At 72.6% G+C, this 47667-nt stretch carries 38 protein-coding genes (1 of these 38 cut by a window edge); 18 read left to right on the forward strand and 20 right to left on the reverse strand.

Translation table 11 applies throughout. The annotated features are described in order from the left end of the window. The 6 genes from V4F39_RS04415 to V4F39_RS04440 all read right to left on the reverse strand — a co-directional run. Nucleotides 1-492, reverse strand: partial view of a TonB-dependent receptor gene (locus V4F39_RS04415; protein WP_332288093.1) — the 5' portion only. It extends 1602 nt beyond the left edge of the window; 492 of the gene's 2094 nt are visible here — the first part of the coding sequence; the start codon lies at nt 490-492; the stop codon falls past the left edge of the window. A 1-nt stretch (nt 493) separates the two neighbouring features. Beyond that, the gene (locus V4F39_RS04420; RefSeq protein ID WP_332288094.1) at nt 494-2587 is read right to left on the reverse strand and encodes a hypothetical protein; all 2094 of its coding nucleotides are present in this window, start codon (nt 2585-2587) and stop codon (nt 494-496) included. 39 nt (nt 2588-2626) lie between these two features. Then, nucleotides 2627-3997 carry an MATE family efflux transporter gene (locus V4F39_RS04425; RefSeq protein WP_332288095.1) on the reverse strand — a complete coding sequence of 457 codons (1371 nt, stop codon included), beginning with the start codon at nt 3995-3997 and terminating at the stop codon, nt 2627-2629. 84 nt (nt 3998-4081) lie between these two features. After that, the gene (locus V4F39_RS04430) at nt 4082-4900 is read right to left on the reverse strand and encodes an FxDxF family PEP-CTERM protein (protein ID WP_332288096.1); all 819 of its coding nucleotides are present in this window, start codon (nt 4898-4900) and stop codon (nt 4082-4084) included. A 15-nt stretch (nt 4901-4915) separates the two neighbouring features. After that, on the reverse strand, nt 4916-5629 hold the full coding sequence (locus tag V4F39_RS04435) for a PEP-CTERM sorting domain-containing protein (RefSeq protein ID WP_332288097.1): 714 nt from the start codon (nt 5627-5629) through the stop codon (nt 4916-4918). Nucleotides 5630-5818: 189 nt separating this feature from the next. After that, a complete protein-coding gene (locus tag V4F39_RS04440) occupies nt 5819-6499 on the reverse strand; it encodes a PEP-CTERM sorting domain-containing protein (RefSeq protein ID WP_332288098.1) in 681 nt (226 codons plus the stop codon). A gap of 263 nt (nt 6500-6762) precedes the next feature. Here V4F39_RS04440 and V4F39_RS04445 point away from each other — a divergent pair, with 263 nt between their 5' ends. Next, the gene (locus V4F39_RS04445) at nt 6763-7368 is read left to right on the forward strand and encodes a DUF3501 family protein (protein ID WP_332288099.1); all 606 of its coding nucleotides are present in this window, start codon (nt 6763-6765) and stop codon (nt 7366-7368) included. 9 nt (nt 7369-7377) lie between these two features. Here V4F39_RS04445 and V4F39_RS04450 read toward each other — a convergent pair whose 3' ends face one another. The 4 genes from V4F39_RS04450 to V4F39_RS04465 form a co-directional block, all read right to left on the reverse strand. After that, complete coding sequence (locus V4F39_RS04450; protein WP_332288100.1) at nt 7378-7758, reverse strand: response regulator; 381 nt, start codon at nt 7756-7758, stop codon at nt 7378-7380. Nucleotides 7759-7765: 7 nt separating this feature from the next. Further along, the gene (locus V4F39_RS04455; protein WP_332288101.1) at nt 7766-10603 is read right to left on the reverse strand and encodes a response regulator; all 2838 of its coding nucleotides are present in this window, start codon (nt 10601-10603) and stop codon (nt 7766-7768) included. 79 nt (nt 10604-10682) lie between these two features. Continuing rightward, nucleotides 10683-11321: a response regulator transcription factor gene (locus tag V4F39_RS04460; protein WP_332288102.1), complete on the reverse strand. Its 639-nt coding sequence runs from the start codon at nt 11319-11321 to the stop codon at nt 10683-10685. Nucleotides 11322-11487: 166 nt separating this feature from the next. Next, a complete protein-coding gene (locus V4F39_RS04465) occupies nt 11488-12735 on the reverse strand; it encodes a methyltransferase (protein ID WP_332288103.1) in 1248 nt (415 codons plus the stop codon). A gap of 137 nt (nt 12736-12872) precedes the next feature. On the opposite strand from V4F39_RS04465, the gene V4F39_RS04470 reads away from it, so the two are divergent. The 4 genes from V4F39_RS04470 (at nt 12873) to V4F39_RS04485 (ending at nt 16898) form a co-directional block, all read left to right on the forward strand. After that, complete coding sequence (locus tag V4F39_RS04470) at nt 12873-14015, forward strand: mechanosensitive ion channel family protein (protein ID WP_332288104.1); 1143 nt, start codon at nt 12873-12875, stop codon at nt 14013-14015. A gap of 56 nt (nt 14016-14071) precedes the next feature. Continuing rightward, nucleotides 14072-14458, forward strand: a complete 387-nt coding sequence (locus V4F39_RS04475; protein ID WP_332288105.1) for a DUF2231 domain-containing protein — start codon at nt 14072-14074, stop codon at nt 14456-14458. 71 nt (nt 14459-14529) lie between these two features. After that, a complete protein-coding gene (locus tag V4F39_RS04480) occupies nt 14530-15780 on the forward strand; it encodes a PQQ-dependent sugar dehydrogenase (RefSeq protein ID WP_332288106.1) in 1251 nt (416 codons plus the stop codon). 161 nt (nt 15781-15941) lie between these two features. Then, nucleotides 15942-16898, forward strand: a complete 957-nt coding sequence (locus V4F39_RS04485; RefSeq protein ID WP_332288107.1) for an aldolase/citrate lyase family protein — start codon at nt 15942-15944, stop codon at nt 16896-16898. 95 nt (nt 16899-16993) lie between these two features. Here the strand turns inward: V4F39_RS04485 and V4F39_RS04490 are convergent, their stop codons facing one another. From V4F39_RS04490 to V4F39_RS04515, 6 genes are all read right to left on the reverse strand, one after another. Further along, nucleotides 16994-17362 (reverse strand): DUF1428 domain-containing protein, encoded by a 369-nt coding sequence (locus tag V4F39_RS04490; RefSeq protein ID WP_332288108.1) that lies wholly within the window; start codon nt 17360-17362, stop codon nt 16994-16996. A gap of 196 nt (nt 17363-17558) precedes the next feature. Beyond that, nucleotides 17559-18401, reverse strand: coding sequence for a response regulator (locus tag V4F39_RS04495; protein ID WP_332288109.1), 843 nt, complete (start codon nt 18399-18401; stop codon nt 17559-17561). A 143-nt stretch (nt 18402-18544) separates the two neighbouring features. Continuing rightward, nucleotides 18545-21304: a hypothetical protein gene (locus V4F39_RS04500; RefSeq protein ID WP_332288110.1), complete on the reverse strand. Its 2760-nt coding sequence runs from the start codon at nt 21302-21304 to the stop codon at nt 18545-18547. Beyond that, nucleotides 21304-26346: an SdrD B-like domain-containing protein gene (locus V4F39_RS04505; protein WP_332288111.1), complete on the reverse strand. Its 5043-nt coding sequence runs from the start codon at nt 26344-26346 to the stop codon at nt 21304-21306. Before V4F39_RS04505 ends, V4F39_RS04500 begins: the two co-directional genes overlap by 1 nt. Before the next feature lie 65 nt (nt 26347-26411). Continuing rightward, complete coding sequence (locus V4F39_RS04510) at nt 26412-29039, reverse strand: hypothetical protein (RefSeq protein ID WP_332288112.1); 2628 nt, start codon at nt 29037-29039, stop codon at nt 26412-26414. Between the two features lie 11 nt (nt 29040-29050). Beyond that, nucleotides 29051-29569: a hypothetical protein gene (locus tag V4F39_RS04515; protein ID WP_332288113.1), complete on the reverse strand. Its 519-nt coding sequence runs from the start codon at nt 29567-29569 to the stop codon at nt 29051-29053. A 177-nt stretch (nt 29570-29746) separates the two neighbouring features. On the opposite strand from V4F39_RS04515, the gene V4F39_RS04520 reads away from it, so the two are divergent. From V4F39_RS04520 to V4F39_RS04535, 4 genes are all read left to right on the forward strand, one after another. Continuing rightward, the gene (locus V4F39_RS04520) at nt 29747-30697 is read left to right on the forward strand and encodes a LysR family transcriptional regulator (RefSeq protein ID WP_332288114.1); all 951 of its coding nucleotides are present in this window, start codon (nt 29747-29749) and stop codon (nt 30695-30697) included. A gap of 76 nt (nt 30698-30773) precedes the next feature. Beyond that, entirely contained in the window at nt 30774-31745 is a 972-nt protein-coding gene (locus tag V4F39_RS04525; protein ID WP_332288115.1) for a Bug family tripartite tricarboxylate transporter substrate binding protein, read from the forward strand. A gap of 38 nt (nt 31746-31783) precedes the next feature. Beyond that, entirely contained in the window at nt 31784-33022 is a 1239-nt protein-coding gene (locus V4F39_RS04530) for a CaiB/BaiF CoA transferase family protein (RefSeq protein ID WP_332288116.1), read from the forward strand. After that, nucleotides 33019-33819: an enoyl-CoA hydratase/isomerase family protein gene (locus V4F39_RS04535; protein WP_332288117.1), complete on the forward strand. Its 801-nt coding sequence runs from the start codon at nt 33019-33021 to the stop codon at nt 33817-33819. Before V4F39_RS04530 ends, V4F39_RS04535 begins: the two co-directional genes overlap by 4 nt. A 24-nt stretch (nt 33820-33843) precedes the next feature. On the opposite strand, the gene infA is transcribed toward V4F39_RS04535, so the two are convergent. Further along, nucleotides 33844-34068, reverse strand: a complete 225-nt coding sequence (gene infA / locus V4F39_RS04540; RefSeq protein ID WP_332288118.1) for a translation initiation factor IF-1 — start codon at nt 34066-34068, stop codon at nt 33844-33846. Between the two features lie 163 nt (nt 34069-34231). On the opposite strand from infA, the gene V4F39_RS04545 reads away from it, so the two are divergent. Further along, nucleotides 34232-36985, forward strand: a complete 2754-nt coding sequence (locus tag V4F39_RS04545) for an ATP-binding protein (protein ID WP_332288119.1) — start codon at nt 34232-34234, stop codon at nt 36983-36985. On the opposite strand, the gene V4F39_RS04550 is transcribed toward V4F39_RS04545, so the two are convergent. Beyond that, a complete protein-coding gene (locus V4F39_RS04550; protein ID WP_332288120.1) occupies nt 36982-37512 on the reverse strand; it encodes a hypothetical protein in 531 nt (176 codons plus the stop codon). The two genes, V4F39_RS04545 and V4F39_RS04550, sit on opposite strands and share 4 nt — an antisense overlap. Before the next feature lie 260 nt (nt 37513-37772). Here V4F39_RS04550 and V4F39_RS04555 point away from each other — a divergent pair, with 260 nt between their 5' ends. From V4F39_RS04555 to V4F39_RS04580, 6 genes are read left to right on the forward strand one after another with little or no spacing between them, the layout of a single operon-like run. Further along, nucleotides 37773-38633, forward strand: a complete 861-nt coding sequence (locus V4F39_RS04555; protein WP_332288121.1) for an STAS domain-containing protein — start codon at nt 37773-37775, stop codon at nt 38631-38633. Continuing rightward, on the forward strand, nt 38630-39010 hold the full coding sequence (locus V4F39_RS04560) for an STAS domain-containing protein (RefSeq protein WP_332288122.1): 381 nt from the start codon (nt 38630-38632) through the stop codon (nt 39008-39010). The genes V4F39_RS04555 and V4F39_RS04560 overlap by 4 nt, the downstream gene beginning before the upstream one ends. 7 nt (nt 39011-39017) lie before the next feature. After that, nucleotides 39018-39398 carry an anti-sigma regulatory factor gene (locus V4F39_RS04565; protein WP_378235154.1) on the forward strand — a complete coding sequence of 127 codons (381 nt, stop codon included), beginning with the start codon at nt 39018-39020 and terminating at the stop codon, nt 39396-39398. A 2-nt stretch (nt 39399-39400) separates the two neighbouring features. Then, nucleotides 39401-40408 (forward strand): ATP-binding SpoIIE family protein phosphatase, encoded by a 1008-nt coding sequence (locus V4F39_RS04570; RefSeq protein WP_332288124.1) that lies wholly within the window; start codon nt 39401-39403, stop codon nt 40406-40408. Next, nucleotides 40401-41270 carry a sensor histidine kinase gene (locus tag V4F39_RS04575; protein WP_332288125.1) on the forward strand — a complete coding sequence of 290 codons (870 nt, stop codon included), beginning with the start codon at nt 40401-40403 and terminating at the stop codon, nt 41268-41270. Before V4F39_RS04570 ends, V4F39_RS04575 begins: the two co-directional genes overlap by 8 nt. Further along, nucleotides 41263-43260: a response regulator gene (locus V4F39_RS04580; RefSeq protein WP_332288126.1), complete on the forward strand. Its 1998-nt coding sequence runs from the start codon at nt 41263-41265 to the stop codon at nt 43258-43260. The genes V4F39_RS04575 and V4F39_RS04580 overlap by 8 nt, the downstream gene beginning before the upstream one ends. A gap of 12 nt (nt 43261-43272) precedes the next feature. On the opposite strand, the gene V4F39_RS04585 is transcribed toward V4F39_RS04580, so the two are convergent. After that, a complete protein-coding gene (locus V4F39_RS04585) occupies nt 43273-45324 on the reverse strand; it encodes a PQQ-dependent sugar dehydrogenase (RefSeq protein ID WP_332288127.1) in 2052 nt (683 codons plus the stop codon). A gap of 295 nt (nt 45325-45619) precedes the next feature. Between V4F39_RS04585 and V4F39_RS04590 the strand changes: the two genes are divergently transcribed. Further along, complete coding sequence (locus V4F39_RS04590) at nt 45620-46450, forward strand: alpha/beta fold hydrolase (RefSeq protein ID WP_332288128.1); 831 nt, start codon at nt 45620-45622, stop codon at nt 46448-46450. A 31-nt stretch (nt 46451-46481) separates the two neighbouring features. Then, nucleotides 46482-47186, forward strand: a complete 705-nt coding sequence (locus V4F39_RS04595; RefSeq protein ID WP_332288129.1) for an SDR family oxidoreductase — start codon at nt 46482-46484, stop codon at nt 47184-47186. A gap of 5 nt (nt 47187-47191) precedes the next feature. On the opposite strand, the gene V4F39_RS04600 is transcribed toward V4F39_RS04595, so the two are convergent. Continuing rightward, the coding region (locus V4F39_RS04600; RefSeq protein ID WP_332288130.1) for a cell wall hydrolase at nt 47192-47667 on the reverse strand (476 nt) is incomplete at its 5' end.

Genomic DNA, 47667 nt, shown 5'->3' on the forward strand with positions numbered 1-47667 from the left:
GGACTGCGGGCCGCGGGCCACCTCGATCTGCTCAACGTCCCAGGTGCCCCGCTGGCCCCGGCGCACGCCTTCGAAGGACTGCGCCGCGCCGTCGATGACCAGGGTCGTCAGCGGGCGCATGTTGCCGCCCGGATCGCCCAGCCCCTCCGAGTTGATGCCGCGGATCGATATGCCGTTGTTGCCGTTGTTCGACGGCGCCACGTAGATGTTGCCCTGCAGCTTGAGCGCATCGCGCAGGTCGCGCAGGTTCAGGTCCTCGAGCTGCTGCCCGCTGACGACGCCGGTGCTGGTGTAGGTGTCCTGGCTGGTGCGGCGCACCTTCTGGCCGGTGATGACGATGGTCGACGGGCTGTCCGCGGCGGGGGCGGAGGCCGATGCGGCGGGCGCGGCCTGCGCCCATGCCGCCGGTGCGAAGCCGAGGCAGGCGCAGGCGGCGGCCAGCGCCGTGAGCGGGTGGCGTCGCCGCCGGGAGGTTCTGGAAGCTGCGGTCATGTCACTGTCCGAAGGTCACGCTGCCGGTGAAGTCCCAGCCTGCTGCGGCCGATCCGACCGCCGCGCCCAGCCCCGCCTTCAGCGTGAAGCGGCCGTTGTCGATCACGAAGGTGCCGGGGAACACCATGGGACCGAACGGCGTGCTCGCCCATCCCAGGCTGACCGGAACGGACAGGGCGATCGCCGTGACCCGCCCGTCCTGCAGCGTGACCGTGCCGCTGGTGCTGCCCCACGTCGTCGTGTAGGCGGTGCCCAGCACGCTCGATTCCTTGGCCGCGAACGCCGCCACGTCGCCGCTGATCGAGCGGATCGGCGCGCTGAAGGCGCCGGTGCCGGTGTAGCCGGTCAGGTCGTAGCGCACCGTGCCGAAGCCGGCCCAGGCGCCCTTGAAGGGAAAGGCCGTGACGGGGGTGCCGCGCTGCGCCTGGCCGCCGGCCTGCGTGCAATAGCCCGGTTCCGGCTGAATGCAGAAGAAGCCGTCGTAGGCCGGCGACTCGGTGCGTGCGCGGCCGATCTCGGCATAGGCGTTGGACGAATAGTCGTACCACCGGCCGCCGTTGTCCGCCTGCAGGTTCAGCACCAGCGTCTGCTCGCCTTGCGGCGGCTGCGTGCAGGTCGCGTCGCTGGCCGCACCCCAGCGGCCGTTGCTGCAGCTGAAGCGCGCCGCGCCCACCGTCGGCAAGCTGCCATCCGACAGGCTGGCGGCGGCGCCCGAGGCCGTGCTCGCGACCGCGGCACTGCACGTGTTGGCGCCCACCGTCCAGCTGAGCGACTGGGCAGGGCAGTCGGCCGGCACGTTGCACGAGGCCTCCGCGGGCGCGCTCCAGCTGCCGTTGCTGCAGGTGTAGCGGGCCGAGCCGGTGGTGGGGTCGGTGCCGTCCACGGCCGTCGCGCTGCCGCCCGAGGCCGTGGCGGCCACCGAGGCGCTGCAGACGTTGCCGTTGACGGTCCAGCTCATCGATTGGGGGGTGCAGGCGGCGTCGCCGCCGCAGCCCGGGCCCACGCAGGCGTCGGGCCGGCTGCAGGACACGGCGCCCGGCGCGCTCCACTGCCCGTTCGTGCAGCTGTAGGTCGCGCTGCCGGTGAGCGGCGTGGTCGTGTCATCCGCGACGACGCTGCCGCCGGACGGCGTCTGCGGCAACGGCGCACTGCAGGCGGCGTCGTTCACGCTCCAGCTGGCCGTCTGCGCCGCGCAGGGGCTGGGCGGCGGATCGCAGCTGGCCGCGGCAGGCGCGCTCCACTGGCCGTTGGTGCAGGTGAAGGCCGCCGTGCCGGTGTTGGGCGACAGCGTGTTGATCAGCGTCAGCACCTCGCCCGAGGCCGCGGCGCCCGCCTCGGCGCTGCAGGCGTGGCTGTCGCGCGACCAGGCCAGCGAGGCCGGCGCGCAGGCGCGCTCGGTCACCAGCGGCGCCCAGGGCGCCTGCGTCGCGGCGGCCGACACCAGCAGCGCGAGGTCGCTGCCGATGGCGGCGAGCTGGGTGTTCAAGTCGTCGATCAGCAGGTCGTTGCCCTTGCCGACCTCGAAGGCGCCGCCCAGCAGGTCGCCCTGGGGCCGCGCAAGGCCCAGCGCGGCGAACTGATCGGCCACGTAGGCCGAGGCGGCGGCCACGGCGGCGGCGGCCGGCCCCGCGCTGCCCGCGCCGAAGGCCTGGAACGCGGCGGCCGGCGAGCCGCCGAGCGCTCGGGCCAGCACCAGCTCGCTCAGCGTGGTGGCGTGCGCGACGCCGGCCGCCGCGGCGTAGCCGTGCAGGCGCCGGGTGTTGTCCGGCGCATTCCCGTCGTTCGAGCCGACCTTGCCACCGCTCACCTCGACCATGCAGGGCGCCACGGCACCCTGCAGCCGCACCCGGAAGGCACCGTCGCTGCCCGTCTTGACCCCCGCCTGCGGCGTGCCCGAGACGCAGCGCACCGCGACGTCGCCACCGACGATCGCCTTGCCGACGGCGGCGACGCCGCTGACATTCAGCACCTCGACGCTGCTGCTGCCGCCTCCGCCGCCGCAAGCCGCCAGGGCCAGGGCGAGCACCGCCGGCACGAGCCGGCCGAAGGTCAGGGAGCGGGCCGCGGCACCGCGGCGGCTGGGGAATCGGTTCATCAGGTCAGTCATCCATGCAGAGGGGGCCGGTGTCCGTCTTCACGACACGGCGGCCACGGGGACGGGCGGGGCAGCCGCGAGCGCCGGGCCGGCGGCGCGCTGCCAGCGCCAGGCCATGTACGCGGTCTTGAACAGCTCTTCGACGATGAAGGCGTACCACAGGCCCGGCACGCCCATGGCGAACTCCACGCACAGCAGCCACGCCAGCGGCGCGGCCAGGCCCCACATCACGAACTGGCTGAACACCACCGGCGCCAGCACGTCGCCGGTGACCCGCAGCGAATGGAACAGCACGGTGTTCAGGCCGGTGAGCGGCTGGATGAAGATGGTCAGCAGCAGCAGGGCGCGCACTTCGCGGTGCACCTCGGGATCGCTGCTGAACAGGCTGGCCAGGGGCTGCGCCGCGGCCCACATGGCCAGCGCCAGCACGGTGGCCAGCAGGGCCGAGGCCGCCCCCGAGCGCCAGGCGCGGCGCCGCAGGTGCGCCACGCGGCCGGCGCCCGCCTCGTAGCCCACCAGCACCTCGTTGGCCTGGCTGATCGCCATCACGACGACCGCGAGGAACGCGGTCAGCGCCAGCGTGTAGAAGCGGCCGACCACGGCGGTGACGCCCAGGCCCGCGATGAAGCTCACCAGCAGCAGCTGGTAGAAGCCGTAGGAGACGTTGTCGAGCACGCTGGGCGACGCGAGCGCGGCCATGCGCCGCACGCGGCGCGCCCCCGAGGCGGCAGCCTGCCGCAGCAGCGGCACCGACAGCCCGAGCATCCTGGCCAACACGACGCCGAGCACGAGGGCCGACGCCACCCGCACCGCGAGGGTCGCCAGCGCGGAGCCGGCGACGCCCAGCGCCGGAACGGGCCCGAAGCCCAGCACCAGCACGGCGTTTAGCACGGCATAGGACGGGAACGCGACCAGCCCCAGCAGCAGGATGGTGCGCATCAGCGCGAAGCCGCGCAGGCAGGCCATGCCGGCCATGAGGAAGGCGTTGAAGGGCATCGCCCAGGCGATCACCGTCACGTAGCGCGTGGCATCGGCCTGCAGCGCGGCCGGCGTGCCGAGCGCATCGACCAGCGCGGGCGCGCACAGCCACAGCAGCAGGCCCAGCGCCAGGCCGAGCACCGTGTTGGCGGCCAGCGCGGCCAGCGCCGTCTCGCGCGCCTCCTGCCGGTCGCCGCGGCCCAGCGCATGCGTCACGAGCACCACCGCGCCCACGCCGAGCAGCAGCGAGAAGTCGTAGACCACCGCCAGGATCTGGTTGGCGATGCTGACGGCGGCCGCGGCGTCCTTGGCATACCGGCCGATGACGATCGCATCCAGCAGCGCCGTCACGAGCCCGAGCGCCGAGTTGAGGAGCATCGGAATGCTCAGGCGCAGCAGGCTCTTGTCGGAGGAATCCGTCGGGTGCGTCATGAAGGACCGCAAAGCGCAACCGCCGCTGCGCTGGGCGCTGCGGCGGCCGCGGGAAGGGGGCACGGGCCCGGCCCGTGCCCGGCGTCAGTGCGACGACCGCCGGCGCGCGACGAAGCCCACCAGCAGCAGCCCGCCCAGCATCAGGGCATAGGTCTCGGGCTCGGGCACGGCCGACACGGCGGCGATGGTGCCGGCGCGGTTGAACACGAGGTGCGTGCCGTTCAGGGTGCCGAAGAGCGGCGTGACGTTGGACTGCGTCACGTCGACGTCGAAGGCGTAGCTGTCGCCGCTGATCGACAGCGTGCCGTCGTAGGTGCTGTCCCAGGTGGCGGCCGGGTTGCCGAGCCAGCTCACCGACACCGACACGTCGGCGTCGAGGTCCACGCCGACCAGCACGCCGTTGTTGAACGTGAGCCCGCCGCCCGTCAGGTTCGACGCGGTGATCGTGTAGCTCCACGCGAAGTTGTTGCCGACGTTGTAGGCCGACGTGAACGGCGACAGGCCGGCGCCGTCGACGGCCACCGACAGCGCACCGACCCCGATGGTCTCGGTGCCGACGCCGGTGAGCACGGTCTCGTCGTAGCTGATCGAGCCGACGCTGAAGGTCGAGAAGCCGGCCTGCGTGATGGCCTTGTTCTGCACGTTGAAGCCGAGGGCTTCCTCGGCGTAGACGGAATCGGCCGACAGCGGCAGCGCGACGATCGAAGTCCACAGGCCGTCGGCGCGCTGGTAGTACGCAAACGGCGACTGCGAGGCGGGATCCGGCGCCGAAGCCCAGTTCTTGACGTTGGACATCGACAGGTAGCCGGTGCCGTCGTTGCCCGCCAGGTCGAACGAAGCGGCCTGCGCGCCGGTGGCGGCGAAGGCCGCGGCGGCGGCCAGGGCGAAGAAGCCTTGTTTCATGATCATGTCCTCCGGTCAGCCGCGGGCGTTGCGGCGGCGTGCCATGAAGCCGATACCCAGCAGGCCGGCGGCCATCAGCGCGTACGTCGAGGGCTCGGGCACCGGAGCGAGGTTGGCGACGTTGCCGGTCACGTCCCACTGGTAGCGGAAGGTGCCGAAGGGCGATGCCACGGTGTCGTCGACCGCCAGCGAGAAGGCGCCGTCGGTGATCGAGAACGTGCCGTCGTAGGCGGCGGGGCCGGCGAAGGTGCCGTAGGTGAAGGTGATGCCCGAGGTCAGCGAGATGCCGCTGACCTGGCCGTTGACGAGGGAGACGGTGCCGCTGACGTTGCTCAGCGTCGTGGTGTAGCCGTTGCCCGACAGCACCGCGTTGTCGTAGGCGATGAAGTTGTCGACATCGAGGGTGAGGCCGGTGATCGCGCCGGTGGTCTCGTTGTACGTGAGGGTGCCGATGTTGTTGAAGACGTTGCCCTCGAACACCACGGCGCCGGAGCCGACCTTGGCGCCCGAGCCGACCAGGTAGAAGCCGTCGGCCATCCGGCCGTAGTCGTCGCTGTTCTCGTTGGTGATGACGCCCCACTGCGCACCGAGCTCGGCATAGACGCCCGAGTAGTGCTCGTACCAGCGGCTGCCGTCCGCTGCATTCAGCGTCAGGTCGAAGGTGGCAGCCTGCACGGGCTGGAGCGCCATGGCGCCGAAGGCCAGGGCGGCGACGGTCAAGACACGCATTGGGTTCCTCCTGAGATTGATAGTGAGAACTATACGCATTTGCGTTGGCAACGACAATACTTCACGCCGAGACAGGCAAGCTGATGGCACAACGCCCCTCCTTCGGAACCAGCGGGAACAGCCCGGCGGGAGGAGCGCCGGGCTGTTCGATCAGGACACGCGGCGGCACTCGGCCGCCGCGCACCGCCCTCAGGCGGCGCTGCCGCTGCGGCGGCGGCGAGCCACCAGGCCCACGGCGGCCAGACCGGCGGCCAGCATCGCGTAGGTGCTGGGTTCCGGCACCGGCGAGGACATGACCACCGCGGCGGTGCCACGGGTGCTCTGCGACCAGACGCTGCCATCGGCCAGCGCGACGTTCGGGCCCACGGAGCCGACGTTCACCGAGATCGAGCTGATCTTGACCGGGAAGGAGCCCAGGGTGCGGTCGTTGAAGGACGCCAGCGCGGGGCTGTCGATGCCCACGGCGCTCCAGTTGAAGTTGGTGACCTTGCCGTCGACCAGGGTCAGCGAACCGGTGGTGCCCAGTTGCGAGTTGTCGGGCGTGAACGTGCCGGTGCTGCGGTCACGCGTGCCTTCGATGCCGGTCAGCAGGCCGCTCACCAGGCTCAGCTTCAGCGGGCTGTTCGATGCCGCGATGTTGATGGTGTGGGTGCCGGTCAGGTAGTTCTCGTAGTTGTCGAGGATGACGGTGCCGTAGAAATCGTCGAAGTCGGCGCTTTCGTACCAGATGTCGTACAGATCGGCGTACGCATCGGGGATGCTGATGCTGTTGACGGCGCCGGAGAAATTGAACACCAGCGACGACGCGTTGGCGGCCATGCTGAGGGCACCGATGGCTGCCGCCAGGGCGAGCTTCTTGAACTTGGTCACTTGCACAACTCCTGATGAGATGAGTTCTGAGGGGAAAGGAAACGGATCGAATCAAGCGCCGTGGCTGACCATGCTGGCTAAGGCGGTTCTGGTAACGCGAACGGTTTGTGTAATACGAACGATTCGCACTACCTTCACATTCTTGAAGATTGGTTTCCATGTGTCAACTGTCACGATCTCCCTTGGAACCGGGAGGTGCATGGGGCTCGCGCCGGTGCAAATATTGAATGCGATGCGTTCGCATTTGATGCTAGGCTCGCAGGATGACGACGGCCGCCCGGAGATCCCCGCTTCCGCTCGCCGAGCTGTTGGCCCAGGACGGCACCGATCCCCGGACGCGCTACCGCCTCAAGCAGCGCCTGAGCACCTACACCCGGGCGCGGACGGTGGCGCTCGGCCCCTTCCTGCGCGTGGTGTTCGAGGACGACTGGACACGCCGCCTGCAGGCCGCGCGTGGCCGGTGGAGCCGCTCCAGCGCCGGCGACCCGCCCGCCTGGGCGATGCCCGCCGCGCCCGCCGGGCACGCACCCTGGCAGGCGACGATGCAGATCGCCCTGGAGACGCCGCTGCTGCGTGCGCAGTGGCTGGCGACGCTGATCGAAGCGGCGCACCACCTGTGCCTGGAGATCGCCCGCGGCACCCGGGTGCCGGCGAGCGTCCTGGCGCCCTGCCTGTTGAACGAGGCCGGCCTCGCCGCGCAGCAGCCGCTGCGTTTCGACATGCCGCACCACGGCCTGGCAGCGCTGCGTGCCGGCAAGGAGCCCTCGCTCGCCCTGGCCTGTACGCACACGCGCTATTCATGGCGGCGGGTCATCCCCGCGCCGACCATCGCCCTGCTGCTGGGCAGCGCCGGCAGCCCGGCGTCCTGAGGCGGCGCCCTACCGGGGCGGCGGGTCCTCGCCCAGCATCTCGGCCACCTTGTCCAGCAGCGCGCGGTAGTCGTAGGGCTTGGTGATGTAGGCGTCGCAGCCGGCGGCCAGGATGCGTTCCTCGTCGCCCGACATCGCCAGCCCTGTCAGCGCGAGCACCTTCATGTGGGCCGTCAGCGGATCCTGCCGCAGCGCACGCGTGGCAGCCAGGCCATCCATGCCCGGCATCTGGATGTCCATCAGCACCAGGTCGGGCTGCTCGGTGCGGGCCAGGGCCAGGCCCACGAGGGCGTCGATCGCCGTGCTGACACGGTGGGCCGCATGCTCCAGCACCACGCGCGCGAGCTGCAGGTTGTGCTGGTTGTCTTCGATGACCAGGATCTTTGCCATGCTGACCTCATGATGTGTGCGCCGCGCCCGCCGGCGGTTCGAGGCGGCGCCTGTGAAGTGCCCGCCGCACCTCGGCCACCAACTGGTTCGGCTGGAAATCCGCCTTCTCGAGGATGGTTTGCACCCGTCCCCGCAGCATCTCCCTGTCCTGCTCGGTCACGAGCTTGGCCGTCAGCACGAGGATCGCGATGCTGGCCGTTTCAGGCCGGCGCGCCAGGACTTCCAGCACGTCGAAGCCCGACATCCGCGGCATCATCAGGTCGAGCACGATCAGGTCGGGCCGCTGGGAGCGCACGATGCTGAGCGCCTCCTCGCCGCTGAAGGCACACAGCGGCGCGAACCCGGCGGCCTCCAGGTGCGTGCACACCATCGTGACGGCGCGCGGATCGTCGTCGACGACCAGCACCCTGCCCGGCTCGCCGTCCGGCGACAGGCCCATCGAGGCCAGCGCGGCCAGCAGGTCGTCGCGGTCGACCGGTTTCATCAGCACCTGCGAGGCCCCGAGTGCGAAGCCGCGGTGGGGCTCGTCGGTGATCGACACGATGACCACCGGGATGCGCTGCGTCGCCGCCACTTCCTTCAACCTCGCCAGCATGTCCCAGCCGTGCATGCCCGGCAGGATCACGTCGAGCACGATGGCGTGCGGGCGCCACTGCAGTGCCGCGGCCAGGCCCTGCTCCGCATCGGGCACCACGCTGATCTTGTAGCCGTGGCTCTCGAGCTGCACCCGCACCAGCTGCGCGGCGGTGGCGTCGTCCTCGATCACGAGGATGCGCGTCTGCCCGGCGGCGTCCTCGCCCTCCTCGCCCTCCTCGCCGCCCGCCCCACGGGGCGGCGGCAGCGTCGCCAACCGCACGGCGCCCTCGCCCGGCTCGCGCCACGGCAGCCACACGGTGAATACCGATCCTTCGCCCTCACGGCTGTAGAACTCCAGCCCGCCGCCGTGCAGCTCCACCATGCGCTGCGTCGTCGTCAGCCCCAGGCCCGTGCCTTCGTAACGCTTGGACAGCGACGAGTCGATCTGCTTGAAGGGCTGGAACAGCTCGCGCAGCGCCGCGGGGGCGATGCCGATGCCGGTGTCGGCCACGCGGATCTCCAGGTAGTGCGCCACCTCGGCGCAGGCCGGGGGGAAAAGGCGGCTGTGCTCCGAAGGGCCGCGCTGCAGCACCGATTCCTTGGCCACGCGGGCCATCGACAAGGTGACGTGCCCGCCTTCGGGCGTGAACTTGACAGCGTTGGACAGCAGGTTGAACAGGACCTGCAGGGTCCGACGGCTGTCGACCAGCAGGCGGCCGAGGTCGGGCGCGACCTCCTCGTGCAGCGTGATGCGGCGCGCCGCGGCACGCTCGCGCACCACCGCCAGGCCGCTGCCCGCCAGCACCGACGGGCTCTCGGCGCCGAGCGACAGCGTCATCTGGCCCGCCTCGATCTTCGAGAGGTCGAGAATGTCGTTGATCAAAGCGAGCAGGTGGCGCCCGCTCTGGTAGATGTCGTTGACATACTCAACCTGTTGCGGCGCCATCGTGCCGACGAGCCCGTCGCGCAGGATCTCGGAGAAGCCGATCACCGCGTTCAGCGGCGTGCGCAGCTCGTGCGACATGCTGGCGACGAACTCGCTCTTCAGGCGGTTGGCGTGCTCCAGCTGCTCGTTCTTGCGCTGGATGTCCTCGCCGCGGTCGCGCAGCTCGCGCGCCAGCAGGTTCAGCCCGTCGAGCTGCGCGAGGTTGTGCAGCGCCACGCCGAGCTGCGCGGCCAGCCGCTCGACGAACTGCTGGTCGCGCTCGGGCAGCCGGCGCGCCGCGCCGAGCACCAGCACGCCGAAGCGGCGGCCCTGGTGCGAGACGGGCACCATCAGCAACGCCGCCGGCTTCAGGGTGGCCAGCCCGGTCTCGATGCGCAGGCCTTCGCCTTCGTCGAAGGTCTCCAGGTACACCCGCTCCCCCTGCAGCGCCACGCGCCCGATGGTGCCGTCGTGCACGTCGAGCAGCGGCTTGGTGTCGGCGGGCACGCCCCGCGCGGCCAGCAGGCGCAGCGAGCCCCATTCCTCCAGCCCGTAGAAGGCCGAGATGGGAAACAGCCCGCCGTCGTCGGCCAGCAGCGCGAGCGTGCCCTCCAGCACCGCGCCGCGGTCGGGCTTGGCGTTGAACAGGGTCAGCGCCCGCGCGTGCATGGCGTTCAGCTCGCGTTCCCGCGAGGCCTCGGCCTCGGCACGTGCACGTGCCAGCAGGTCCGAGCGCACGCGCCAGAACATCAGCCCCAGCAGCAGGACCAGCGCCGCCCCGAAGACGAAGAACCGCGTCTTCGCGGTGTTCGCCTGCTCCGCCGCCAGCGCCTCGCGCGCCTCCAGCCGGCGCCGGATGTCCGTGTTCATCTCCGACAGCAGCTGCCGGATGCGCCCGAGCAGCCGCTGCGATGCGGCCAGGCGGCTCTCCAGCGACACCGGCTGGCCTGCGGCGAACAGCGCCTGCACCTCGCGGTAGGCCTGCTGGCGGTCCTCCAGCGCCGCGCGCAATGCGCTCACGCGCTGCGCCTGCCCCGGAATGCCGGCCGTGCCGCGCTCCAGTTCGTCGAGCTGCGACGAGAGGTGGAGGATGGCCGCATCCCGCTCTTCGAGGTACACCGGCCGCTGCAGGTTGATGAACGCCCGCTGCGCCGCCTCGGCCCGGTTGAAGCTCGATTCGGCCGCGGTCAACGTCAGCAGCAGCGTGCGGGTCTCCCGCACGAACGCCGCGGCCTCCTGGCTCTGGCCCGCCGCGATCCACGTCAGCACGCCCAGCGCAAGCGCCGCGGCAATCGCCAGCGTGAAGCCTGCATAGACGGCTTTCTGGAAGGAGGGTGCCCGCATGCTCGCTGTGTCCAATGTCCGACGACGGCCCGTCAATGCCCGGGGAATGGCAAATCACTTGCCTGCACCGGCTCGTGGCTCATTCCGGCTCGGTCAGGCCCTGCTGCACGCAATACTTGGTCAGCTCGATGTTGTTGCGCCATCCGGTCTTGGCAAAGATGCGCATGCGGTAGTTGCCGACCGTCTTCACCGACAGGTGCATGGCCTGGGCGATGTACGCCGGCCGATGCCCCGCCGCGATCAGCTGCATCACGCGGTATTCCTGCGGCGTCAGCGCTTCATGCGGCAGCGCGCCGACCGACTTGCCTTCGAGCATCGACAGCAGGCGGTCGGCCAGGTCCGGCGGCACGTAGCGGCCTTTGTCGAGCACGCGCCCGATCGCAGCCACCAGCTCCTCGCCGGTCTTGTCCTTGCTGACGTACCCGGCCGCGCCCATCTGCAGCAGCCGCTGCGCGTAGCTCGGGTCCTTGTTCAGGCTGATCATCAGGATGGGCACGTCGCCGGCCACGCGGCGCATGCGCGCCAGGCCTTCCGTGCCTTGTGCATCGGGCAGGGCCACGTCGAGCAACACGATCTCCGGGCGATGGTTCGCGAGCACGCGAAGCGCCTCGTCGAGCGTGGCGGCTTCGGAGACCGCCGCCTCGGGCCACTCGACTTCGACCAGCCGCCGCAGACCCATCCGCACAATCGGATGATCGTCGACGACCAGGGCCTTCAAGGGGACTCCCCTTCCGCGGCGCGAGGGCATGCGCCCACCCGGGTTTCCACTGCCGATGCTTCCATTTGTGACCGACTTTAGGAGATGGCAGGCGTGCCTCCCGCGGCTGGTGAATAGTGGCCTTCGGTGATTGCCCCTATCGCCATGCGTGCTGACGCTGCCCCGGTCAGGCAGAAGCCCGCCGCAGGTAAACGTAGACGCCGTCGATGACGCCCGCCTGCTCCCTGCGGATGGGGCGCTGTCGCAGCGCGAGGACCTCCAGGCCGTGGGCGGCGGCCAGCCGTCTCACGTAGGCCTGCGAATGGGCATACCGCAGGCTGGGCAGCAGCCGGAAGCCCTCCTCGCCCGCGTCCGCGGCCTCCACCGAAAAGCAGAACACCCCGCCGGCGTGGAGCACACGGCGCACGCCGGCGAACACCGGGTCGAGATCCCCGACGTAGATGAACACATCGGCCGCGACGACGAGGTCGAAGCGTTCGCTCGTGCTGCCCAGATGCTCGACCAGGTCGGCCTCGGCGAGCGCATCGTAGAGCTGCAGCGACCGTGCCTTCTCCAGCATGCGCGGCGACAGGTCGACCCCCACGAGGCGGGACGTGCCGGCGCGCAGCAACGGGCCGCACAGCCCCGTGCCGCAACCGAGGTCCAGCGTGGCACGGCGGGGCACGGGTGCGATGACGGCCAGGGGCTCGGTCAGCTCGACATGCGCGGCATAGCCCAGCTGCCCCAGCAGGTGGCCCTCGAAGTCGTCCGCGTAGTCGTCGAACAGGGCCCGGACGTACTGGCGAGGCGGCGCGGCGGGCCCTCCGGTGCCGGCGGTGGCCGCCAGGTAGAAACGATCGAGCGGGTCGTCGCCGCCATGGCGCAAGGCGGCGCGGAACGCTTCGGCGGCCTCCTGCGGGCGGCGCAGTTCGCGCAGCACCGTGCCGTAGGCGCTCCAGTCGGCCGCCGACTCGGGCTGCAGCTGCAGCAGCACACGGTAGGCGTCCGCGGCGTCCGCCAGCCGCCCGCCCGAGCCGGCCTGCCCGGCCAGCGCGACGGTGGTCTGTGCATGGCGGCGGCGGCCCTCCACGTGGCGGGGATCGATCGCCACCAGCCGCTCGAAGGCGGCCAGCGCCGCCGGCAGGCGGCCGAGGCGGCCGAGCGCGGTGCCGCGGTGGAAAAGCGCGTCCACGTCGTCCGGGGCCTGCAGCAGCACCGCGTCGGCATCGGCCAGCGCCTCGTCGGGGCGGCCGAGGAGCAGCAGCACCGCCGCCCGGTTCACGAGCACCGACGGCCTGCCGGGCACAAGCTCGAGCGCGTTGCAGAAGTGCTGCTCGGCCTCCGGCAGGCGCTGCGCCTTCAAGGCATCGAGTCCGGCGAAGAAGTCCTGCTTCGCGCGTTCGAAGGGCTCGTTCTGCGGATCCATCACCGACATGGCAGACCTTGTGACCGGCTTCAAAAATTCGAGTGTCCCATGCCACCCTCCGGGCCTGCCCCGCCTGCGGCCGGGCGCGCCCATTGCCAAGCCCGCGGACCGCCGATGTGGCAACCACCCCGGGAGTTCCTCGTCCGATGATCGACGCATTGCATATCGACTGGCTCGACACCACCACCGTCGCCGGCATCTCCGCCGCCAACCTGCTCTGGGCGCTGCTGGTGGCCTGCCTCTCGTACCTGGCCCTCAGCACGGCGCTGCGGCTCGCCATCCAGCGCGCCGGCCGGCTGGTCGGCCGGACGGCCACCCGCGTGGACGACTTCATCGTCGAGGTCCTCGCCAGCACGCACCGCGGCCTGATCTTCCTGATGTCGATGCTGATCGGCGTCGGCTTCCTGGACCTGCCCGGGCGCTGGCAGGGCCGCGTCGACCACCTGTGGTTCCTCGTGCTGGCGCTGCAGATCGGCCTGTGGGCCCACCGTGCCGTGCGCATCGGGCTGCTGCGCTACCAGGAGCGGCACGCCGCCGATGCGGCCACCCGCGTCGGCGCGGCGGGAACGCTGCTGGCCTGGGGGCTCAGCACGCTGGTGTGGGCCGTGGTGCTGCTGGCGGTGCTCTCCAACGTCGGGGTCAACATCACCGCGTTCGTCGCAAGCCTGGGCGTCGGGGGGATCGCGGTGGCGCTCGCGGTGCAGAACATCCTCGGCGACCTCTTCGCGTCGGTCGCCATCGCGGTGGACAAGCCCTTCGAGGTGGGCGACTTCATCGTCATCGGCTCGGTCGCCGGCACGGTCGAGCAGATCGGGCTGAAGACGACGCGCATCCGCAGCCTGGGCGGCGAGCAGATCGTGATGTCGAACACCGAGCTGCTGAAGCAGACCATCAACAACTACAAGCGGCTGCTGCAGCGGCGGATCGTCTTCACCTTCGGCGTCATGCACGACACGCCGGCGGACAAGGTGGAAGCCCTCGCGGGCACCGTGCGGCGCGTCATCGAGGCCAGCGAGCGGGTGCGCTTCGACCGCGCCCACTTCAAGGGCTTCGGCGAGGGCTCGCTCGACTTCGAGGCCGTGTACATCGTGCTGGACCCGAGCTTCAACATCTACATGGACGAGCAGCAGCGCATCAACCTGGCCCTGCTGCGCGAGTTCGAGGCGGCCGGCGTCGTGTTCGCGCGGCCGACGAGCACGGTGACCGTCCGTTCCGAACCGCGGTCGGCACCGGACGGCACTGCCGCGCCGGCCCCGTTCGGCCGCCCCTCGGACGCGGCGCCCGCATGACCGCGCCGCACCCCGGCCACCGCGCGGGCAGGCATCCCGTTTGCCGTGGCCACGGCATGCATGCCGTACTCGCCTTCTCCTCGCTGCCGCTGTTCCTGGGCGCCGTGCTCAGCGACTGGGCCTATGCCGCCACCGACCAGGTGCAATGGACCAACTTCGCCTCGTGGCTGATCGCCGGCGGCCTCGCCCTCGCGGGCGTGGCGCTGGCCTGGGCCGCGTTGGCCCTGCTGCCGGCCAGGCCGGCGCGTGACCGGCAAGCCTTGCCGTACCTGGGGCTGCTGGCGGCGAGCTTCGTGCTCGGGTTCATCAACGCATTGGTGCACGCCCGCGACGCCTGGGCCGCGATGCCGGCCGGGCTGGTGCTCTCGGTCGTCGTGCTGCTGCTGGCCGCGGTGGCCAGCGTCCTGGGCCTGGCCGCCGCGCGGCGGAGGGCCGTGGCATGAGCGGCGCTGCATCCACCCGGTGGCGGGCCGAGCGCCGCGCAGCACTTGCAGCCCTTGCCGCAAGCGCCCTCATGGCCGCCTGCGGCAACGAGCCCGCCGGCACCCCCCAGTACGGCGAGAACCCGGCGCTGCCGAAGCCGCAGCGAGGCCTGCTGCCCGACATGAAGATCGCCGATCCGGCGCCCTGGGGCGAGCGCAAGCCCACGGTGCCGGAGGGCTTCACCGTCACCGCCATCGCCACCGGCCTGCAGATTCCACGGCAGATGCTGGTGCTGCCCAACGGCGATCTCCTGGTCGCGGAGGGCAAGGGCGGCGGTGCGCCGGTGCTCACGCCGAAGGACTACATCGCAGGATTCATCAAGGCCCGGGGCACCACCGACGTCGAAGGCGGCGACCGCCTCACGCTGCTGCGCGACGCCGACGGCGACGGCACCTACGAGGGGCGATGGGTCTACGCCGAGAAGCTCAACGCGCCGTACGGGCTGGCGCTCATCGGCAACCGGCTCTTCGTCGCCAACCAGGACGCGCTCGTTCGCTTCGACTACCAGCCCGGCCAGACCCGCGCATCGGCGCCCCCCGTGACCGTGACGCCGCTGCCCGCCGCCATCAACCACCACTGGACCAAGTCGCTCGCGGCGAGCGCGGACGGGCGCTTTCTCTACGTCGGCATCGGCTCGAACAGCAACATCGGCGAGCGCGGCATGGAAGTCGAGGAGCACCGCGCGCTGGTGTGGCAGATCGATGCGCAGACCGGCGCGTCGCGACCGTATGCCACCGGGCTGCGCAATCCCACGGCGCTGGCCATCGAGCCCCGCCAGGGCCAGCTCTGGACCGTGGTGAACGAGCGCGACGAACTCGGCGAGGACCTGGTGCCCGACTACCTGACGTCGGTGCGAGAGGGCGCCTTCTATGGTTGGCCTTACGCCTACTGGGGCCCGAACGCCGACCCGCGGGTGCGGCCGCCGAAGCCCGAGAAGGTCCAGGCCACGGTGCGGCCGGACTACGCGCTGCCGTCGCATTCCGCCCCGCTGGGCGTGGCGTTCTCGAACGCGCAGGTCGGCGACACCCGCTTCGCCGAAGGCGCCTTCGTCGGCATGCACGGCAGCTGGAACCGCCGCGCCCCGGTGGGCTACAAGGTGGTCTTCGTGCCGTTCCGCAACGGCCGCCCGAGCGGCACCGCCGTCGACTTCGCCACCGGCTTCCAGGCCGACGGCAAGACGATGGGACGGCCGGTGGGGGTCGCGGTGTCGCCGCGCGGCGAGGTGTTCGTCGCCGACGACCTCTCGAACACCCTGTGGCGGGTGGCGCCGCAGCGCCGCTGACTGCGGGCTGTACCCCGCATTCCTGCCAGCTCCTCGAACGCACGGCGGCGCGCGGCCGCTGTTGGTCCCGATTGACGGATCGCGGCGGCGTGCCAGACTCCGCCGCGCCGGGTATCGCCTGCGTTTTCTGGGAATGAACCCGGACTAACCGAGGAGACACGATGAAGACCCAACAGCTCGCAATCGGGATGATTGCCGGGGCGCTGACCCTGCTTGCCGGTTCCCTGGCACAGGCTGGCGACCGGGACCGGGACGACGACGACAGGCACCGCGGCGGACCGAAGATCGACCCCAAGTCCTGGGTGTACGGCCCCAGGTTCGACGACACCACGGGTGGCGTCATCTGGAACCCCGTGAAACAGAAGCTGCTCAACGGCGAGCGCTTCGTCGGCCGCACCGTGCAGGGCACGTACCCCGCCACCTCCGACACCACCTACTGCAATGCAGCATCGAACCCGCTGCCGTCGCCGACGTCGGACATGGTCCTGCCCGACTTCACCTGGACCGAGATGCAGCACTCCGGCCTGACCTGGGGCGACGCCTGGCGCATGTGGGCCTACGGCTCGTCCGCGGACTGCCCGCTCAGGAAAGCGATCCCCGGCGTGCGCGTCGCCTACACCAACGAGCACGAGATCCAGCACGCCCTCGACGGCGGCGCGATGGTGCTGGTGGTGCCGACGGTGGACACCGAGGAGGAGGCGCGGGAGGTCGTCCAGTGGGCCTACTTCCCGCCCTTCGGCCGGCGCAGCGCGGGTGGCAGCCAGACCGGCGCGGTGCTCGGGCCCTGGCTCGCGGCCAAGGGGCTGACCAACGCCCAGTACCGGCAAACGTTCAACAACAACCTCGTGCTCATCGTGATGATCGAGACCATCGAGGGCGTCAAGAACGCGGCCAAGATCGCCCGCGTCCCGGGCGTGCACGGCGTGTTCGCCGCGTCGGGCGACCTGGGCAACTTCTCGGGCTGGGCGCAGGGCGACGCCCAGTACGAGCGGCTGATCACCGCGGTGAGCGACGCGACCCTCAAGGCGGGGAAGAAGCTGTGCGGCCCCTACGCCTGGCGGCTGAACCCCGACGCCAACGGCGTGCCGCGCCCGAACTTCAGCTGCTTCCAGAACTGACGGCACCGGGCTGACCGGCCCCGCGCCGGTCGACGGACGCTGCGCCGGCCACGGCGGGCGCAGCGTCAAGGGCACCGGCCCCGCCGCCCCGCCGCTCAAGCCTTCACTTCGACCACCGGTTCGAAGCCGCCGAAGATCATGCGTTTGCCGTCGAAGGGCATGGGCGGGTTGCCGGGCGCGGAGGGGTCCATGCGCGGGTCCTCCATCATCTTCTTCATCCCGGCGTCGCGCGTGGCCTTGTCCGGCCATTCGATCCACGAGAAGGCCACCGTCTCCTCGGCCGTGGCCTGGACGGCGCGGCGGAAGTCGGTGACCTTGCCGTCGGGGACGTCGTCGCCCCAGCCCTCGATCACGCGGATCGCGCCCAGCTCGATGAAGATCGGGTCGAGCTGGCGGGCATGCTCGATGAACTTCTGCTTGTTGGCGGTGGGGACCGCGATCACGAAACCATCGATGTAGGACATGTCTTCACTCCTGTGGGTTGACGGTCGGCGCGCCCGATGGCGCCCCGTATCCCATCGACGAACGACGGGACGCCAGATCGACACGGTCTGCCCGAAGAAGGCAGACGCCTGCCGCTCGGGCCCCCTCAGCGTAGGTCCCTGGGGCCCGCAGGTCACTCTGGAGCAACCCCAGCACGGCCTTCCGCCGACGCCCCGCTCAGCCGCTGCCGGGCACGCCCGAGCGCCCGCCCTGCCCCGCATCCCGCAACAGCACGTCGCGCCACTGCGCCGCCAGCCGCACGAGCCGCTGCTGCAGGCCGGCGATGGCCGGCCCCGCGGCGCCCGGGGCATCGTCGAGCCAGGTCTCGCAGGCACCCGCCTGCGCCTGCAGGTCGATCGCCCCCAGCGCGGCGCAGGCGCCGGCCAGCCCGTGCACCTCGGCACGCAGCCGGGCCAGCACGTCCGCCGGCACCCCCGTGGCAGACCGGGTGCCAGCCGACCAGGCGGCGAAAGACGGCAGACCCGCCGCGTACATGCGCGCGAACTGCAGCAGGGCGTCGAGGTAGGTCGCGCGGTCGCCGCCGAAGCTGCGCAGCCCGCGCGGCGCCAGCACACCGTCGAGGTCCGGCATCGGCGCGCCGGCCGCGGGCGGCGCAGGCCGCTGCGCCGCCCCGCCGCCCTGCACGAGCCGCAGCATGGTCTCGAGCAGCACGCCGCGGTCGACCGGCTTCTCCAGGTAGGCATCCATGCCGGCGTCGAGGCAGGCGGCGCTCTGGTCACCGAAGGTCGTGGCCGTCATCGCGACGATGGTCACGCGCGAGGCGGCGCCGGGCAGCGCGCGGATGGCGCGTGTGGCCGCCAGGCCGTCCATCTCGGGCAGCTGCATGTCCATCAGCACCAGGTCGTAGCGCTGCGCGCGCACCATCGCGACGGCCTGGGCGCCGGTGGCGGCCAGGTCGGCTTGCGCGCCGGTCGCGGCCAGCAGGTGCAGCGCCAGCCGCTGGTTGACCGGATGGTCCTCGACCAGCAGCACCCGCCGGCCGTGCATCGGGCCGGTCATGCGCAGGCGCCCGTGCCCGCGGCGGGCGTCCGGGTGAAGGCGGGGTGGGACATGGGCGCTGGGTGGGGGCCGGGATCGCGCCATCGTACGGTGCGCGGCCGACATCCGCGCCGGCAGCCGGCCGATCGGGTCCGGTGCCGGCCTCATTGCAGCTGCACCACCATGCGCACCCAGCCCGCGCCGCCGGGCGCCAGCGGTCCGGTGAAGCGCCATTCGACGGGGCCGGCCGCGCCGGCGGCGGGCTGGGCCGCCACGCTGCAGGCCGGCCCGCCCGGCGGGGGCGTGCCGCAGTCCGCGCTGACGAAGACCGTGTAGGCCGGCGTCCGGTCATGGATGCGCAGGGCCGTCAGCGCCGCGCTGCCCTGGTTGCTGTAGGCGATGGTGTAGACCAGCGCGTCGCCCTGCACCGCCGTCGCCTTGTCGACCTGCTTGGCCAGGCGCAGGCCGGCATCGCTGTCGTCGCCCACCACGGTCACGTCGGTGCGCGTGTGCTCGCCGACCAGGGTGTGGTTCGCATAGGCCAGGCGCGCCGCCACGGCCAGCGGGTACTGGCTGCCCCAGGACGCCTCGGCCGGCACCGCGACCTTCGCGACGATGCACACCGCCTGCGCCGCCACCACCGCACGCGGCGCGGCCACCGCGGGCTCGCCCGCGTCCAGCCGGCCGTTGCAGTCGGTGTCGTCGTAGAGCACCACGCCCCAGGTGCCCCCGGCCGGGCCGGCGGCCGACAGGGTGAGCACACCGGCCGAGCCGGCGGTGAAGCGGTGCGGATAGAAGACGACCGTGCCCGGCAGCGCCGCCTGCTGGCCTTCGGTGTCGAATCGGTTGGCGGGCACGTCGGCGAAGTCCACCCCGGTGTAGCGCTGGCCGGCCGCGGCGCCGAAGCTGGTGCGGTCGGCCACCAGGCTGTAGCTGCCGCCCGTGGTGCCGGCGCTGCCGCCCACCGAGATCCACGACGCACCGTCGGCCTGCGCGCCCTCCAGCCCCGCCTGCGCCACGATCACCGCACCGGCAGCGGCTGCCGGGATCCACAGCGTGTAGGCGCCCTGGTCGGCGGTCGCGGTGCGGTCGATCTCCACCGTGCCGGTGCCGTCGAGCAGCCGCAGCACGCGGCCCGGCAGCCCGGCCTCGGTGCCGTCCCGCTGGGCGTTGTGCGGTGTGCCCCCGCCGGCGCCGGTGTCCTGGAACACACGGCCCGCGACAGTGCTGCCGTGGAAGAGGCCGAAGTGCTGGCCCGACACGTCGGCCGACAACACCACGCCGCGGCTGAGCGTGGGCGCCTCGGTGCCGATCCAGCCCGCCGGCGCCGCCGGCGTGACGGCGGCGGGGGCGTTGCTGCCGTTGACCACCACGAGGTAGTGGCCCACCCCCACCTTCGTGAAGCTGTAGAGCCCGGTCGCCGCGTCGACGGCGGCCACCGCCAGCGCCGGCCCGGCCGGCGTCGCGGCCGGCACGAGCTTGGCGTAGAGCGCCAGGCCCGTGCCCGCCTCCGCGACGTCGCGGCGCGCGTTGTGGTTGCTGTCGCCATAGACCGAGCCGCTGAGGCCGCACACGCGGAAGCTCCCGCCGGCCGTCACGTCGACCTCGCCCAGGCGCACGCCCAGCAGCTCCAGCAGCGGGTCGACCAGGCCGCTCAGCAGCGTGCCCACCAGCGGCGACACCACGCCCTGCAGCAGCAGGTTCAGCACCGGCAGCACGGCGGCGTCGAGCAGCCCCAGGCTCGGCACCACGCCGATCTGCAGCGAACCGCCCAGCGTGGCCAGCAGCGTGTTGACGAAGCCGGCCTGCGTGTAGGCGGTGCGGGTCTGCGGATAGGGGCCGTTGAAGCTGAGCATGCTGGCCGACGGCGCCTGGCCGCGCGCGGCGGCCCGGGCGGTGACGGCCACGGCGGGCAGCGCGTTGATCTTCAGCGCACCGATGACGGCGGGCTTGAGGTCCGTCGCGGGGTTGATCGCGCGGGCACGGTTGTAGAACAGCGCGTCGTCGATCAGGCCGAGGTACACGTCGGCCACGCCCGGCGTCGCCTGCACGCTGAGCGCGCCCGACACCGCATCCACCGCGGCGATGATGCCGTTGGCCCGGGCCACCTCCAGGTACAGGTCCAGGTGCGCCAGCTGCAGCGTGGCGCTGGAGATGCCCACCAGCGCGGTGAGCACGCCGGTATTGACGTTGAGGGACACCAGGTCGATGTCGAGCTTGATCCGCATCGTCGCGGTGTGGAAGCTGCTGCCCGCCGGCCCGCACACGTAGACGGGCGGCTCCACCACCTGGGCCTGCAGCTTGACCTGCTGCAGCACGCTGCCCAGCCCCAGGTCGGCACCCGACACGGTGACCGGTGCGCTCGTCGTCGCCACGTTCCTGCGGTTGTAGAGCTGGACCGCGCCGGTGACGAGCGACAGCGTGTTGATGCGCGTCTCGCCCAGGCCGCCGTCGGTGACGAGCAGGTCGCCCAGGCGGATCGAGCCCGCGGCCAGGCCCAGGCCCGACTGCAGCGGGCCCAGCGCCGCCGCCAGGGCGGTCCTGTTCTCGCCGGTCGCCGCCGTGGCGGCCGCCGCCACCACGTCCGCCAGGCTGGCATTTGTCGTCAGCGCCGTGGCAGGCGACGAGACGCCCAGCCGCGCCTGCAGCGCGTTCAGCAGCCTCAGCAGGCTCACGTCGCCGGCCGCGACGCTGTTCCAGTCGGCCACCGTCAGGTTGAGCGACGAGCCGGTGAGCTGGTTGACGAGCGCGTTGAGCAGCGCACCGCGGCTGCTGCCGACGCTGGCCAGCCGCGGCCCGGCGGACACGCAGCCGCCGTCGGCGCAGGCCAGCGCCGGCGCGGGCGCCAACGCCGCCATCGCCAGCAGCAGGGCCAGCAGCGGCGCAGCGCGCCGGCACAACGATCGCAGAAATCCCAGGCCCATCATCCCTCCAGCCCCGACAGCAGGCGTTCGTCGAACTTGAAGCGCACGCGCAGGTACGCGCCGCGCCGCGTGACGTCGCCGCCCGACAGCTCGCGGTCGTGGAAACCGCGCACGTTGTGGCCGAGCGAGACCCACAGGTTGTCCTGCACGCGCCAGCCCAGCTCGGCGCCGGCCGACACCGCGCGGCTGCGCAGGCGCGCATCGCCCATCACGCTGGCGGCCAGGCCGACATCCCAGCGATCGCCCAGCGCCCAGGTGGCGCGGCCGCCCACGCGCTGCGCGGCGCTGCGCACGCCCAGGCCGTCGATGCGCTCCTCCACCAGCTTGGCGGCGTAGTGGCCGCTGAGTACGAGGTCGCGCGTGCGCTGCTGGTCGGCGTGCACCGAGACGGTATGCACGGTGCGCCGCCCGCCGGCGGCGATGCCGGCCGCGTGCAGCGAACCGCCCTGCGCGAGGCCTTCCTCGCGCTTGTGCTCGTAGCGGCCCAGGCCGTTGATCCGCCGGTCGCCGCTGCCGCGCAAGGCCATGCCGAGCTGCAGCCGCTGCTGCACGCGGTCCGGCGCGCCGTCGTTGCCGCGCGCCTCGGCGTGCACGAAGCGGCCGAGGAAGGTCCAGTCCTGCGCCAGCTTGCGCGCCACGCCGAGCGAGCCCAGTCCGCTGCCGCCCACGGCCGCATCACGCAGCTCCAGGCGCGCGGTGCCCTTCCACAGCGGGTCGGCCGTGTACTCGATGGCCGCGGTGGCGGCGGTGGCGGCCTGCTCCTCGGCGCGCTGGAGCGCGTGCACACGCTCCAGCGTGGTGTCGATGCGCAGGCCCTCGGCCAGCGGCCAGCGGTTGCGCAGGCCGATCGCGGCCTCGGCCTCGCGGCCGCTGATCGCATCGCGCGCGCGGTACTCGCTGAACGCGCGGCCTTCGCGGCCGGCCGGGGCATCCAGGCCCACCAGTGTGGTGTGGCGGCGCTGCGCCGGATCGAGCGTGTAGGGGCCGCCCAGCGACGAGACAAGCTCGTGCCGCGCATACAGGCGCGCGCTGCCGGGCATCTGCCAATCGCCGCCCACGGCCAGCAGGCGCCGCCGGGCATCGTGCACGTCCTGCTCGGCCTCGACGTAGGCCGAGGCGCCCGTCCACCCCGGCAGCGCGCCCGACAGCTTGCCGCGCACGCTCTGCGTGTCCTGCCGTTCGCCGCCGGCGGGCGGCCGGCCGAGCACGCGGCGCACGCCGACCTCGGCCTTGAAGCCCTCGCCCAGGCTGCGCTCGATGCCGAGCAGCACGCCGTCGCGCTGCGCATCGCTGGCCAGGTCGGCGGTGTGCAGCGCCTCGGCCAGCACGCGGGTGCGCTCGTCGATCGACCAGCTCGCCTTCAACCCCGCCTCGCTGCGGCCGGCGTTGAGCGACGACCCCGCATTGAGGAAGCCGCGCTCGCTGCGGCCGGCGAAGGCGCGCAGCTTCAGCGCGTCGCCGTCGTGCTGCAGCTCCACCCGCTGGGCCTGGCCCGTGCCGGCCGCCGGCGTGCCCTCGGCCTGGGCGGCCAGGCCGCCGTCGCCGCGGGTGCGGGCGGCCTCGGCCAACAGCGTGGTCCGTTCGCCCAGCCGGGCGCTGGCATGCACGCCGGCCATCTGGAAGGGGGCCAGGGGATTCCAGTCGCGCACCACCGAGGCGCCGACGGCCAGCCGCTCGCCGAGGTCGGCCTCGAGCTCGGCGCCCGCCACCCAGAACGCCGGTCCGCCCTCTTCCACCTCGACCGTGACGCGCAGCGATACCGGGTTCAGGTCCGCGTCGAGGCTGGGCACGGGCGTGCGCAGCAGCAGGCTGCCGGTGAAGGCATCGAACTCGTAGTTGGTGAAGCGCTGCTGCGGCGTGCTGCGCAGCACCACCGCGGGCTGGTGGCGGTCGCGCACCAGCAGCTCGACGCGCTCGCTGTTCACACGCGCGCCGCCGAGCCCCAGCGCATAAGGGCCCGAGGTGCCGTTGCCGCGCAGCTCGACCACACGCTGGCGCGTGCCGTCGCGGCTGGCGAACACGGTGGCGCGCACCGGCCCGGCCTCGTGCTGCGCCTTCAACCCCGTCAGGCTGCGCTGGTAGGCGCTGAGCTGGCGCGCCGGCTGCGCCGCCGCGGGCTGGGTCGTGAAGTCGCCGTACAGCACGAACGAGGCGCCGCGCTCGACCTTGACGTAGAGCTTGCCGGTGGACTGCGCGTCGAAGCCCTTGACCGACGCATCGCCGTAGACCGGGTAGAAGGCGTCGGGCTGGATGTCGCGGAAGAGGCGCTCGCCCGTGTCCTTGTCGGCGTCGTAGGCCAGCGTCAGCAGCGCGTCGCCGCGCACCTTGCCCTTGAGGAACAGCGCCGCGCGGGCGCCGGTGCGCTCGCCGTGCGCCTGGGCCTGCAGCGCCTGCTCGAAGCCGTCTTCCGCCACCGCGGGCTGCAGGCCCTTGCCGACCAGGCGGCGCAGGTCGATCGTGCCTTCCAGCAGGCCGGCCGCCAGCAGCGGGCGCAGCGCCGGCTCGTAGCGCACGCGGGCGGTGGCCTGCACGGCGCCGGCCGCGGCGGCCAGCGTCGCGTCGCCCGCCTGTGCCGGCGCACGCAGCCCGAGGACCGCATGCCCGCCCTCGACGAAGGTCTGCACGCCGGGCGCGAGCGCATCGAGGTCGGCCACGTCCCACTGCCCCCGGCTGGCCTGCAGCGTGACGGGCAGGCGGCCGGCCACGCGCAGGCCGTGTTCGTCGAGCAGCTCGATGCCCACCGCGGCCACGCCCTCGCCATCGGCCTGCTGGGGCGCCTGCGGCACCACCAGCCGCAGCTGCGCGAGGGCGCCCGGCGCCCGCACCGCCAGCGTTTGGCGGCCGCGCTCGTTGCCGAAGCCGTCGTGCTCGGTCAGGGTCAGCGTGTTCGTGCCGGCCTGCAGCGGCACGCCCACGTATTCGCGCAGCTCGATCTGGCGTTCGTCCTGGCGGACGCGCTCGCCGACGCGGTCCTCGCCAATGGCCTGGCCATTGACGGCCAGCGTGATGCGGGCGCCTGCCCGGCCCTTCACGCGCAGCAGCACCGACCGGCCCGCCACGGCCTGGCCGTCCTGCAGGTCGAGGAAGCCGAGCGACGGGTCGAGCTGCGCGGCCAGGGCCTGCAGCGTGTCGCCGTCGCCCACATCGGCGGCCGGGGCCTCCGCGGCGGAGGCCGGCGGCGCGGCAGGCACCGGCACCCGCATCGACGCAGGCGCCCCGGAGGACACCGCGGCCTCCGCTGCCTCGCCCGGCCGCGTGCCCACCAGGCCGCTGGCCTGCAGCGCACGCACATCGCCCAGCGCACGGGCCTGATCGTCGGGCGTCAGCTCGGTCTTCAGGGCGCTCTCCAGTTCGCGGTCGGTGCGCAGCCGCGCCGCCCGCGCCGCCAGCAGCCCGCGCATCGGCGCATCGCAGCGGTCGATCGCGAAGTCGGCGCGGTGCAGCTCGCCGGGCTGCGGATCGACGAAGCGCGTGGCGCCGTCGCCCGCATGCCGGGCCGAGAGCGCCAGCAGCGATGCGCCCGCCGGCAGGCTGGTGCCGTCGACCTTCAGCACATGCGTGCGCGGCCGCAGCCCGTAGAAGCTGTAGCGGCCGCTGGCGTCGGTGACGGCGGTGCTGCCGTCCTGCAGCAGCAGGCGCACGCCGGGCACGCCGGGTTCGCCGTCGTCCGGCATGCCGTTGGCATTGCAGTCTGCGAACACGGTGCCGAGCACCATCGCCTTGTCGGTGAAGACACCGGGCTGCACCTTCACCTGCACGCGCGCGGCATTGCTGCCGACGAGCGCAGGCCACTCCGCGCGCGCCTGCGCGACGAGCCGGCCATCGCCCTGCAGCGCGATCGGGCCGATGAGCGCACGCAGCTGGAGCGTCTGCGTGCCGCCGGGCGCCAGCCGGCCGAGCCGCATGCGCAGCGCCGGCCCGCGGCCGCCCTCGGGCTCGGGCAACGCCTCGCCGCCCGGCCGGCGCAGCGTGCCCGGCACGTAGGCGAAGCCCTGCGGCAGCCGGGCCGACAGGGTCACCGCATCCAGCACCGACTCCCCTGCGTTCTTGACGACCAGCGTGTAGACGACGGACTCCGCCACCTCGGCCAGGTGGCGCGAGACGCTGGCCTGCACCATCAGCGACTTGAGCATCGGATCGGCCGGCACGTCGTGCCGCGGGAAGGCGGTGTCGGCCTGGATGGCGAACTCGTTGCCGAACGAGAGGGAGGCATGCAGGCGCCGGCGCGCGGGCAGGCCGGCGGGGTCGGCCGCCGACGGGTACTGGTAGCCCGGCGCCTCCACCAGCAGGCGGTAGCGGCCGGGGCCCAGCTGCGGGAAGCGGTAGCGGCCGTCGATGCCGGTGGTCACCGTCGACGGCGCCGGCGTGACGCCGTCGTGCGCCAGCACCCGCGCGGGTGCGCCGGGCGTGCCGCCGTTGGTGCTGCCGTCGACGTCGATGAGCGTGACCTTGGCGCCGGAGAGCGGCTGGTTGCCCCGGCTGTCGAACACGACACCGCCGGAATCGACCTCCAGCGCCCCGCGCACCGTGGCGCCGCAGCCCTCGAGCTCGGCCCACATGGTGTCGCCGCTGCCGTCGTCCTGCCCCATCGCCATCGGCTCGACCTCGGCGCGGAACACGCCCGAGCCGTGATCGGTCTCGGTGGCCTGCACCACGACGCTGCGCTGCGTGTCGCCGGAGACGATGCGCACGGCCACCTGGTCGATGCCGCTGGTGGCGTTGCAGCCGGGCGCGACGGCCTGCACGTGCAGGCGCTGGCCCGCCGCGGCGGTACGCAGCACCACGCGGAAGCCGGCGTCGTAGAAGGCGACCGTGGCCGTCGAAGGCCAGACGGCGGCCACCACCTCGTTGGAGACCTGCCGCATCGCGGCGCGGGGCGCCGGATCGACGTAGTCCAGCCGGGCGCCGGCCGTCACCGTGCGTGTCGGTGCCTGCGCGGCCGCCGGCGGGGCGGCCAGCGCGCCGGCCAGCACCGCCGCCACGGCGGCGATGCGGCATGCGGCGGCCAGCGCGCGCCGGCAGGAGCCGAGCTGCGTCGTCATCGGGAAGCGGCGGGGCGGCGCGGGGGCGGGTCGCGTGGTGGGGGGAAAAGCCGCAGGCGCCCGCGTCAGGGCACGATGCGCACGCCGAAGCGCAGCGTCACCGACAGCCCCGGCGCCAGGGAGGCCACGCTGGCCTGCACCATGCCCATCGCACCGTCGGCCGGCGCCGTCACGCTGCCCGCCGTGGCCGAGGCGGCCAGCGTCGCGCTGTAGACGGTGTAGGCCGGGACGGCATCGCTCAGGACCAGGTCGGTGACCGCGACCGGGCCGGCGTTGGTCGCCGTCACCTCGTAGCACAGGCACATGCCCGGCTGCGCGCCGCTGACGATGGGCGCCATGGTGTAGCTGCCTTCCGGCGTGCCGTCGCAGTTGGCATCGAGCGCCTGCTGCTTGACGAGCAGCACGTTCGAGGCGATCACCGCGGTCGATGCCGTCGCCGCCACCGGCGGCGGGGCGGCCACGCCGCCCAGCAGGCCGGTGGTGGTGGCGGTCAGCGTGGTGGTGTTGGCCGCGCCCACCGCCGCGCCGGCCGGCGCGGTCACCTTGACGAAGAGGCGCGCGCTCTCGCCCACGTCCAGCCCGGCCGCCGTGCTGGCGCCGTTGCTGCCGCCGGTGAGCTGGGACAGGTCGGTGACGACCGGGTCGGAGGGATCGAGCACGCCGTCGTTGTTGCGGTCCCAGTAGATGACGGCGGTGAAGCCCGGCGCGCTGTTGGCCACCGCCAGCGCGACGCTGCTGCCGGCGCCGTCGCCCTCGGCGGCAGTGCCGGTGTTGGTCAGCATGTGGGCGTAGACCATGGTGCCGCCGGCGACGGCCTGGCCGGTGTGGTTGGGCGTGAGGCCCAGCCCGCGCTGCAGGCCGACGACCACCGCATCGTGCAGGCGGTCGGCCGAGCCGGTGGTGGGCGACAGCGCGCGGAAGTAGAGCTGCGTCGTGCCGGCCGCGGCGCCCGCGGGCACGGTCACGTCGGCGTAGACGGTGGACGAGGCGCCGCTGGCGACCACGCCGGTGTTGTCGACCACCGAGCCGTCGGCACGCTTGAACACCACGCTCCAGCCGGCAGGCAGCACCTGCGTCGCGAAGCCCGCGTCGGTGCTCGCCTGCAGCTGGTAGGTGTCGGCGACGGTGCTGCCGTTGGTGGCCACCAGCGTGAAGCGGACAGTGCTGCCGGGCGCGGCCGGCAGCGACACCGCGGCGAGGGCCTCGACGCCCGGGCCGTAGCCCGGCGCGAGCGCGCCGGCGGTGTTGTTGGTCAGGTCGACCCCGCTGCTGCTGACGCCCGTCAGCGTGTTGGTGGCGGTGGCCTGCACGGACGCGTCGGTGCGCGAGGTGGCTTGCACCTGCACGGCGTACGGGCCGCCCGTCGCGCCAGGCGGCAGCGTCGCGCGGACCACGACGGCGTAGGTCGCGCCCGGCGCCAGCGGTCCGGTGTCGGGCGTCTGGTTGCCGTTGCTGTCCAGCATCGGCACGAGGCCGCCGGGCTGGAAGAACTGGAAGGTCGTGCCCGCCGGGAAGCTGGAGGCCAGCGTGGCGAGGTCGAAGCTGTCGGTCGTGTTGCCAGTGTTGGTCAACAGGTCGGTGAACACCACCACGCCGCCCTGCGGCACCGCCGCCACCGTCGCGCCCGCGAGGGTGACGCCGGCGCCCGCCTGCACCGTGTACTGCACCGTGTTGGCGGCGACGGTGGCCAGCGCGGCCGCACCGTCGTGGTAGCCGTAGCGCACCGTGGCCGCGGTGGCCGGGTGCGCGCCGGCCGGCAGGTTGGGGGCGATGTCGACCTTGAAGCTCACGGTGCCGGTGGCGCCCGGCGCCACGGAGGCGATGACGGCGGTGACGCGGTTCGTCGGCGAGCCGGCGAAGTCGTAGACGATGCCGCCCTGGTTGTCGGACGCATCGGCATCGGTCAGCACGGTGGCGCCCGCGCCGCTCCAGCGGCCGCTGCCGGCCACGTAGGCCATGCCGGACGGCAGCACCTCGGACAGCGTGACGTTGGACGCCGTCGTGTTGCCGGTATTGGTGTAGGTGAAGGTGATGGTGCGGCCGCTGGCCGGCGACGGGCCCTGGGTCACGTCGAGCGACTGCGTCACGCCGACGACGGCCTGGCCGGTGACGGTGGTGGCGTCAGTCGCCGTCGCGCTGACGGCGGGCGCGAAGGCACTGGTGGCGGTGACGGCCAGCGCGTTCGTGTTGCCCGCGACGGCGGTGGCGGGCACCACGCCCACCGCGACGAACTTGAAGGCCTGGCCCATGGCCAGCGTGCCGGTGCCGGTGATCGGCACCGCGTTGTCGGGCACGCCGTCGCCGTTGGCATCGGCGAAGAACAGCACGCTCGCGAACGCGAAGGTGCCGCTGCCGCTGGACGACAGCGCGAAGCCGTCCGGCCCGTTGCCGGTGTTGGTCAGCGTATGCGGATAGGCCACCTGCCCGCCGATCGACACCGTCTTGGTGTTGTTGGCCGCCAGGCCCACGCCGGCCACCTGCTGGACCGTGGTGAGCACGGTGTTGGAGGTGACGGTGCGGGTGACCGCGGCGCCGTCCGAATAGGTCGCCGTGGCCTGGTTGCCGATCGCGAGCCCGGCGGGCGCCGCGGCGAAGGCCTGCGGCCCGAGGCACAGCGCCACCACGCCGAGCAGCCAGAGCGCCAGCAGGTCGCGCATCGAGACGCGCAGGGCCAGCTTGATCCAGTCGTACATCACGTCTCCCTTCAGCGCGGCGCGACGGCGGAAGCCGCTGCGGGCGCGGCGAACTGCATGCGCGCACGCACGCTGCGGGTGGCGCCGGCGGGCAGGTCGCCCAGCTGCCAGCGCAGGAAGCGGTATTCGCCCAACGGCACGCGGCGCATCACGCGGCGGCCGTCGGGCATCACCTCGGCGCGCATCAGCGGCACGGCCTCGAAGCGCTCGCCGTCCAGGCTCGCCTGAACCGCCGTATCGGGCGCGCCGGCCGGCGGCTGCCACACCAGCCCGGCCTGCGGGATGGGCAGCGTCACCTGCACGTTGCGCGCGGGGGCGGCACTGCCGTTGGCGTAGGTGGCCTGGTACTCGATGGTGTCGCCCGGCAGCACGCGGTCCACCGGTTCGAGCTGCTCCCGCACGAGGCCCCCCGGCAGCGACGCCGCGGCCACGACCTTCCACGCGGCGAGCCGCACCTCGGCGGCGGCCTGGGCCCCCGCCGCCATCATCAGCAGGGCCATCGCGGCAACGATGCTGCACAAGCGCTTCATGTGATTTCCCATGGGCTCGCCACATGCGAGCCTTCTCGCGGGAGATTTCGGCGGCGGGCGCCGCTGCCTCCATGGGTGGAGGGCACCAAGCTGCCGGGGGTGGATCCGCCCGCCCTGCGGTGGGTGAATTGCCTCCACGGACGCCACAATCAGCAGCTCCGCATCCCCCGACCCTGCATGCCCACCCCGCCCGCGGACGACGGCCGCCCGGCCCGCCTCCACTTCGACCTGACGACGCTCCAGCTCTTCATCGCCACCGCGGAGCTCGGCGGCGTGACGCGCGCGGCCGAGCGGGTGCACATCGCGCCCGCCGCGGCCTCGCGGCGCATCCTCGAGCTGGAATCGCAGTTCGGGCTGCCGCTGTTCGAGCGCCGGCCGCACGGCATGGCGCTCACCGATGCCGGCCGCGCGATGCTGGCCCACGCGCGCAGCATCACCCACACGGTGGTGCGCATGCAGGACGACGCCGCCTCGTACCGCGGCGGCGCGCAGGGCGTGGTGCGCGTGGCCGCGCCCAAGTCGGCCGTGATCCAGTTCCTGCCGCAGGACATCGAGCGCTGCGCGGCCGAGTGCCCCGGCGTGCGCATCGACCTGCAGGAGATGAACAGCCAGATCGTGCAGCAGGCGCTCAAGCGCGGCGTGGTCGACATCGGGATCTACGAGGCCGGCCTCGGCGCCGTCGACCTGCCCTCGCGGCCCTACCGCGGCGACCGGCTCGTCGCCGTCGCGGCGCGCGGCCATGCGCTGGCGGGCCGACGCAGCGTCACGCTCGACGACATCCTCGGCTGCGACCTCATCGGCCTCGGCGAGGGCTCAGCGATCTCGCTGTCGCTCGAGCGGCTGGCCGAGGAGGCCGGGCGCATCCTGCGCATGCGCATGCGCGTGGGCGGATTCGACAGCATCGCGGCGCTGGTGGCGCAGGGCCTCGGCATCGGCGTGATGCCCCAGGCCGTGGCGCGCAGCGTGGCCGGCGGCACCCGCTTCGTGCGCGTGCCGATCGAGGGCGACTGGGTGGCACGCCAGTTCCTGCTGTGCCACCGGCCGCAGGCGGCGCTCTCACGGGCGGCGCAGGCCGTCGTCCAGGTGCTGGCGCCTACGCCAACCGCGAACGCTGCATCGCCGAAATAGCGATGGCCGCGGCGGGGCCGATCGCGAATAGTCGGCGCATTGCACAACGCCGCCCCGACGGCAGGAGACAAGCCCCATGCGACGCAGAACCTTCACCCTGGCCGGCGCGGCCGCCCTCGCCGCCCCCGCCCTGCTGCGCGCCTCGCCGCTGCCGGCCGGCCCGGTGCGCATCGTCGTCGGCTTCGCGCCGGGCGGCGGCACCGACGTGCTGGCGCGCGTGATCGGCCAGAAGCTGGGCACGCTCTGGAACACGACGATCAACGTCGAGAACAAGCCCGGCGCCACCGGCGTGATCGCCGCCGACCACGTGGCCAAGCAGCCTCCCGACGGCACCACGCTGCTGATGGCGCACGTCAACAGCCACGCCATCGCGCCGGCCCTGCTGCAGAACGTGCGCTACGACCCGCGCCGCGACTTCTCCCCGATCGCGCTGGTCGGCGTCACGCCCAACATGCTCACCTGCAGCGATCGGCAGGCCGTGCGCACGCTGCCGGAGATCGTCGAGCTGTGCCGGCGCAACCCGGGCAAGGTGTCGTTCGGCTCGTCGGGCATCGGTTCGGCCCAGCACCTGGCCTTCGAGATGTTCAAGCTCTCGGCCAAGCTCGATGCGGTGCACGTGCCCTACAAGGGCTCGGGCGCGATGATCGTCGACCTGCTCGGCGGGCAGATCGACTACGCCTTCGACACCATGACCGCCGCCACGCCCTTCGTGAAGCAGGGCAAGGCCATCGCGGTCGCCCAGACGCGGCTGCAGCGGGCGAAGAGCCACCCCACCGTGCCGACGCTGGCGGAATCGGGCTTCCCCGGCCTGGATGCCGCCTCGTGGTACGGCCTCGTGGGCCCGCGCGGCATGCCGGCCGAGACCGTGCAGCGCATGAACGAGGACGTGAACCGCGTGCTCGCGATGCCCGACGTGGCGCAGAAGCTCGAGGAGTTCGGCGCCGAGGATGCCGGCGGCAGCAGCCAGAAATTCGCGTCGTTCATCGTCAGCGAGCACGCCAAGTGGGGCAAGGTGGTCAAGGACGCCGGCGTGCGCCTCGAGTCCTGAACGCCTCCCTCCCCTCCTTCGAAACCAGGACCGATGCCATGACGACGACCACCCAAGCCCCCCGACCCGACCCCGCCGCCCGGCCCCTGCCGCTGGCCGGCGTGCGTGTGCTCGACGTGAGCCAGGTGATGGCTGGCCCCTACGCCTGCATGCTGCTGGCCGACCTGGGCGCCGATGTGGTGAAGATCGAGCCGCCCGGCGGCGGCGACCAGACGCGCGGCGCGATGGGCTTCAAGATGAAGGGGCCCGACAGCATGGGCTTCCTGAACATGAACCGCAACAAGCGCAGCGTGACGCTGGACCTCAAGTCCGAGAGCGGCCGCGAGGTGCTCTACCGCATGGCCAAGGAAGCCGACATCCTGGTCGAGAACTACCGCCCCGGCGTGATGAAGCGCCTGGGCATCGACTACGACACGCTGGCCGCGCTCAACCCGGCGCTGGTCTACGTGAGCATCTCGGGCTTCGGGCAGTCCGGCCCCTGGGCCGGCCGGCCCGGCTTCGACCTGATGGCGCAGGCCATGTCGGGCGTGATGAGCGTGACGGGCTACCCGGGCAGCGCCCCGGTGAAGGCCGGCGTGCCGGTGGCCGACATCGGCTGCGCGCTCTTCGCCACCTACGCGATGCTGTCGGCCTACATCGGCGCCAAGGCGACGGGGCAGGGCCAGTACGTCGATGCGTCGCTGTTCGATTCGGCGCTGGCCTTCTCGGTGTGGGACATCTCCGAGTACTGGGGCACCGGCCGAGAGCCCGAGCCGCTGGGCACGGCCAACCGCATGAGCGCGCCGTACCAGGCGATGAAGGCGGCCGACGGCTGGTTCGTGATGGGCGCGACCAACCAGAAGCTGTGGCAGACGCTGTGCCGCGTGATCGAGCGCCCCGACCTGCTGGCCGACGCGCGCTTCGCCACCGTGCCGCTGCGCCTGGCCAACCGGCTCGTGCTGGTCGAGGAACTGGAGCGCAGCTTCGCGGCCGACACCAGCGAGCGCTGGATCGAGCGGCTGCTGGCCGAAGGCATCCCGGCCGGCCCGATCCTCACCTACCCGCAGGCCTTCGACAGCGAGCACGGGCGCCACCGCCGCATGCGCATGGAGATCGACCACCCGATCGAAGGCAAGGTGCCGAACATCGGCTTCGCGGTGAAGCTGCAGGGCACGCCGCAGCAGGTGCGGCGCCATCCGCCGCTGCTGGGCGAGCACACGCAAGAGGTGCTGGCCGAGTACGGCATCGGCGACGACGAGCGCCAGGCGCTGGCCGCGGCCGGCGCGTTCGGGCGATGAGCGGCGGCGCGCCCGATGGCCGGGTCGTCCTGGTGCAGGACGGCGCCGTCGCCACCCTCACCTTCGACCGCCCGGCCGCGCGCAACGCGATGACCTGGGCGATGTACGAGCAGCTCGCCGCGCACTGCCGGCAGCTGGCGGCGCAGCGCACGGCCCGGGTGGCGGTGCTGCGCGGCGCCGGCGGCGAGGCCTTCGTCGCCGGCACCGACATCGCCCAGTTCCTGGGCTTCGGCAGCGGCGAGGCGGGGGGCGAGGACGGCGTGGCCTACGAGCGGCGCATCGACGAGGGCATCGCGCTCATCGAGGCGTTGCCGATGCCCACCGTCGCGGTGATCGAGGGCTGGGCGGTCGGCGGCGGGCTGGCCATCGCGACGGCCTGCGATTTCCGCCTCGCGACGCCGTCGGCGCGCTTCGGGGTGCCGATCGCGAAGACGCTGGGCAACACGCTGTCGATCGCCAACCTGGCACGGCTGCAGGCGGCCTGGGGAACGCAGCGCGTCAAGCGCATGCTGGTGCTGGCGGAGGTGCTCGACACCGCCGAGGCCCAGGCCTGCGGCTACCTGCACGAGGTGTGCACGGCCGATGCGCTGCCGCCCGCGCTGGCCCGGCTGTGCGACCGGCTGCTGTCGCTCGCGCCGGTCACCCAGGCCGCGGCGAAGGAAGGCCTGCGCCGGCTCACGGCGGCGGGGCTGCCGGAGGCCGACGACCTGGTTCGCCGCTGCTACGGCAGCCGCGATTTCCGCGAGGGCGTCGAGGCCTTCACGGCGCGCCGCGCGCCGCAATGGCAGGGCCGCTGAGCGCCCGCGGCCCTGCGGCCGGCGTCAGCGGTCGAGGTGGCGGAAGCTGATCCGCGCCTTGGAGAGGTCGTAGGGCGACAGCTCGAGCGACACGCGGTCGCCCGCCAGCACGCGGATGTGGTTCTTGCGCATCTTGCCGGCGGTATAGGCCACCAGCGAGTGGCCGTTCTCCAGGGTCACGCGGTAGCGCGAGTCGGGCAACACCTCCGAGACGACGCCTCGCATTTCGATCAGTTCTTCTTTGGCCAAGCGGCACTCCGGTAACAAGGGGGGCCCGGGCCGCACCCGGGGGCAGAATCGTATCCGTTGCGACGATAGGACGCAGGCATGGGGATAAGGCAAAACGCGGGACGTCGGGGTCCATCGGGCCTGCTGCTTGCCAGCGTGCGCCGACCCCTATCCCTCCTGCAGCATGAACCCACAGCACCGATCGACCTCGGCCGGCACCGAGCCCTCCTCCGGTCCCCGCCTGGCTGGCACCGCGCTGGCCCTCGACGACGGCCCTGACGGCATTTTCATCGGCGAAGGCGAGATGGCGCAGCTGATGAAGGCCCACGACTGGGCTGCCACGCCGCTCGGCCCGCCGGCCCAGTGGCCGCAGGCGCTGAAGGTCGCCATCCGGCTGCTGCTCACCTCGCGCTTCGAGATGTGGCTGGGCTGGGGCCCGGACGTCGCGTTCTTCTACAACGACGCCTACCGCCCGACGCTGGGCGACAAGCACCCGCGCTCGCTGGCCATGCCGACCCGCGATCTGTGGGCCGAGATCTGGCCCGACATCGAACCTCGGCTGCGGGCCGTCTACGAGCGCGGCGAGGCCACCTGGGACCGCGCGCTGCTGCTCGTTCTCCAGCGCCATGGCTACCCGGAGGAGACGTACCACACCTTTTCGTACAGCCCGCTCATCGGCGACACCGGCCGCGTGGAGGGCGTGTTCTGCGCGGTCACCGAGGAGACGCAGCGGGTGCTCAGCGACCGCCGGCTGACCTCGCTGCGCGACCTCGCCGCCGGCCTGTCGATCGCCGAGGGCCGTGACGCCGTGCTGCGGGCCGTGCCGCGGACGCTGGCGGCCAGCGCCCGCGACCTGCCCTTCTGCCTGGGCTACCTGTTCTGCGGCGACAAGGGCGCCGCCACGCTGGGCTGCGCGGGCGGCGTCGCCGCCGGCCATGCCATCGCCCCCGAACGCCTGGCGGCCGACGACGGCCTGTGGACCCTGGGCGAACTCTGGCGCGGCGGCGATTGCGAGGTGATCGACATCGGCCATCTCGAGGACCGCCCGCGGGGCCCCTTCGACCGGCCGCCCTCGCAGGCCGCCCTGGTGCCGCTGATCGGCCAGGGCATGGGGCGCCCGCTCGGCGCGCTGGTGGTGGGCCTGAACCCCTACCGCCGCGCCGATGAGCACTACCTCGGCTTCCTGCGGCTGATCGCCGGGCAGATCGCCTCCGGCCTCGCGAGCGCCGACGTCTTCGACGCACGCCAGCAGGCCAACGAACGGCTGGCGACCGAGGTGAAGCAGCGCACCGAGGAGCGCGACCGCCTGCGCGCGCTGTTCCAGCAGGCGCCCAGCTTCATGTGCCTGCTGCAGGGGCCGCAGCATGTGTTCGAGCTGGTCAACGACGCCTACGTGCAGCTCGTCGGCCACCGCAGCCTCATGGGGCTGCCGGTGCGCGAGGCGCTGCCCGAACTGCACGGCCAGCGCTACTTCGACCTGCTGGACGAGGTCTACCGCACCGGCACGCCGTTCATCGGCCACAGCCTGCCGGTGCAGCTCCAGCGCCAGCCCGAGGGGGCGCTGGAGGAGCGCCGCGTCGACGTGATGTACCAGCCCCTGATGGATGCCGACGGGCAGGTCACCGGCATCTTCGTCGACGGCTACGACGTGACCGACCAGCGGCTGGCCGAGGAGGCGCTGCAGCGGTTCACCGAGACGCTGGAGCAGCGTGTGCACGACCGCACCGCCGAGCTGGCCGATGCGCTGGCCCAGCTGCGGCGCGAGTCCGCGCAGCGCGAGGCGGCGCAGGCCGCGCTGCGGCACGCGCAGCGCATGGAAGCGCTGGGCGCCCTGACCGGCGGCGTCGCGCACGACTTCAACAACCTGCTGCAGGTCGTCAGCGGCAACCTGCAGCTGCTGTCGCGCTACGTGGCCGACAACCCCCGCGCGCAGGACCGGGTGCAGAAGGCGATGGCCGGCGTGTCGCGCGGGGCCAAGCTGGCCTCGCAGCTGCTCGCCTTCGGCCGGCGCCAGCCGCTGGAGCCGAAGGTGCTCCACATCGGCCGCCTGCTGCGCAACATGGACGACATGTTGCGGCGCACGCTGGGCGAGGAGGTCGAGATCGAGACCGTGGTCGCCGGCGGCCTGTGGAATACCTTCGTCGACCCGGGGCAGATCGAGAACGCGGTGCTGAACCTCGCGATCAACGCCCGCGACGCGATGTCGGGCCCGGGCAGGCTCACGCTCGAAGCCGGCAACGCGATGCTCGACGACGAGTACGCCCGCATGAACGAGGACGTCCGACCGGGCCAGTATGTGATGCTGGCCGTGAGCGACACCGGCCAGGGCATCCCGCCGGAGCTGATCGACCGCGTCTTCGAGCCCTTCTTCAGCACCAAGCCCGAAGGCAAGGGCACGGGCCTCGGGCTCTCGATGGTGTACGGCTTCGTCAAGCAGTCGGGCGGCCACGTCAAGATCTACAGCGAGGTCGGCGAGGGCACGGTCGTGCGCATCTACCTGCCGCGCGCCCTGGCGCAGGAAGACGTGCCCCAGGGCGGCGACGAGCCGGCGCAGCAGCTCGGCACCGAGACCGTGCTCGTCGTCGAGGACGACGACCAGGTGCGCGAGACGGTCGTCGAAATGCTGGGCGAGCTGGGCTACCGCGTGCTGAAGGCCCGTGACGCCGCCAGCGCGCTGACGGTGGTCGAGAGCGGCACGCCGATCGACCTGCTGTTCACCGACGTGGTGATGCCCGGCCCGCTGCGCAGCCCCGAGCTGGCCCGGCGGGCCCGCGAGCGGCTGCCGCGGCTGGCGGTGCTGTTCACCTCGGGCTACACCGAGAACGCGATCGTGCACAACGGCCGGCTCGATGCCGGCGTGGAGCTGCTGTCCAAGCCCTACAGTGCGGATGCGCTCGCGCGCAAGGTGCGCCAGGTGCTGGACCGACGGCCCGCCTAAGGCGCGGGCGTGGCGGGGGTGCGGCCCGGGCCGGGCCGGCTGCCCGCGGTGCGGGCGCGCAGCCGGCGCACCTGCAGGGTGGCGCCCACCAGGAACAGCACAAAAAACGCCCCGACGGTCTTCTGCAGCGCGGGATCGTCCGGGCCGGTGAACAGCGGCGCGCCCGACGGCACGCGCGTGAAGGTCTCGGTCAGGCCCGGGATCATGTGGAAGAAGAAGGTCAGCGACATGCCGACCGTGCCGACGTAGGGCGCCGCGCGGCCGAAGAGCCGGCCCCGGTGCGCCAGCGCCGCGAGCGCCAGCACGGCGAGCGTGAGCACGCCCAGCATGTGCGCCTCGTTGAAGCCGCCGCGCTGGAAGATGCCGAAACCCGTCAGGCAGGTCAGCACGGTGGTCCAGACGTAGACCTGGCCGAGCGGGGTACCCGGCACGATGGCCCCGTCCCGGAAGAAGGCCGCCAGCCCGGCGGCGAGGGCCACGACGGCGAGCAGCGTGTGGACGAGGCCCAGCGAGGTCAATCCAGCCATGCAGTTTCTCCTTGGCGGCAGCGGCGTGCCTTCCACGACAGCGTAGGAGGCCCGCGCGGCCCGGGCCAGGGCAGGAAGGGGAAGGTGGGCGTACCTCCTTTGGCCGAGGCGGGCACCGCGCTTGCCCTGCCGTTCCCGAGACAAGCAATCCGGCGCGACGCGTGTGATTGGCGGAAAATGTTCCGCAGTCGCACGAGGACGTGCGATACAAACAGGCACAGGCATCCGGCAGGACGGATACGCCAACGTTGGGGAACAACATGACAAACGATATCCGCGAGATCGCCGGCCTCATCGGGTCCGACGAAAGCGGTGTGATCCAGGAGTGGCTGGCCGAAGGCTCGGCCGCAGGCGCCAAGGGCTCCACCCAGGCGGTGCAGGCCGAAGCGGCCGAATTCCTGCGGGCCTTCAGCCGGGGTTTGCAGGGCGAGGGAGACGCGGCCGACTTCGACAACGGCGCGGCCTGGGCCGCGATGCGCTCGGTGATCGGGACGATCTCGCGCTCGCGCGCGGCACAGGGCGCCACCGCGGCGGAAACGGCGGCGTTCCTGCTGTCGTTCAAGAAGCCGCTGTTCAACCGCGTGCAGCAGGCCCTGGGCGGCCAGCCCGAGCGTGCCATCCGCGTGCTGTGGGCGGCCTCGCTGCTCGTCGACAGGATCGCGCAGGAGAGCACCGCGGTGTACCAGCAGGCGCGCGAGGACATCATCAAGCGCCAGCAGGAGGAGCTGCTGGAGCTGTCCACGCCAGTGGTCAAGCTCTGGGACGGCGTGCTGGCCGTGCCGATGATCGGCACCCTGGACAGCAGCCGCACGCAGCTCGTGATGGAAACGCTGCTGCAGCGCCTCGTCGAGACCGAGTCGCAGCTGGCGATCATCGACATCACCGGCGTGCCGACGGTCGACACGCTGGTCGCGCAGCACCTGCTCAAGACGGTGGCCGCCATCCGGCTGATGGGCGCCGACTGCATCATCAGCGGCATCCGCCCGCAGATCGCCCAGACCATCGTGCACCTTGGGATCGAGCTGCACGGCATCACCACCCGCGCCACGCTGGCCGACGCGCTGGCCATCGCCATCAAGCGCAGCGGCTACACGATCAGCCGGTCCGCCGAACCCGCATGACACGCATCCCTATCCTGCGGATGGGCCGCTGCCTGCTGGTCACCATCCAGGTCGACCTGCAGGACCAGATGGCGCTCGCGCTCCAGGACGACCTGGCCGAGACGATCGCGAAGACGGGCGCCACCGGCGTGCTGATCGACATCTCGGCGATGGAGATGGTCGACTCCTTCATCGGCCGCATGGTCGTGAGCATCTCCGGCATCGCGCGGGTGCTCGGCGCGTCGACCGTGGTGGTCGGCATGCAGCCCGCGGTGGCGATCACGCTGGTGGAACTGGGCCTCACCCTCGACGGCGTGCGCACCGCGATGAACGTGGAGCGCGGCATGGACATCCTGCGCGCCGCCGCCCGGGAGGATCGCCTTGACAGCGCCGTCTAGCGGGTCGATGCCGGTCCGCAGCGAAAACGACATCGTCGCGGCCCGCCAGTTCGTCCGCAAGCTGAGCCAGCAGGCGAAGTTCTCGCTGGTCGACCAGACCAAGTTCGTCACCGCGGCGAGCGAGATCGCGCGCAACACGCTGGTCTACGGCGGCGGCGGCGACATGCACTGGGAGATGGTCTCCGAGGGCGCGCGCACCGGCGTGCGGCTGCGGTTCGACGACCAGGGGCCTGGCATCCCGGACATCGGCCTTGCGCTGACGGACGGCTGGACCTCCGGCAAGGGCCTGGGCCTCGGGCTGTCGGGCAGCAAGCGGCTGGTCAACGAGTTCGACGTGCGCTCGGCCCCTGGCCAGGGGACCAGCGTCACGATCGCGCGCTGGAAGTAGCAATGGGCGTGCACCGCCGCTTCCCGATGCGGGAGCCCAGCCAGGTCGGCGAGGCGCGCCGCGCCGCGGTCCACCTCGCGGAGCAGGCCGGCTTCGGCGAGACGGCCGCCGGCCGGGTCGCCCTGGTCGCCACCGAGCTGGGCAACAACCTGGTGCGGCACGCCGCGCAAGGCGAGCTGCTGATCGCCTGCCTCGCCGACGGCGACGAGCACTGCATCGAGATCCTGTCGGTGGATGCCGGCCCCGGCATGGCCGCCGTCGACACCTGCCTGCAGGACGGCTACTCGACGGCGGGCACGCCGGGCACCGGCCTGGGTGCGGTGCGGCGGCTCGCCGACACCTTCGACGTGCACTCGCAGGTGCCCGGCGGCACGATCGTGCTGGCGCGCATCGGCCTGCACGCGACGGCCCCGCCCGCCACGCCCCCAGCCCCCTTCCTGCACGGCGCGGTCGCCGTCGCCGCCCCCGGCGAGACCGTCAGCGGCGACGCCTGGTCGGTCGCGTCGGCCGGCCCACGCCTGGCGGTCATGGTGGCCGACGGGCTGGGCCACGGGCCGGATGCCGCACGGGCGGGCGAGGCGGCGCTGTCCGCCTTCGGCGCGGCGCCCTTCGACGGACCGTGCCGCGTGCTCGAGCAGGCCCACGCCGCCGCCCGCGGCACGCGCGGCGCGGCGGCCGCGATGGCGCTGCTGGATGCGCAGGCGCGCACCGTGGCCTTTGCCGGCGCGGGCAATGTCGCGGGGCGGCTCATCTCGGGGGTCGAGAGCCGCACGCTGATGTCGCAGCACGGCACGGTGGGGCTGCAGGTGCGTCGGCTCCAGGAAGCCGCCTGTGCCTGGCCCGAGCATGCGGTGCTGATCCTGCACTCCGACGGGATCGCCTCCCGCTGGGAACTCAACCAGGTGCCGGGCCTGCTGCGCCGCCATCCGACGGTGATCGCCGCGTGGCTGCTGCGCGAGCACGAGCGCGGCCGCGACGACGCCACGATCGTGGTGATACGCCATGTCTGACGACCTCCACGCACGCATCGCCGCCCAGGAAGCGGAACTTGCCTCGCTGCGCGACGAGCTGGAAGAGACCAACCGCGGGGTGCTCGCGCTCTACGCGGAGCTGGACGCCAACGCCGAGCAGCTCAAGCAGGCGACCGAGCTGAAGAGCCGCTTCCTGGCGTACATGAGCCACGAGTTCCGCACGCCGATCGCCTCGATCCGCAGCCTGTGCCGCCTGCTGCTCGACCGCGTCGACGGGCCGCTCACCGACGAGCAGGAGACACAGGTGCGCTACATCGCCAGCACCGCGCACGAGTTCTCCGAGATGGTGAACGATCTGCTGGACCTGGCGAAGGTCGAGGCGGGCCGCATCGACATCTCCCCGGCCTGGTTCGAGATGGTCGACCTGTTCTCGGCGCTGCGCGGCATGTTCAAGCCGATGCTGGCGCAGTCCGAGGTGGCGCTGGTGTTCGAGGAGCCGCGCGACACGGGCCCCCTCTACAGCGACGACAAGAAGCTCGCGCAGATCCTGCGCAACTTCATCTCGAACGCGCTGAAGTTCACCGAGCAGGGCGAGGTGCGGGTGACGGCCGAGCGCATCGACAGCCACTTGGTCCGCTTCTCGGTGTCGGACACCGGGATCGGCATCGCGCCGGAATTCCAGGGCGCGATCTTCCAGGACTTCGCGCAGATCGACTCGCACATCCAGAAGCGCCTGCGCGGCACCGGCCTGGGCCTGTCGCTGAGCCGGCAGCTGGCCGAGCTGCTGGGCGGGCGCGTCGCGGTGGACAGCGAGCCCGGCCGGGGCTCCACCTTCTCCGTCACCGTCCCGATGATGCCGCGCCCCGAAGGCCTGCCCGACACGGAGGAGCCGAATGACTGACGCCCATCCGCCCGCCGGAGCCATCGACCGCTCCGCGCACGAGATCATGGTGGTCAACGACGAGCCCGCCAGCCGCTACGCCACCTCGCGGCTGCTGCGCTCGGTGGGCTTCCGCGTCCGCGAGGCGGCCACCGGCGCCCAGGCGCTGGCCCTGGCCGACCAGGGCCTGTCGGCCATCGTGCTCGACGTGCACCTGCCCGACATGGACGGCATCGAGGTCTGCCGCCGGCTGCGCACGCAGTACGGCCTTGCGCGCATGCCGGTGCTTCACCTGTCGGCCGCCTTCGTGACCGACGAGGACAAGGTCAAGGGCCTGGACGCCGGCGCCGACGCCTACCTGACGCACCCGGTGGAGCCGGCGGTGATCGTCGCCACCGTCCAGGCGCTCGTGCGCACGCGCATCGCCGAGAACGCGATGCGCCAGAGCGAGGCCAAGTTCCGCGCGATCTACGCCAACGCGCCGAGCGGCATCTGCCTGATCGACGGCGACGGCCGGTTCGTCGAGGTCAACCCGGCGATGGCGCAGCTGCTGGGCCGCGATCCGGGCTCGCTGCTCGGCCAGCGCGTGAGCCGCTTCGCCCCGCCCGACTGGGCCGGGCGGATCGACGCCTGGCTCGGCCAGCCCTCGCAGGCGCTGTCGCAGGGTGAATTCCCGCTGCTGGACGCGGCCGGCGCCCCCGTGCACATCGACTGGCGGCTGGCACCGCTGTCGGCCGAAGGCGTGCGCCTGGCGATGGCGGTCGACATCTCCGAACGCCTGCGCATGGAGCGCGCTCGTGCGCACCTCATCGAGCAGGAGCAGGCCGCGCGCGGCGAGGCCGAGCGCATCAGCCGCATGAAGGACGAGCTGATCGCGGTGCTCTCGCACGAGCTGCGGTCGCCGCTGAACGCGGTGATGAGCTGGGCCCACGTGCTGCAGCGGCGCGCCGACCCCGAACTCCTGGAGAAGGGGCTCGAGGCCATCAAGCGCAACTGCCGCACGCAGGCCCGTCTGCTCTCGGACATCCTCGACGCCTCCCGGATGAACGCCGGCAAGCTGCAGCTCGAGCTGCAGCTGGTGGACCCGCAGGAGCTGCTGCTGTCGGCGCTGGAGGCGCTGCAGCCCTCGCTGCAGGACAACGACAACGAGGTGGTCACCGAGCTGTCCGGCCCCTACCTGCCGGTGCTGGTGGACCCGGCCCGGTTCCAGCAGATCGTGTGGAACCTGCTGGGCAACGCGACGAAGTTCTCGCCGCGCGGCGCGCCGATCCACATCGGCCTGCAGCAGACCGAGCACGGGCTGCGCCTGTCGATCGCCGACGAGGGGCGGGGCATCGAGCGCGAGTTCCTGCCCTTCCTGTTCGACCGCTTCAGCCAGGCCGATGCGCGGGCCAACCGCTCCCACGGCGGCCTCGGCCTGGGGCTGTCGATCGTCAAGCAGCTCGTGCAGCAGCACGGCGGCTCGGTCTCTGCCTTCAGCGAAGGGCCAGGCAAGGGCTCGGTGTTCCATGTCGACCTGCCGCCCGCGCCCTCCGCTGCCGACGCCGGCCCCTCGGCCTCGCCGCCGGAGGACTCGACCCTGGGCGACCTGGCCGACGCCGGCCTGGTGGACGACACGCTGCGGGGCCGGCGCGTGCTGCTGGTCGACGACGATGTCGAAGCCTGCCACGCGCTGGCGCTGATCCTGGCCGACCGCGGGGTACTCGTCAGCACGGCGCACAGCCACGACGAGGCGCTGCAGGCCCTGCCGGGCTGCGCGCCCGACGTCCTGGTGAGCGACCTCGGCATGCCGGGCAAGACGGGCTTCGACCTGATGCGGCACATCCGGCAGAACGAGCAGCGGGATGACCACCTGCCGGCCGTGGCGCTCACCGCGTTCACCCGGCCGAAGGACGTCGACGAGGCGATGGCCGCCGGCTTCGACGCCCATTGCCCCAAGCCGCTGCGGCCGGCTGAACTCATGCACGTGATGGCCCGGCTGCTGCAGCGCAGCGCCCCGGGCCGGGCCTGACCCGCCCGTGCCTCAGCGCACCCGGCGCCGGCGCGCCGTCAGGGCCAGCGCCGCCAGGCCGGCCAGCGCCGTCATCCAGGCCGGCGGCTCCGGCACCGCCGCCACCGTGAAGCGCAAGGCGTAGGGCGCGGCCTCGAAGTCGAAGTCCTGGATCCAGAACGCGTAGGAGCCGGCGGCCAGTGGCAGCTGCGGGCCCAGCAGCGTGCTGCCCACGTCGTTCGCCGAGAAGTGGTTCCAGCCCAGCAAGGCTTCCTGGCCGGCGTAGGGGCCGGGGCTCACCGTCACCTGCGCGCCGGCCTGCAGCCCGAAGAAGAGCGCGCCGCCTTCGGCCCCGGCCGTCCCGGCCAGCACCTCGATGCGCGTGAGCAGCGCACCGGCGGGCACGACGAAGCGTCCGTAGTCCAGCCAGGCGTCGCCGGGCGTGGTGATGCCGGAGCTGCCCCGGACGTCGTTGGCGCCCAGCGCGAAGGTGACGGCGGTGGGCGCGAGGCCGCTGTTGGAGAGATCCCCGTCGACGGCCTCGTCGTAGGCCACCGCCGCCTGGGCCCCCGCTGCGCCGGCCAGCGCGGCGAGCACCAGGCCGCGCCGCACGGTGGCGCGGCCGGGGTCGCGCCGGCGCCGCGCGGCCAGGCCGCCGACCACCGCCAGGCCCAGCCCCATCAATGCCCAGGTGCCGGGCTCGGGCACCGCGGCCACGCGGTACACCAGGCCGCCGATGCCGTTGGCCGGCGTGTTGGTCACCAGCACGTAGAGCTCGCCCTCGGCGTCCTGGCCGAAGCCGTGCACCGTGAGCCCGTCGGGCAGCACCCCGGCCGAGAACTGCGGCAGCAGGAACTCGTGGATCACGCCGGTGTCGAGGTCGGCATAGAAGAGCCGGCCGTCCGCGCGCGGGCCCGAGCGCAGCGCGAGGTCGCCGAACACGTACTTGCCGTACAGCTCGGGGATGTCGCCGCCGCGGTAGACGAAGCCGCCGGTGATCGAGATGCCGTCGCCGTGGTCGTATTCCAGCGTGCCGAGGGTACCCCGGATGGGGTCGATCAGCCCGGCCGGATCGCCGGGCGTGCGCGGGCCGATGGCGCCGGTGGCGCGGTCGAAGACGAAGTCGCCCTCCTTCACCGCCCAGCCGTAGTTGCCGCCCTTGACGATGCGGTTGATCTCCTCGATGTTGTTCTGCCCGACGTCGGCCGCGATGAGCTGGCCGTTCAGCGTGTCGAAGCTGAAGCGGTACGGGTTGCGCAGCCCGTAGGCGAAGGTCTCGGCCACCTGCCCGGCCGCCTGGAACGGGTTGTCGGCCGGGATGCGGTACTGCCCGTTGGCGGCGACGGCGTTGGCGCTGCCCGCGGTGAGCGCGGGGCTCAGCGGATCGATGCGCAGCATCTTGCCCATCGGCGTCCCCAGGTTCTGCGCGTTGCCGCCAGGCTCGAGGTGGGCGGGGCCGACGTCGTTGCGGTTGCCGCCGTCGCCGAGGCCGAGGTAGAGGTAGCCGTCCGGCCCGAAGGCGATGGTGCCGCCGTTGTGGTTGTTGGCGTTCTTGCCGAACGAGATGACCTCGCGGCGCGAGCCGGGGTCGACCACGGCCGGGTCGGCGGCGCTCATCTTCCACTCGTTGACCACGTTCTTGTAGCCCTGGGTGGCGCCGTTGGGCGCGGCGTAGGTGGGCGCGGTGTCGAGCGGGCTGCTGCTGTAGGTGTAGAGCGTGCGGTAGCCGGCGCTCGCGGCATCGTTGTAGCCGGGATGGAAGGCCAGCCCCAGGAAGCCGCGCTCGTCGTTCGCGCTGGCCGGGTTGTACGAGGTGCCAATGAGCCCCTGCAGGTCGAGCGCGGGGCCGGCCAGCAGCGCGCCGTTGTGCAGCACGCGCAGCGCGCCCGCCTGGTCGACGATGAAGAGCCGCCCCGCGTCGCCGGGTGCGCTGATCGCGTAGTTGGGGGCGCCGAGGCCGCTGGCGACGGTCTCCAGCGTGACGGCGATGCTGCCCCGCGTGATGGCGGGCAGGTACGGTTCCGCGAAGGCCTGCGAGGCGACGATCGCCCCGAGGCCCAAGGTCAAGGCATGGCGCGCATTCATGGCACGTTCTCCTGCGTTGGCGGCGCCGGCCCGCGCAGCGCGCGGCAGCCCGGCACCCTGGGTGGCAAGGTGCGCCCTGTCGGCGGATGGGGCGGTGTGGCGGTTGCGCTCTGTGTACCTCCGGCAGCGGCGGCTTATTCCCTCCGAAGAGGCCAGGGGTTTATCCCTAGCAGGCCCCGGCGGCAGCGCGCATGGCTCCAAAGACATAGCGGCCGCTCGGTCCCCTTGGCGTGCCGGCCCGGCGCGGCGCTGCCTACGATGCTTCCATCTCCCCGCCACCGCAAAGGAAACGCCCATGCCCACCATCACCACGCAGGACGGCACGCAGATCTACTACAAGGACTGGGGCAGCGGCCCGGTCGTCGTGATGAGCCACGGCTGGCCGCTGACGGCCGACAGCTGGGAATCGCAGATGCTGTTCCTCGCCTCCCAAGGCTACCGCGTGATCGCGCACGACCGCCGGGGCCACGGCCGCTCGAGCCAGCCGTGGCACGGCAACGAGATGGACACCTACGCCGACGACCTGGCCACGCTGATCGAGCAGCTGGGCCTCCAGGCGATCACGCTGGTGGGCTTCTCCACCGGCGGCGGCGAGATCACGCGCTACATCGGCCGCCACGGCACGCGCCGGGTCGCCGCCGCGGTGCTGGTGAGCGCGGTGCCGCCGCTGATGCTGAAGACGGCGGCCAACCCGATCGGCCTGCCGATCGAGGTGTTCGACGGCATCCGCGCAGGGCAGGTCGCCGACCGCTCGCAGCTCTACAAGGACCTCGCCGCCGGCCCCTTCTTCGGCTTCAACCGGCCGGGCGCCAAGCCCTCGCAGGGCATGATCGACTCGTTCTGGATGCAGGGGATGATGGGGGGCCACAAGAACACGCACGACTGCATCAAGGCGTTCTCGGAGACCGACTTCACCGAGGACCTGAAGAAGTTCGACGTGCCCACGCTGGTGATCCACGGCGACGACGACCAGGTGGTGCCCATCGACGCGGCCGGCCGCAGCTCGGCCCGGCTGGTGGAGGGCGCCCGGCTCATCGTGTACCCCGGCGCCCCGCACGGCATCACCGACACCCACAAAGAGCGGCTGAACCAGGACCTGCTCGACTTCCTGAAGGCGCAGGGCTGAGGCCCACCCCCTCACCACCCCCGGAGACACCATGGACATCCGCCATGCCACCCTGCTGGTCACCGGCGCAAACCGCGGCCTCGGCCTCGCCTTCGCGCGGGCCGCGCTCGCGGCGGGCGCCCGCAAGGTCTACGCCGCCGCGCGCGATTCGGCCTCCGTCACCCTCGCCGGCGTGGAACCGCTGCAGCTCGACGTGACGAACCCGCAGCACGCGGAAGAGGCGGCGCGGCGCTGCGGCGACGTCACCCTGCTCATCAACAACGCCGGCATCGCACGGGGCTCCTCGCTGCTGGCCGCGGGCGGCCCCGAGGCACTGCGCGAGGAGCTGGAGACGAACTGCTTCGGCCCGCTGTCGCTGAGCCGCGCCTTCGCGCCGGTGCTCGCGGCCCACGGCGGCGGGGCGATCGTCAACATGCTCTCGGTCCTCAGCTGGGTCAACCTGCCGGGCGGCTCGACCTACTGCACGTCGAAGTCGGCCGCCTGGGGGCTGACCAACGGCCTGCGCAACGAGCTGCGGGCCCAGGGCACGCTGGTGGTCGGGGTGCACGTGGGCTTCATGGACACCGACCTGGTGCGCCACGTCGAGGCGCCCAAGGCCAGCCCGGACGACGTCGCGGCCCAGGTCTTCGCCGCGGTCGAGGCGGGGCGCGAGGAGGTGCTGGCCGACGCGCTGAGCCGGCAGGTCAAGCACGGGCTCGCCGCCGAACCCGGGGTGTACCTGCGACCGGCGGGCTGACGGGCTCAGGGCACGTCGTTGAAGAAGAGGTGGTCGTCGATCCGCCGCACCGGCCGCCGGCCGGCCGACCAGGCCGGCGAGACCGAGACCGTGTGGTAGTGGTCGCTGCCGGAGACCGGGTCCGCCAGCGTGCCGGCCACCGCGCGCCGGGCGATCTCCAGGCACAGGCGGAAGCGCTCGTCCCGCTCGTCCACCGCCTTCAGCTTGGGCAGGTTCGGGTCGCCCTCGTTCCAGCACGAGAACTGCAGCGGCTTCAGGCACACCTCGGCCACGCTGGCGCCGAAGCGGCCGGGCTGCTTGCGCCGCAGCCGGTTCAGCACGCAGGCCGCCACGGCCTCCATGCCGAGCCGCGAGCCGCCGCGCGCCTCGCCCCAGATCGTGCGGGCCAGCACCTCGACGTGGTGGTCGGCGTCGGCCCCGGGGGCGGCGGGCGCCGCCGTCGGGGGCGCGGCGGGCGCGGGGCCGGCGGGCCGGGGCCCGG

The organism is Aquincola agrisoli, from assembly GCF_036621135.1.
Taxonomy (GTDB): domain Bacteria; phylum Pseudomonadota; class Gammaproteobacteria; order Burkholderiales; family Burkholderiaceae_C; genus Aquincola; species Aquincola agrisoli.

What these genes read in the sequence shown, in the direction of transcription:
- V4F39_RS04420 (WP_332288094.1), bottom strand. Translation starts at nt 2,587, where the DNA reads ATGAACCGATTCCCCAGCCGCCGCGGTGCCGCGGCCCGCTCCCTGACC.
- V4F39_RS04425 (WP_332288095.1), bottom strand. Translation starts at nt 3,997, where the DNA reads ATGACGCACCCGACGGATTCCTCCGACAAGAGCCTGCTGCGCCTGAGC.
- V4F39_RS04430 (WP_332288096.1), bottom strand. Translation starts at nt 4,900, where the DNA reads ATGAAACAAGGCTTCTTCGCCCTGGCCGCCGCCGCGGCCTTCGCCGCC.
- V4F39_RS04435 (WP_332288097.1), bottom strand. Translation starts at nt 5,629, where the DNA reads ATGCGTGTCTTGACCGTCGCCGCCCTGGCCTTCGGCGCCATGGCGCTC.
- V4F39_RS04445 (WP_332288099.1), top strand. Translation starts at nt 6,763, where the DNA reads ATGACGACGGCCGCCCGGAGATCCCCGCTTCCGCTCGCCGAGCTGTTG.
- V4F39_RS04450 (WP_332288100.1), bottom strand. Translation starts at nt 7,758, where the DNA reads ATGGCAAAGATCCTGGTCATCGAAGACAACCAGCACAACCTGCAGCTC.
- V4F39_RS04455 (WP_332288101.1), bottom strand. Translation starts at nt 10,603, where the DNA reads ATGCGGGCACCCTCCTTCCAGAAAGCCGTCTATGCAGGCTTCACGCTG.
- V4F39_RS04465 (WP_332288103.1), bottom strand. Translation starts at nt 12,735, where the DNA reads ATGTCGGTGATGGATCCGCAGAACGAGCCCTTCGAACGCGCGAAGCAG.
- V4F39_RS04470 (WP_332288104.1), top strand. Translation starts at nt 12,873, where the DNA reads ATGATCGACGCATTGCATATCGACTGGCTCGACACCACCACCGTCGCC.
- V4F39_RS04475 (WP_332288105.1), top strand. Translation starts at nt 14,072, where the DNA reads ATGCATGCCGTACTCGCCTTCTCCTCGCTGCCGCTGTTCCTGGGCGCC.
- V4F39_RS04480 (WP_332288106.1), top strand. Translation starts at nt 14,530, where the DNA reads ATGGCCGCCTGCGGCAACGAGCCCGCCGGCACCCCCCAGTACGGCGAG.
- V4F39_RS04485 (WP_332288107.1), top strand. Translation starts at nt 15,942, where the DNA reads ATGAAGACCCAACAGCTCGCAATCGGGATGATTGCCGGGGCGCTGACC.
- V4F39_RS04490 (WP_332288108.1), bottom strand. Translation starts at nt 17,362, where the DNA reads ATGTCCTACATCGATGGTTTCGTGATCGCGGTCCCCACCGCCAACAAG.
- V4F39_RS04495 (WP_332288109.1), bottom strand. Translation starts at nt 18,401, where the DNA reads ATGACCGGCCCGATGCACGGCCGGCGGGTGCTGCTGGTCGAGGACCAT.
- V4F39_RS04500 (WP_332288110.1), bottom strand. Translation starts at nt 21,304, where the DNA reads ATGGGCCTGGGATTTCTGCGATCGTTGTGCCGGCGCGCTGCGCCGCTG.
- V4F39_RS04505 (WP_332288111.1), bottom strand. Translation starts at nt 26,346, where the DNA reads ATGACGACGCAGCTCGGCTCCTGCCGGCGCGCGCTGGCCGCCGCATGC.
- V4F39_RS04510 (WP_332288112.1), bottom strand. Translation starts at nt 29,039, where the DNA reads ATGTACGACTGGATCAAGCTGGCCCTGCGCGTCTCGATGCGCGACCTG.
- V4F39_RS04515 (WP_332288113.1), bottom strand. Translation starts at nt 29,569, where the DNA reads ATGAAGCGCTTGTGCAGCATCGTTGCCGCGATGGCCCTGCTGATGATG.
- V4F39_RS04520 (WP_332288114.1), top strand. Translation starts at nt 29,747, where the DNA reads ATGCCCACCCCGCCCGCGGACGACGGCCGCCCGGCCCGCCTCCACTTC.
- V4F39_RS04525 (WP_332288115.1), top strand. Translation starts at nt 30,774, where the DNA reads ATGCGACGCAGAACCTTCACCCTGGCCGGCGCGGCCGCCCTCGCCGCC.
- V4F39_RS04530 (WP_332288116.1), top strand. Translation starts at nt 31,784, where the DNA reads ATGACGACGACCACCCAAGCCCCCCGACCCGACCCCGCCGCCCGGCCC.
- V4F39_RS04535 (WP_332288117.1), top strand. Translation starts at nt 33,019, where the DNA reads ATGAGCGGCGGCGCGCCCGATGGCCGGGTCGTCCTGGTGCAGGACGGC.
- V4F39_RS04545 (WP_332288119.1), top strand. Translation starts at nt 34,232, where the DNA reads ATGAACCCACAGCACCGATCGACCTCGGCCGGCACCGAGCCCTCCTCC.
- V4F39_RS04550 (WP_332288120.1), bottom strand. Translation starts at nt 37,512, where the DNA reads ATGGCTGGATTGACCTCGCTGGGCCTCGTCCACACGCTGCTCGCCGTC.
- V4F39_RS04555 (WP_332288121.1), top strand. Translation starts at nt 37,773, where the DNA reads ATGACAAACGATATCCGCGAGATCGCCGGCCTCATCGGGTCCGACGAA.
- V4F39_RS04560 (WP_332288122.1), top strand. Translation starts at nt 38,630, where the DNA reads ATGACACGCATCCCTATCCTGCGGATGGGCCGCTGCCTGCTGGTCACC.
- V4F39_RS04565 (WP_378235154.1), top strand. Translation starts at nt 39,018, where the DNA reads ATGCCGGTCCGCAGCGAAAACGACATCGTCGCGGCCCGCCAGTTCGTC.
- V4F39_RS04570 (WP_332288124.1), top strand. Translation starts at nt 39,401, where the DNA reads ATGGGCGTGCACCGCCGCTTCCCGATGCGGGAGCCCAGCCAGGTCGGC.
- V4F39_RS04575 (WP_332288125.1), top strand. Translation starts at nt 40,401, where the DNA reads ATGTCTGACGACCTCCACGCACGCATCGCCGCCCAGGAAGCGGAACTT.
- V4F39_RS04580 (WP_332288126.1), top strand. Translation starts at nt 41,263, where the DNA reads ATGACTGACGCCCATCCGCCCGCCGGAGCCATCGACCGCTCCGCGCAC.
- V4F39_RS04585 (WP_332288127.1), bottom strand. Translation starts at nt 45,324, where the DNA reads ATGAATGCGCGCCATGCCTTGACCTTGGGCCTCGGGGCGATCGTCGCC.
- V4F39_RS04590 (WP_332288128.1), top strand. Translation starts at nt 45,620, where the DNA reads ATGCCCACCATCACCACGCAGGACGGCACGCAGATCTACTACAAGGAC.
- V4F39_RS04595 (WP_332288129.1), top strand. Translation starts at nt 46,482, where the DNA reads ATGGACATCCGCCATGCCACCCTGCTGGTCACCGGCGCAAACCGCGGC.